Raw genomic sequence first — 57671 nt, 5'->3', positions numbered from 1 at the left:
AGCGTATTAGAATGAAACCTTAACATTAATTCCGTAATTTCTTAAAGAAGGTTGAGCTGTATAGTCGAAACCTTGTGCATTACCCGCACCCGCTGAGTTAACTTCTGGATCAGCGTATTTATTTTCGCTAGGTGTCCAGATAAATAAATTGTTACCAAAGAATCCAATTGAAGCAGCTCCAAAAGGAGTGTTTTTTAATTGAGTCTTAGTAAATTTATAAGTAAGGGTTAGATTACGCAATTTGATATAAGTGGCATCAACTACATTCATACCGGCTTCGAGATTAGGATAGTAATCAATTTTATCATATTTGGCAGTTGTATTGACTACTGAATTTCCATCGGCATCAAGATAAACAGAATTAGGAAAAATTTGACCAAAACGATCTCCTCCACTTTCAGCAGAAGTTCCCACAAATGCTAGGATATCTTTTGTTCTTGAATAGAAAACACCTCCTTGTTTGGTATCGAATAAAGCGCTCATCGACCAATTTTTATAAGACAAGTTGGTTCCTAAAGAAGCTTGGAAATCTGGATTATAAGTGCCTAAATATTGTGCAGATTCGGTAGCGATAGGTAAACCAGTAGATTGATCAACAATAGTGCGACCTTGAGCATCTTTAGCATTAGTAACAGCATAAAACTCTCCATATGGACGACCAACTGCTGCTACGATTGACATTCCTGAAAAACCTCCAACAGAAACTTGATCAACACCATCCATTAACTCGACAACCTCACTGTTGTTCTTGGTAAATGTTCCAAACATTTCCCATGTGAAATTTTGGTTTTTGATAGGTGTACCTCTCAATGTTAACTCAACACCATTATTTTTAACCTTACCTGCATTTACTAAACTAAATCCATAACCTGTTGAATTTGGAATCGGAATACTTAAGATCTGATTTTTTGAATTATTGTTATAATAAGTAAAATCTGCGTACAAACGATTACTAAAAAAACCCAATTCAGTTCCTATTTCAAAAGAAGTTGTGATCTCAGGTTTTAAGTCTAAGTTACCAATAGTAGAGCTAGACATTAATGCTGCAACATTACCAAATGGAAAAGTTGTACTTCCAAAACCACCATTGATCTCACCTCTTGAGAAAGTAGTCAACAGTTGGTAAGGATCCGTATCAGAACCTACTTGTGCCCAGTTAGCACGTAATTTTGCATAATTAAACTTATTTTTCAATTCAGGAGTAAATAATTCTGAAAGAACAAATGAACCACTTACACTTGGATAGAAGAATGAATTATTTTGTTTTGGTAATGTAGATGACCAATCATTACGAGCTGTAGCTTGTAAATAAGCAATGTTTTTGTATGAAACATTCAAATCCCCATACACGCCGACTAATCTTCTGTTACTCCAAGAATCTGCTACCAAATCCAAAGGACCATTACTATTCGCTAAATTATACCATCCTGGCACCACTAAACCACCACTTGCATTTGTCGCAGTACTGCTTGTAGATGTTCTACGTTGACGGATATTGTTACCTAACATAAACGATGCTTCCCAATCATCATTGATAGCGTGAGTCGCAGTTGCCATAAAATCATGAACAATTTCATTCACATTGTATTGATCAATGCGATAACGGCCATTTCCAGTTTGAATGTTTGAATTTGTATAATTTCCAGAGGTATTATCTGCCGGTAAGAAACTATATTTTGGAGATTCGGATCGACGACGGTCTGTATAATTATCCAAACCTACACGCTCTTGAAAAGTTAACCACTCTAAAGGTTTATAAGTGACATTGAAATTTCCAATAATACGATTTACATCATTAAAATTATTATTGTTTTGTAAAACCCAATATGGATTCATGGAATACGGACCATAGTATCCATAAACATCGTTATGTTCAATACCATTTTCATCTGTATATCCGTAACCGTTATATGGATTGCTTAAATCTTTTAAACTAACAATATCAATATCTCTTGGTGTCTGTAACAAACTATTGTAAACAGAACCATTACCTTGTCCCCCTCCAACATTATTACTATTGATACGACTATAGTTTACGGAAACACCCGCCGAGAATTTATTGGAAAACTCTGTTGATCCATTAAAGCGTACACCGTACTTATTGTAACTATCTTTTTTCCCAGGAAAAACACCATTTGAGTTCAAGGCATTTAAACCTAAATAGAAAGTAGATTTATCAGAACCACCTGAAAAACTCAAATTATTATCCGATGCTAAGCCTAGATCAAAAAAATCTTTTACATTGTCCTTTACAGCAGAATAAGCTTTTTTCTGACGAACACCATTAATGGCTTGTCCCCACTCTTGAATTTCCCCTGTAAAAGGAGATCCCCATGACCAATTTTCCTTTGGATCATTATCAAAAACTAAATCACCTTTTTTTGTGCGACTTGATGAACCTTGTCCATATTGATTTTGAAATTCTGGCAATTTCAAAATAGAAGACATGGTATTGGTTGAACTAAAAGTGATTTCATTTTTAGCTCCTTTTTGACCACTTTTGGTTGTGATGATTAACGCACCATTAGATGCTCTTGAACCATATAATGCAGCTGCTGCAGGACCTTTTAAGACTGTTACAGATGCAATATCATCAGGATTGATATCATTACCACGGTTACCAAAATCAACGCTGGATAGTGAAGACGAACCTCCAATGACACTTGAATTGTCAATAGGTGTGCCATCAACGACAATAAGGGCTTGATTATTACCTGAAATAGATGATCCACCACGCAATACAACACGAGAAGAACTCCCTGGTGAGTTAGATGTTGAAGTAATGTTGACACCAGCCACTTTACCCGCTAATGCACCAATAGCACTTGAATTTCTTCCTTCAGTTAACTCATCACTTTTAATTGTTGGTGCCGAATAACCTAAAGATCTCTTCTCTCTTTTAATTGCATTTGCCGTAACAACAACCTCTTCCAAAGCATTATTGTTATCTTCTAATGAGACATTGAAAACAGAAGCATTGTTATTAACAATAATTGTTTTTTCGCCAAAACCAATGGAACGAAATACAACAACCTTACCAGCTGGAACATTCAAAGAGTAGTTACCATTAGCATCGGTCTGTGTAGCTTGATTAGTACCTTGTACAACAACAGTAACGCCTGGTACTGCTTGACCAGTTGCTGATGTAACACGGCCACTAATCTTTTTCTCTTGTGCGAATGCTACTGATGACAATATCATCCCACCTACAAGAAAACTAAGTAATGTTTGTTTCATGTTATTTACTTTGTTAATTTAATATTTTGATAAAATAATATCCATTCAAAAAAATGTCAAAACTTATATTGTTCAAACAACTTTATGTAAACGCAAATAAACTCCAAAGTGTGACATCAAAGGATTCAATTATACGTAAAAACAGAATAAACACATAGAAAGCGGAAAGGGCTTCTTAAAACACCCTCATGCTCATTTTTATGAGAATCTGTAAATTTTCTTTTTAAAATTTACGATAAATAACGTGGTAGTATGAACTTAACAGACATTACATCTGGAAAGCGGGAAGCAAATATATATAGACAAAGTTGCTATTACAAGTATTTTAACAAAAAAGTTTTTTTTACACCACAAATGTAAATAAGAGGAGAGTATATTGTAAAAAACGCAAGGAGCTTGAAAAGAAATTATATTTTCCTAAATCCGAATTAAAACAGAATTTTATACGGCATAACACTATATTAACAAAATTTTAACAGTAAAAGAGAATTTACGAAACAAAAAAAGGTTGTAAAAAAATTTACAACCTTCTCCTAATTTTTCTAAATAATACTAATCAATATATTCGAAACCAGTATAAGGAATCAATACATTCGGTATTCTAATTCCCTTTTCAGTTTGATTGTTTTCTAGTAAAGAAGCAACGATACGAGGGAGAGCTAAAGCTGAACCATTTAACGTATGCGCCAACTGCATTTTACCTTCTTGATTTTTAAATCTCACTTTCAAACGGTTGGATTGATAAGTTTCAAAATTTGAAACAGAAGATACTTCTAACCAACGTTTTTGAGCCGCACTGTATACTTCTAAATCATAAGTCAAAGCAGCGGTAAAACTCATATCACCACCACATAATCGCAACACACGATAAGGTAATTCCAATTTTTGCAATAAACTTTGCACGTAGGTATTCATTTCTTCCAATGCAGCATACGATTGATCTGGATGTACAATCTGCACCGTCTCTACCTTATCAAATTGATGTAAACGATTCAATCCGCGCACATGTGCACCATAGGAACCTGCTTCACGACGGAAACATGGTGTATATGCACAATGTCTAATCGGAAATTGCTCTTCTTTCACAATCACATCCCGATAGATATTCGTAACAGGTACTTCCGCAGTAGGAATTAAGTAGAGATCATCATGAGTTACATGATACATCTGGCCCTCTTTATCAGGCAACTGACCTGTAGCAAATGCAGACGCCTCATTAACCATAATCGGCACCTGTACTTCTTCATAACCTACTTTTGCAGCTTCATCTAAAAAGAAGTTGATCAAAGCTCGCTGCAATCGAGCTCCTTTACCTTTATATACAGGAAAACCTGCACCTGTTACCTTAACACCAAGCTCTAAATCTACAATCCCATATTTTGTTAATAAATCCCAATGAGAAACAGCATCTTCAGCTAGTGTAGGAATAGTTCCATGCTCCAAAACAACTTCATTATCGTCAGCAGAAACACCTACAGGAACGGATGTATGAGGTAAATTGGGAAGTTGAACTATTTTTGCATTTAGATCTTGTTCCACAATAGCCAATTCATCAGTCAGGTGTTTAACCTGTTCCTTATATCCTGAGGACTGGGATTTTATGGCTTCAGCTTCTTCCTTTTTACCTTGACGCATCAATTCTCCGATTTTTTTTGCGGATGAATTTGCTTCAGCTGAAACGGCATCTGACTCGGATTGAATTTTGCGACGTTGTTCATCTAAATGGATGATTTCATCAACTAATCCAATTTCCTTGAAATTTTTGACACCTAATCTTTCGATTACTTTATCCCTGTTTTCACGGATATAATTCAATTGCAACATAATTATGTGTATTTTTAAAGAAACAAACTTAGATAAATTTGTTTTATTTACAATTTTAATTGTGTCATTTATACAACAATTTTATTCGTTTGAGTCTTTCTCTGGAGCACTATTCAAGCTATTCATCTTTCAATCTCTCCCATTTAGTCAGCATTTAGTGTAAATAAAGAAATAAAACAAAAGCAGACCATAAATAGATATCCTGTAAATATTCAAGTCATTTTTAGTCATATATGTTCAAATATTTAAGATAACTTGTAAATTGCCTTTGTAAACTTTTAAAAGCATAATAACTCCATGCACTATACACCAGATCACAATCGATATCAAGAAATGGAATACCGTCGTTCGGGTCATTCTGGAATTAAATTGCCTGCGATCTCATTGGGATTATGGCAAAATTTCGGTCATATCAATGATTTTGAAAACAGCCGCAAACTTATCCAGACCGCATTCGATTCCGGCATCACACACTTTGACCTTGCAAATAATTATGGTCCGCCTCCAGGTTCTGCAGAAGAAAATTTCGGAAAAATACTACAAACTGACTTTAAAGGATACCGCGATGAAATGATCATTTCTTCCAAAGCTGGCTACACCATGTGGGATGGTCCATATGGAGATTGGGGATCTAAAAAGTATCTGGTATCCAGTTTAGATCAAAGTTTAAAAAGGATGAATTTAGATTATGTTGATATTTTCTACCATCATAGACCTGACCCAGAAACTCCTCTAGAAGAAACAATGGCAACATTAAGCCTCTTGGTTCAACAAGGAAAAGCATTGTATGTTGGCATATCTAACTATAAAACAACTGAAGCTAAGCGTGCTATAGATTTATTGAGACAAATGGGCACTCCCTGCCTTATTCATCAGCCTAAATATTCCATGTTCGAACGCTGGGTAGAAGAAAGCCTATTGGATTTACTCACACAAGAAGCAGTTGGTTGCATCCCTTTTTCACCGCTAGCGCAAGGATTACTAACAGATAAATACCTGCATGGCATCCCTCAAGATTCTCGAGCAGCCTCTGGCAGTATATCATTGCATGAAAGTGATATTACAGCTGATAAAATTGAAAAAATAAAAGCTTTGAATGATCTCGCCATACAACGAAATCAAAAGTTAGCACAGATGGCTGTATCTTGGTTGTTAAACAAACCACAAGTCACATCTGTCCTTATCGGAGCGAGTAAGATCTCTCAGATAGAAGATGCAGTTGCTGCTGTAAAAAATCAGCATTTTTCAGCAGAAGAGTTATTACTTATCGATCAGATCTTAGCAAAATAATGTTAATAGCATCATTTTTTTATATTCAACCATTCTTGCTGATAGGCCCCTATTTTTTCAATTTCAATACAGGTATCTATCAGAGAGAATGGTCGTATAAAGCTTTGATTGCAATTATCAAAAAAAACTTACCTTTGTAAATGCTTTATTTAGTCCCTACGCCAATTGGCAATTTAGAAGATATGACTTTTCGCGCGATTCGTGTGTTAAAAGAAGCAGATCTTATTCTCGCTGAAGATACACGCACAAGCGCACCGCTTTTAAAACATTTTGGAATCGAAAAAAAAGTATTTGCTCATCATCAACACAATGAACATAAAGCGATTTCAGAAATCATTAAGTTTTTAAAAGAAGGACAAAATATTGCCTTGATTTCTGACGCTGGCACTCCGGCTATATCAGACCCTGGTTTTTTATTAGTACGGGAAGCAATTAAAGAGGGGCTTGAGGTACAATGTTTACCCGGAGCAACAGCCTTTGTTCCAGCTTTGGTCAATTCAGGACTACCAAATGATCGCTTTTGCTTTGAGGGTTTTCTTCCAGTAAAAAAAGGACGTCAAACTCGTATGAGATTCTTAGCAGAAGAAAAAAGAACGATGATTTTTTATGAATCACCGCATCGCATACTTAAAACAATTGACGAATTTATTCAAGTTTTTGGTCCCGAAAGACAAGCTTCCATATCAAGAGAGTTAAGTAAATTGTATGAAGAAAATGTCAGAGGAACACTTGCGGATTTAAAATTACATTTTGAAAACAATCCAATTAAGGGAGAATTTGTATTTTGTGTGGGAGGTTTAGAATAGTTTCGCCTTCGTTTATTTTTAAAATATATTTAATATGAACTTTGAACTTTTTGCCATTGACGGCCAAGATATCAAAATCGTTGAAAAGTTAGTCATCAAATTACAAGATATGATGACCGACGGAGAGCGAATTGATTATATCGCAATACAGAAAAAACCTGCAGTAACGATTCTTCCTGATAGTATCACGATCAGTAATAAGCGTATTTTCATGTGCGAATTCACTAAACTGGGTTTAGCCACTGATTTTGAAATATTCAGCTGGAAAGACATCAAAGATATTGCTTTTAAAGAAGAGATTTTTGGTTCTAAAGTCACTGTTATCCCTACAACAGGTGAAAATTTGAGTATCGATTATATTCCAAAAGTGCAGGCAAGAAAATTATATCAATTAATTAAAGGCGCATTAGAATCATCAAAAATAAAGGAGCTTGAACTGGAAAAAGAAAAATTTATAGTAACTGTTCCCAAACAAGCAGCACCCTCATTTGAAATACATACACCTCTTGAAGAAGAAGTCGTTAGTAGCAATGATCAAGCTTCACCTGAAATAGAAGAAGTCAAAGAAATTATGATCAAACCCATCATTGAGGAATCAGCTCCTAAAGTAGTCGAAGAAGATGATGAAATGACGCTTAAACTAAGAAAGTTGAAAAGCTTATTTGACAAACAATTGATTACACAGGCGGAATACGAAAATAAGAAAAACGAAATTTTATCTCAAATTTAATCGTGAGAAATCAATACTTACTGGCACTTTTAAGTGCCTTTTTATTATGGTTAGGATGGCCACCCGTTCCCTATAGTAGTCCCATTTTACTAATAGCTTTCCTACCACTTTTAATTGCAGTTGAACATATCATTCGGAATGAAGAGTTAAAGAAAAAAGGAAAAAAAATATTTTTAACGGCAGGATTAACAGCTGTTGTTTGGAATACAGCATCCATCTATTGGGTGTATAATTCAATATCTGCAGTGATGCCTTGGTATATTGCGATCTTTATATCATTGATCCCTTTTCTCTTAGGTGCACTCTTAATGGCACTAACGTTTCGCCTATACTATCAGATGCGAAAAAAAGTATCTATTGTCCTTTCCTTGTTTGGATTATTGGCTTTCTGGATATCTTATGAATATTTACACCAGTCCTGGGATTTAGCATTTCCGTGGATGACCTTAGGTAATGGGTTTGCAAATTTTCATCAATTAATCCAATGGTATGAGTTTACTGGAGTGTATGGTGGAACCATTTGGATATGGTTAAGTAATATCTTGGTTTTCTTACTTTATTTAAACAAAAAGCAAATCAATACACTGATTAAACCACGATACATTAAAATAGCATTGGGACTAACTTTACTCTTACCGTCAACTTATTCTATCATTCGTTATTTAACATTTGAAGAGCACATTAACCCTTCTCAAATTGTAACCGTTCAACCCAATATTGATCCATTTGGAAAATTTGGATCCATCAGCTCCGAAGACCAATTAAATACATTGATGCAACTTTCAAAATCAGTTGCAAAACCGAATACGGAGTTTTTTATTTGGCCAGAGACAGCTTTATCCCAAAGAGGTGATTTCGATGAAGAAGATTTTAGAAATACCAGCACATTTGATTCACTTATCAATTTTTTAAATGATTATAAAAATGGTAACATATTAACAGGAATTGAGAGTTATCAATTGTATAATGATCCAAGAACAAGTACTGCAAGAGAAATAGCTCCAAATATATACAAAGACAATTTTAATGCAGCAACACTAGTTGACGTTTCATCAAAACTTCAATTTTATCATAAGTCAAAATTGGTTCCTGGAGTAGAGCAGATGCCATTCGGTAGTGCTATCCATTTCTTAAAACCACTCTTTAGTGCTTTTGGAGGAACAACAGGAGGATATGGCAAGCAGGACAAACCATCGGTATTCTATTCCCAAAGTGGTATCGGAGCCGCACCTGTCATTTGTTATGAATCCATATGGGGTAACTATGTAGCACAATATATTCAACAAGGGGCACAGTTTATCGCGATCATTACCAATGATGGTTGGTGGGGAAATACTTCAGGTAAAGATCAGCATCTGGATTACGCAAAACTAAGAGCAATCGAAAATCGTAGATGGGTGGCTCGCGCTGCTAATACCGGTATTTCTGGATTTATTAATCAAAGAGGCGATATTATCCAACAAACAAAATGGTGGCAGCCCGCGGCCCTGACGCAAGAAATTAATCTAAGTGAAGAATTAACCATTTATACAAAAAATGGTGATGTTCTAGCCTATTTCGGTATTTTTACCGCTTTACTTGCGTGTTTAACATTTTTCAAAAAATCAAAAACAAGCAATTTTATTAAATAATCCAATTCGCACAGATAAGTAAACTTACTTTTACTTAATTTTGTCCATTATGCAAGTATATTTTGATAATGCTGCAACTACAGCGCTAGATCCAGAGGTTATTCGTGTCATGTTAGACACCATGGAAAATAATTTTGGAAATCCCTCCTCCATTCATTCGCATGGCAGGCAAGTAAAAACAATTGTTGAAAAGGCGCGTAAGTCAGTTGCCCAAATCTTACATACTTCTCCATCTGAGATTTTCTTTACTTCGGGTGGTACCGAAGCCGACAATATGGCAATTGTACGTTCCATCGTAGATTTTGGAATCACACATGCAATCACAACTCCTATTGAACATCATGCTGTATTGCATACGCTACAAGAAATGGAAAAGTCAGGAAAAGTTCATCTTGATTTATTGCATGTAGATGCTCATGGAAATATTGATCTCCATCAATTAGAGGATTTACTATCTAACAATCCGAGAACATTCGTGTCCATTATGCATGGCAATAATGAATTGGGCAATTTGAATGATATTGAAAAAATAGCCGAAATTTGCCAAAAATATAATGCAATATTCCATTCCGATACGGTTCAGACCATGGGTCATTATCCACATGATTTGAGTAAATTAAAAATTGATTTCATTACTGGAGCAGGGCACAAATTTCATGGACCTAAAGGAGTAGGTTTCCTATATATCAACGCCAATACAAAAATCAAACCCATGATCTATGGAGGTGCACAGGAGCGCAATATGCGTGGTGGAACTGAGAATGTATATGGTATCGCAGGACTAGCAAGAGCACTTGAATTAAGTTATGAGCACATGGAAGAACATGCTGCTTATATACAAGGCTTAAAATCCTATATGATTGAACAATTAAAAGCTGCCATTCCTGATATTAGATTTAACGGCATAATAGAACCCAATAAAGCCCTTTACACCGTATTAAACGTATCTTTTCCTTGCACAGATATGGCAGATATGTTATTATTCAATTTGGATATTGCTGGTATCTCTTGCTCAGGTGGAAGTGCATGTAGCTCAGGTACAGATATTGGATCTCATGTGCTTGGCGCGATAAGAGCAGATGGCAACAGGCCATCAGTACGCTTTTCATTTTGTCGTCATAATACAAAAGAAGAAATTGACTTCGTCGTGGGTCATTTAAAAGATATATGTAAATAAAAACAAAAAAGACCTTCAAAAATGAAGGTCTTTTTTACTAATGTGATTTTATTTTATAATTACTCTTTTATTTTCTCTAACTTATAATTTTCGGCCAACTCTCCAACAATATCATTTCCTGATAAATCCAATTGCCAGAGTTTCGTCTTATCTCCTAATTTGAATTTATAATCTACCCCTTCTAGCGTAATAATATCATTTTCAAACTTCCACTTTCCATCCTTAACAAATACTTCATCACTTTTATTCAAATATTTGGAAGTATAACTATAAGAGAAATTTTGATTTAATTTTAATACAGTCTCAATTCCATCACAATCTGCACAAGGCATAATACCAGTGTATGAACCACTCAAATCATGTAAAGTAACATTTTGATGGTCTTTCTTATCTTTCACTGCTTCCGCTCCCTTACGTTGGTTATCGCATGCAATAAAAACAAATAAGATACAACATAATATAATAAATAGCCTTTTCATCATCTTTAAAACTCGCTCTCGAAATCTCCAAGAAACTACAGGCAAATTGAATACCAAAAATGAAATTTACAACGTTAAAATAATGTTAATATTCATCTTCATCATCTCCATCAAGTAAACTCAATGCTCCACGGAGTTCGTTTAAAGCATGCATATTACGCTTTTGTTGCGTTATAAGTATGCCATTTTTATAGATTGTACGGGCATCTTCAGGTCTATTCATCTTTTCATATAATTTTCCTAAGTGATAATAAGTCCCCACGTAGTCGGTATGATGGGTTACCAAATCTATATATCCTTTCAGCGCCTCTTCTTGATTTCCTAATTTCAAATACTCGGTTGCCAATGCGTATTTCAAAAAAGGATCTTGCGGAGCATCTTTTAAAAATTCCTTCAATTGTTCTAAACGGTCAGACATCATCTATTTTTAATTTATATCGGTAAAGCTACAAATAATAGAACAAGCTAAAAAACGAATGGGAAAAACCAATTTACTATGCTAGCATATAAAAATGACAAATTATTGACGAATCTTTTGTAAATCAAATTCTTAATAATATTATTCAAAAATTACATTTAAATCAAAAAATAACTTATTCTGTTAAAAAAAATACAACATATAAACTAAAAAAAACATTTACTTTAATAAAAATGAAAACAAAGTCTTACTATACTTTAGCTCGCTACTCTCCCAAATTATCTTTACATTTAACTTAAATAATAGTAGGTTTGTATAAAACGGTTATAAATTATGAAAATATTAGTGTGTATAAGTAATGTCCCGGACACTACTTCCAAAATTACATTCACGAATGACAACACCGCTTTTAATAATGTTGGTGTACAATATATTGTGAATCCATATGATGAGATTGCTTTATCAAAAGCCATAGATTTGGCAGAAGGTGGAAAAGGTTCTGTAACTGTGATCACAGTTGGAGATGCAAGTACAGATGCAACTATCCGCAAGGCTTTAGCAACTGGTGCAGATAATGCCATTCGAATAAATGCCTTACCTAGAGATGCTTGGTTTGTCGCCAATCAGATTGCTAACTACGCAAAAGAAAGTAACTTTGATCTGATATTAACAGGAAGAGAGTCTATTGATTATAACGGAACACAAGTAGGAGCTTTTATTGCTTCTATATTGAATATTCCATCTGTATCAATCAGCAAAAAATTAGATATTGATGGTCGTACTGCGACTGTAGAACGTGAGATCGAAGGCGGAAAAGAAGTGCTAACACTAAATTTACCAGCAGTGATCGGTACAGCAGAAGGTGTGGCTGAGACAAAAATACCAAATATGAGAGGTATTATGACTGCTCGAACAAAACCATTAGATGTTATTGAGCCCATTGAAGTTACTCAACTGTCCCGTATCGTCAAGTTTGAGACTCCAGAACCACGTGGTGCAGTGACATTAGTGGATGCAAGCGATGTGGAAAAATTAGTTTCTCTTTTGCATGAAAAAGCAAAAGTTATTTAACCAACATTAAAACGAAAAAAACATGTCAATATTAGTATATGTAGAAAATACAGATGGTCAATTTAAGAAATCAGCTTTTGAAGCAGTTTCTTATGCGAAAGCCGTAGCTGATCAATCGGGCAATCAAGTCGTTGCATTATCAATTGGAAATGTAGAAGATGCTCAACTAACTCTCCTAGGAAAGTACGGTGCCAGCAAAGTTTTAAATGTCAATACAGAACAATTAAAATCATTTGTCAATCAAGCTTATGCCGCAATCATTGTTGATGCAGCCAAATCTAATGATGCATCTGTTCTTATTTTATCCAACTCTTTCTCAGGAAAAGGCTTAGCTCCAAGAGTTGCAGCAAAATTAAACGCAGCATTGGCAGATGGTGCTATTGAATTACCCAGCGCTACTGGTGAGAACTTACAAGTAAAAACTGGTGCTTTTTCTGGAAAAGCATTTGCTTTTGTTGAATTAACCTCTACAATTAAAGTAATTGCACTTAATCCTAATTCTTTTGAAGTGAAAGAAGCAGAAACTTCTGCAACGATTGAAAATTATTCACCGAGTATTGATGCTGAAGATTTTAGTACAATTGTCAAAGATATCATTAGAGCGACAGATAAAATTTCACTGCCAGAAGCTGATATTGTAGTATCAGCAGGTCGTGGTCTTAAAGGACCTGAAAACTGGGGTATGATCGAAGAATTAGCGGATGTGCTAGGAGCTGCTACTGCTTGTTCAAAACCAGTTTCTGATGCCGGTTGGAGACCTCATTCTGAACACGTAGGACAGACAGGAATTGCTGTAAGCCCCAATTTATATATTGCCATCGGTATCTCAGGTGCTATCCAACATTTAGCTGGTGTAAGTGCATCAAAAACAATTGTCGTTATCAATAAAGATCCTGAGGCTCCTTTTTTCAAGGTAGCAGATTATGGCATTGTTGGAGATGCATTTGATGTCATTCCTAAATTAATTGTAGCGTTAAAAGCTTATAAAGAACTATAAAATTTTTCTTTTAGAAACTCCATTCTCAATAAAAATGTGAATGGAGTTTTTTTGTTCTCCACTATTCATCTCTTTTTTAGTTAAAAAACGTCCTATCACTGAGAGAGAACGACAAATTTACCTTTATATCGCCGTCATCATATTGCTATTCTAAGCAAATTTATCTAAGTTTGTAAACCGTAAAGGTATCATAATGAAGAAAATCAAGTTAGACATCGTTGGTTTATCATACAGTCAGACACAATCTGGAGCATATGCACTAGTTCTAGGTGAATCTGGAGGTAATCGCCGTCTTCCTATTATCATTGGAAGTCACGAAGCACAAGCTATTGCGATTAGAATTGAAAAGATGGTTCCCAGTCGTCCACTAACCCATGATTTATTTCAAAATTTTGCAAAAGCTTTTCAAATTAATTTAGAAGAAGTCCTGATATATAATCTAATAGAAGGTATATTTTATGCAAAGATTATTTGTTCCGATGGCCAAAAAACAGTAGAAATAGATGCTCGTACATCAGATGCTGTAGCATTAGCAGTACGCTTCGGAGCACCGATTTATGCCTACGATTTCATTTTATCTTCTGCTGGCATCGTTATCGAAGGTAACGAATTTGCCTTTCTTGAAAACTTAGAAAATGCAGTATCATCAGAAGTGGTACCTGATGATATAAAAGAAGAAACTACTAAGCCGCAAATCCAAAATCCTTTCTCAAGTCTTACAGATGAACAATTAAAAACTGTTCTTGAACAATCACTCCATGATGAAAACTATGAGCAAGCGGCATTAATTCGCGATGAAATCTCGCGCAGAAAATAATAATCGAATCCTCGACAAAAAACAAACTCAACTATACATTACTTATGTCTATTAAATTAAGGTTGACCATTATGAACTTCCTCCAATTTTTTGTGTGGGGAGCATGGTTAATTACAATAGCAAATTACTGGTTTGGTACCAAGCAATGGGACGGAACTCAATTTGGAGCCATCTTTGCAACAATGGGTTTTGCCTCTTTGTTTATGCCAACTTTAATGGGGATTATCGCAGATCGATGGGTCAACGCTGAGAAATTATATTTAGTGCTCCACCTATTATATGCTGCTGTCATGTTTTACCTTCCGCAAATAAATGATCCGACCACCTTTTTTTATGCCATGCTTTTAGCCATGTGTTTTTACATGCCTACACTCGCATTATCAAATTCGATCGCATATACCGTACTTACCCAAGGAAAATATGATCTTGTAAAAGCCTTCCCTCCGATTCGTGTTTTTGGAACTATTGGATTTATTGCAGCGATGTGGCTTGTGAATTTGACAGGAAGTAAAGCATCAGAAATGCAATTTTATATTGCAGGAATTTTTGCACTAGGATTAGGTCTATTTTCATTTTCTATACCAAAATGTCCACCAAAAAATGTGAAAAATGAAAATTCGTCTTTGGCAAGAACACTCGGTTTAGAAGCTTTTAAATTATTTGGAAACTATAAAATGGCTTTGTTCTTTATATTTTCTATGTTTTTAGGAGCTGCCCTGCAATTAACAAATGCATATGGTGATGTATTTTTAGATGAATTCAAATTTTTCCCTAAGTACACCGATTCATTTGTGATCAAATATTCGACAATCATTATGTCGATTTCACAGATATCAGAGACCCTATTTATCTTAGCCATTCCATTTTTCTTAAAAAGATTTGGCATTAAAAAAGTCATGTTGATATCGATGTTTGCATGGGTATTGCGTTTTGGATTATTTGCCTATGGAGATCCATCTTCTGGGCTTTGGATGATCGTCTTATCTTGTATTGTATACGGTATGGCATTTGATTTTTTCAATATCTCAGGTTCATTATTTGTTGAAACATCCACCAGTCCACAAATAAGAAGTTCGGCTCAGGGTCTTTTTATGATGATGACTAATGGATTTGGAGCAGTATTCGGCAGCTTAGTATCGGGATGGATTATTGACAAATATTACTCCATATCCTTTAATAGCATGGCACAATTAGCATCCTTTTTAGATACTGATGTCGATAATAATACATTAGTTTCTTTTGTTAAAGAAAGAGGGATGTCCATCGGTGAAAATGGACTATTTAATACACAGCTTATCCTTAAAGACTGGCATCATATCTGGCTTGCATTCTCTATTTATACGTTAATATTGGCCGTTTTATTCGCTATTTTGTTCAAGCATAAACACGATAAAAACCTACCATTAGGTGCTAAATAAGAAGAAGAATATCTATTTCATGAAACACACCGATCTGATGACTTAAGAAATCTAATTCTTAAAATAAACATACCACTTGACAAGATAGATCGAACAAAGATATTTCATCAGGGATATTCAATTGTTGAGAAATTGAATGTTTAAAATCTATACCGGGTATTCATTCAACAATAATCAAGAAAAGAAAATGGGCTATCCAAGTTTGGACAGCCCATATCTTTTTAAAAAACAAACTAAATTTTAGACGTGTTTCGCAACAGATCCCACATTAACCTTTTACTATATGAATCAAAAATTACTCTGGTACAAATATAAAGTTGTTATATTAAGCTATTCTTAAGTAATGTTTAACCTTTCAATATCATTCATAAAAAAAGCAACCTAAAAAGGTTGCTTAACGGTTTTTATATGGCTATTAACTACTTTTATTTACGGACAACTTGAATTTCTTTAATCGCTGTATGTGTTCTATTGAACATATCGATTGCTTTTACTTCAACTTTATAATTTCCCTCTTTTAACTTTGGTAATTTAAGTTTCCATAAATGAGTACTAACTGTTCCATCCGACGGTCTTCTCCCCTCTTTGTATGCTGTTGCTAGATCAAATTGATGCACTACATGATCGAAAGATGGATCAATCTCGCTAACCTGCTCCATTTCCTTCCATTTACCTTCATCGATACGATACAAAACTTGATCACCTTTTTTACCAATGAAAAAGTTTGCATATACTGGATATCGTTGTGTATATTTCTGATCAATAATTGAGGGACCGTATAATGCAATCTGATAATTTGCATCCTTACCTACGACCTTATAGTCAAAAGAATAGTCATTATTCTTAATATTTAAGATGGCATATCCTTTTGGTGTTCCATCTCGCATAGTTGACACAGGTATTCCATCTTCATCGAGTTCGCCAGAATACCAATCTCCAGAAGTAGTTCCTACATTAAATTCGTGATGTGGTTTTTTTTGTTTCCATCCCTCCTGCGCTCCGAAGAAATTTTGTTGCTGAAAATGAGTATGTGCAGATAAGGATAACGTATTCGGAAAGTCGCTTAAAATATCAAATAGTCTATCGCGATCTGATGTACGGAAAACAGAAGCATCATCATGTGCTAAAGGAATATGAAAAGCCAAGACAATCAACTTATCTTTTGGTACATACTTCAAATCATTAGCAATAAAATCCAATTGATCTTTTCTCAATCCACCTTTATACCCTTTTCCTGTATCTGGATTGGGATAAATAATATCATCAATTACTAAAAAGTGAGCATTGCCATAATTAAAAGAATAAGTTGCGGGACCAAAAGAAGCTTCAAAAGCCTCGTCAGAATAAATGTCTTCCTTGGTATCAAAATTTAAGTCGTGATTACCAATTACATTAAACCAAGGCAATCCCATTAATGCAATTGTACTTTTATAAGCAGGATGTAAAGATAAATCATTTCCAACCAGGTCACCTAGGCTTATGCCAAATACCGCAACATCTTTATTTGCGATACGATCAATGATTCCACGTTTAAAATAATCCATCTCAGCCATATCATATGCTTGTGGATCGCCAAATACAAATGCTGAAAAATCTGTTGATTCTATTTGAGGTATTAATCCAAAGTTGATTTCTTTAGGTAACTTTCCTGTAGGAGAAACACCTTTATAAGTCAATTGTGGACTTCCTTCAGGTTTATGGATATAATAGAATTGTGGCTGATGATTGGTATTTATCGGCAAAGCATAGTTCGCCGGTTTGATGACAAAAATAATATTATCTTTATTCACAGGCAACTTATACTGCCCCTTAGCATCTGTCTGGACGACATCGATACCATTACTAACAGAGACATTGGGTATACCGACTTCTTTTTTATCAATAATTCCATTCTTATTGATATCATTAAAAACAATACCTTTTGCAATTTCCTGAGCACTAACGGTGTAGCTCAAAGATAAAATTGCAGCAACAGCAAAAATATTTTTCATTTGAATGTATAACATAATTAAGAGCGAAGCTACTGCTCTAATGTGAATCAATAATCACCATATGTTTAACAAACTGTTAATTGCAATAAAAAAGGGAATCAAAAATGATTCCCTTTAATTTCTTTATTTACTAGATCTAGATTGGGCTGCTGCCAAGATCCGATTGACCTCCTCAATCATGGATTTACCCGCATCCCGCATTTTAGGATTACCAGCAAAATCAGCATCCATAGTAACTTTTTTTGATTTATCTTTATAGTTGAATTCTAAATAATAACGAGGTACTGTAGCTGTTTCTATATTTTTTTTCGCCTCAGGACCTGTCATATCATCATCCAAATTCCAAAAACCTAATTCCTGAGCTTTGCGATGCAAATAAAGCAAATCATCTTTAGTCATACGAACGGTATCACGTTCTATTTCATTTGTCTTGGTCACATACTGAAAAATCCCTGTATTTGAATCATAATGATTGTCCATATGATTAGGCTCACCGTATCGAAAGACTACAGATTGAAAATCTGTAAAACGGAAAGGTGCATTGCTGATCATATTACTGTAGTAATAAACACAGTAAATTAGAAACGGTACTACAATACATAAACCCAAAAAAATCTTTTTACCCTTGATACTCATCTTTATTTTAGTTTTAGACAAAAATAAGGATTAAAACAGTTTTATAAAGTTTTATATGTTATTTGACACAAAAAAGGGAATTCAGCTTGAATATTTGATTAAGATTTTGGTGATCCTGCATTTGTAAAGTATTTAGAATACCACGAATCAGCCAGATCTGAGATGATAACTCCCTTTTTGGTCGACACATGCACAAATTTATTATTATGAAGATAAACACCTACATGATCAATATTACGGCCACCAAATGAAAAGAAGACCAAATCACCTTCCTTCAACTGCGCTGTTCTTTTATTTTTAACGACCACACTCATATCACGCGAAGAACGCGGCAAGTCTTCTTTATACACTTTAAGATAAAGCATACCTACAAAACCAGAACAATCAACTCCTTTCTTTGTTGCACCACCCATACGATGTGGTATCCCCATCCATTCGTCAATAAAAGAGTAAAGATTCGGATTGAGCTCCTTTCTCTTTACATGTAGTAGATCAGCATAGCTATCTAAAGAACTTTTACTATAATCTATTCCTCTTGCTTCGCTAGCATCGGTCAATACAGCGTTTCCACGACCATAATTATTCGTCTTTTTCTTTACAGAGCAACTACTAAGTAAAAGCAACAGACTGATAAAAAATAATAAATTTCGTTTTAAACACATAGTGAATAGTAAATGTTACCCAAATGTAATAAAACCAAATTTAACTGACAAACACACATATCGTTCTTATTCTACCTTTCCAAATTGTAATTTTGTCCGAAGTTGAAAAAAGAGATATGGAAAAATTAAAAGGTGCTATTGCGGTTTTTATAGGCGCAAGTAGTTTCGGATTGTTATCTACATTTGTAAAAAAAGCATATGCACAAGATTATACCTTAGGACAAGTAACAGGTGTACAAGCTATTTTTGGTATGATCATCCTCTGGATGGTCTATTTGTTCATACAGCTACTCAATCCAAAAGCAAACGAAAGATTTTCCAGAAAATCTAATAAATGGAAAATTGTCATTAGCGGTATCTCTACCGGCCTAGTAAGTCTTGTTTATTATAAATGTGTACAATTGGTACCCGCCTCTTTAGCAATCGTTTTATTAATGCAATATATATGGATTGGTACACTAATCGAATTCATTATATTCAAAAATAGACCTTCTGGTCGTCAATTGATCGGTATTGCGATCGTCCTTATCGGAACTGTATTCGCAACTGGCCTCCTAGAGCACGGCATAGATAAACTCAATTGGACAGGAATTATATATGGATTGTTAGCAGCGACAGCCTATGCTGTATTTCTAATCGTCAATGGACGCGTAGGCAATGATTATCCTCCCATCCAAAAAAGCGCACTAATGGTTACCGGCTCCTGTATCATGATCTGTTGCATCTTTCCCCCAGCATTTTTGATTTCAGGCGCTTTAGGAGATAGCATATGGCACTATGGGCTTATTCTTTCATTTTTTGGTACAGTGATCCCTCCCTTACTATTTGCCTATGGAATACCTAAAATAGGCTATTCCTTAAGTGGTATTTTAAGCTCAGCAGAATTACCTGTTGCAACTGCAATGTCCTATTTCATATTAAAAGAAGCAGTAAGTCCTATACAATGGGTAGGTGTATTACTGATATTAGCCACAGTTATTTGGTTAAATTCGAAAAAAGAAGAAATCGTTTAAAAATTAACGAGGTCCGTGGTTATTACCATGGATCTCGTTAATTTTATATTCAAGTTGCACTTAATGTGCTAAGACCTCTTTTAATTCTTCTATTTCGACCTCACAGCTATCCGTAATCGACAGGAATTTCACATGAGCAACCTCATTGACCAACAACGGATCATAAGCAGTACGCACTTTTACATAATTTTTAGAGAACCCATGCATATATCCTTCCTTCTCATCACTTTCAAACAGTACTTCACCTACTTTATCTAATTGCTTTTCATAGAAAGCACGACGTTTTTTTTCCGATAAAATATGTAACATCTTACTGCGGTCACTACGTTGGGAGCCTGGTACTGCGCCTTCCATTTGCGCCGCTATTGTATTCTCACGTTCGGAATACGTGAATACATGCAAATAAGAAATATCCATCTCATTTAAGAAATTATAAGTGTCGATAAAATCTTCGCGCGTTTCACCTGGGAATCCCACAATAACATCTACACCAATACAGCAATCAGGCATTAATTCTTTTATTTTCTCCACACGTTGCGCATAAAGCTCACGCTTATAACGACGACGCATCATACTCAGTACTTTATTATTGCCAGATTGTAAAGGCATATGAAAATGTGGAACAAACCGTTTAGATTGCGCAACAAACTCAATAATTTCATTCGCTAAAAGATTGGGCTCAATCGAAGAAATACGAATTCGGTCAATTCCAGTAACTTCATCCAAAGCTTTTACGAGATCCAAGAACTTATCTTGTCGTTTACCATCCCGAATACCAAAATCACCGATATTAACACCTGTCAATACAATTTCTTTCACTCCAGAAGCAGCAATTTCTTCAGCCTGTCGTACAATTTCCTCAATTTTACCGGAGCGACTTGCACCACGAGCAAGAGGAATTGTACAAAAAGTACAGGAGTAATCGCAACCATCTTGTACTTTCAAAAATGTACGTGTACGATCTCCAATAGAATATGCGGATACAAATTGATTAGTTTCATCAATGGGTGCATTATGAACAACTGCCTTCTCGTTTTTTGTCAGATCATTAATATGCTCAATGATATTAAACTTCTCTGCAGCACCCAATACCATATCTACTCCTGGTATCTCAGCGATCTCCGCAGGTTTTAATTGTGCATAACAACCCACAATGGTAATATAGGCATTGGGTGAATATTTGAGCGCTTCCTTCACCACCTTACGACATTTCTTATCAGCATGATCGGTTACCGAACATGTATTAATAACATAAACATCTGCCGCACTATTAAATGGCGTTGTTTCATAACCCGCGTCTTGAAAGACTCGACCTATGGAGGATGTTTCTGAAAAATTCAATTTACATCCTAGGGTATAGAAAGCTACTTTTTTACTCATAATGATTTTGCAAAAATACAACAAAAAGCTCCAAATGAAAATTCTTAATTCTGATTTAAACGCTTTTCAATTAATTATGAGATTTTAATGATCCAAATAAAGGAGCCATGAGCTTCATATTACTATTTTTTGTCTATTTATAAGATCTCTTAAAAAGAGCACCAGTTCAGTTTTACCCGCACTCACTTTTTTGAATCATAATGTGAATACTTCAAAAATATCTTACCTTCGTATATAATATTATATGTTTATATCATGATCAACTTTTAAGGAATCAAAAATCCAAAAAGCTTATTCATTTCATAATCACAAAATAAATAAAAGCAACTATTTACAATGAAACAATACCTTGACTTACTAGAGCACGTATATAAAAATGGGGTCACTAAGACTGACCGTACTGGAACAGGAACTAAGAGTGTATTTGGATATCAGATGCGTTTCAATTTAAAAGAAGACTTCCCATTGGTGACGACAAAAAAGTTACATTTAAGATCTATTCTGCATGAATTAATCTGGTTTTTGAAGGGAGATACAAACATCAAATATTTAAAAGATAATGGTGTAAGCATTTGGGACGAATGGGCAGATGAAAATGGTAATTTAGGTCCTGTTTATGGTTCGCAATGGCGATCATGGCCAACACCTGATGGTGGACATATTGACCAGATTGAAAAAATAATCAAGCAATTAAAAACATCACCAGATTCGAGACGAATAATTGTTTCAGCTTGGAATGTTGCAGAAATCGAAAATATGGCTTTGCCTCCATGTCATGCATTTTTTCAATTCTATGTTGCCCCTGCCGATCCTGAAAATGGCATTTTAAAACCACAGTTGTCTTGTCAGCTTTATCAAAGAAGTGCAGATATCTTTCTAGGTGTACCATTTAATATTGCCTCTTATGCTTTATTAACCATGATGGTGGCACAGGTTTGTGATATGGAAGCCGCTGAGTTTATTCATACATTAGGAGATGCCCATATTTACAGTAATCACTTCGAACAAACTCAACTACAATTAAGCCGTGCGCCCAAGGCATTACCTCAATTAAAAATCAATCCAGAAATAAAGGATATTTTCGAGTTCAAATTTGAAGACTTCGAATTGTTAAATTACGAGTCACATCCGCACATCAAAGCACCAGTGGCAGTTTAACAGCAATGATCCCTATACTTTTGTGTAAAATAGAAATATGAGTAAACTGAAAATAACATTAATAGTAGCCGCAACTGAAAATAACGTAATCGGCAAAGGAAATAAAATGCCGTGGCACTTACCTAATGACCTTAAGTATTTTAAAAAAAATACGTTAGAACACAGTGTAGTCATGGGTAGAAAAACCTTTGAGTCTCTTGGTAAACCACTTCCAGATCGTAGGAATATCATTTTAACTCGTGATATGATAGCAAAATCTGATGAAGTAGATATTGCCAATAGTTTTCAAGAGGTATTGAACTATTGTAGAGATGAGCGAGAAATCTTTATCATTGGTGGCGGCGAAATATTTAAACAAACACTACCATTTGCCGATAAAGTTTTGCTCACTCGACTACAAACAACTATAGAAGGAGATGCTTACTTTCCTGATTTACCTGCACAGGAATGGGAGTTGGAAAGTGAAGAAAAACATGTAAAAGACGAAAAACATGCTTTTGATTATAGTTTTCAAGTATATGTCAGAAAATAACATTAAGGCTTCCTAGAATATAGGAGGCCTTAATCATAAAACTACCTATCGAAAATTCTCAGACCAAAATCAATATGCATAAGTATCTAACACTTTTTTTCATTAGTTTAATACCTTACTCCTTTGCTCAAAAAATGGACACTATCTATCTCGAAAAACTTCTAAAGAGCCATCCCGAACTTTTTCAAAAAATCTTAGATCATCCAAATAAAAATGAGGTTCAGATTCTCTATACACAGATTGACCGGGATAAAAACAATATACCACATTTTACATCATTTAGCTACAGATTAGACCCAAACTGGTATTTCTATCCTGCCAGTACCGTAAAATTACCAACTGCTATCCTAGCTTTAGAAAAGATAAACGAGCTCAACTTATCTGGATTATCGAAAGATACCCCCTTAAGGATTGATTCTTCTTATGAAAAACAAACTGCTGTATCAAAAGACGAGTCGGCAATAAACGGGCTCCCTTCAGTTGGTCAATATATTAAAAAAATCCTTTTGACGAGTGACAATGACGCACAGAACAGACTTTTTGAATTTATCGGACGTGCTGAATTGAATAGCAAATTACAAAAGCATGGCGCACAAAACTCACGCATTGTCAATAGGCTTGCAATTGGCGATAAAGGTATCTGGGCAAAACATACGAATTCAATAACGTTTTATCAAGAAGACAAACCGGTCTATAAACAAGAAGCACAATATGATCCAAATGATTATCCCATTAAGCTTCAAAATACAGTTCAGGGAAAAGGTTATATGAATGATAAAGATGAAATTATTCACGAACCTTGGAGCTTCGAGGGGCTCAATGTATATCCCTTAGATGACCAACAAATGATATTAAAAAAATTATTATTCCCAGAAGCATTTGAGCGCCGCGAAAGGTTTAAACTCAGCAAAGAAGATTACTCATTTCTATATGACTACATGTCTCGGTATCCATTTGAATCTGATTATCCTAAATACGACACTACAGAATTTTGGTCTACCTACAGTAAATTACTTTTTTATGGTCGCGAGAAAGAAGCATCTATAAATCCAAATATCCGTATCTTCAATAAATATGGTGATTCGTATGGATACAATATCGACAATGCATATATTGTTGATTTTGAGAAAGGAATAGAATTTCTACTTGCAGTAGTTGTACAATCTAATGAAAATGGGATTTATAATGATGGAATCTATGAGTATGACACCGTCACTTATCCATTTCTCAAAAACATAGGTCAGGTCATCTATCAAGAAGAACTTAAAAGAGATAAAAAAGTAAAACCCGATCTCTCAAAATTTAATTTTAGAAAATAAAAAAACCGCTTTACAACCTATCGTAAAGCGGTTTTTTTTTAAAAAATTCATCTTTTGTCGATTATCTTTTCAGAGCCACTTCAATTAAAGTACCATAAAACTCTTGTTCAGTCATCCCAGTCGCACGTACTTGCTGCGGAATAAAGCTCTGCGGAGTTTGTCCTGGAATGGTATTGATTTCAATAAAATAAAACTTATCCGTATCATTCTCTAAAAAGAAATCAATACGCACCATTCCTTTGCAATTCAATCGCACATAAATTTCCTTTAATATCTTTGCAATTCGAGATTGTTGTTCTTCATTAAGATCTGCAGGAGTGATTTCTTCCGTTAATCCAGGAATATACTTAGCCTCGAAATCAAAAAACTCGCGTGTAGTTTTCACCTCCGTTGCAGGAAGTACAATCAATTCACCATCTATATTACGATAGATTCCCTCAGAAAATTCACGTCCATGTACAAACTCCTCTATGATTACTTGGCTCCCTGTATTCTCCGCATCAAAAGCCTTATCAATAGCAGCCTGTAACTCTTCAGCAACTTTTACTTTTGTCATACCGATACTACTACCCCCAGCATTTGGTTTTACAAAATAAGGAAGTGATAATTTCTCTTCCACTAAGGACACACCTTCTGCACGTTGCGTATCAAATAATAAAACCGATTTTGCTAAGTTTATATGTTCAATATCTGCAAGTATTGCTTTTGTATATCCTTTATTCATCGTTAGCGCCGAAGTCAAAGCATCGCATGAAGTATAAGGCATACCCACTAAATCAAAATAACTTTGCAGGCGACCATCTTCACCTGGAGAACCATGTACCATAATAAATGCTAAATCAAACTTCAATATACTATCATTGAGCAATAACGTAAAATCTTCTTTATTGATAGGACATTTGATCCCAGAATCACTTACATAAAACCAAGCATCCTGTGTAATCGTAATTTGATAGATATCATATTTGTCATGATCCAACTGTGAATAAACAAATGCCGAACTTTTAAAAGAAACTTCCGCTTCGCCTGTATAACCTCCAGTTATTAATGCTATTTTTGTTTTCATAAAATTATAGTGATTCTTATAGCAAATATAATTTGCGATACACAGAAAAACGAATAATTTTGTTCAATAATTAAATGAAGTGTATTCGAAACAAATAATGGCGCTAAACTTGCTTGAAAAGAATACTATAAAATGATTTTTTAAAGAAATATAAATGTCAAAAATATTACAATATTTAAGAACTAATACGTTTAGAAACAATCTTCTAATCGCCATAGGTTTTGTTTTAGCAATTTTCCTATTCATCTATTTAGGTTTAAAAGTATATACGAAACATGATGAATCGATCGAAGTACCGCAAGTAAAAGGATTACATGTCAGTGCTGCTATTTCAGCATTAGAGAATGCCAATTTAGAATATCAGATTGATTCTGTGTATCAAATGGACGCTAAACCCGGCTTAGTGATCGAGCAAGATCCTGAACCAAAGTTTCACGTAAAAACTGGAAGGACAATTTATCTGACCATTATTACACAAGTGGCGCCTGAAATTGCTTTCCCTAAAATAAAGGATAAAACATTAATTGAAGCTTCTTCCATACTAAAAAATCATAATTTACGTATAGGTGATACAACTTATATTGCTGATATCGCAAGAGACATCGTATTAGATGCTCAATTTGCAGGACAGTCTATTCGTGAAGGCAGAATGATTACAAAAGGATCTAAGATTGATTTAATACTCGGTAATGGTCAAGGTGCAAATGAAGTTCAAATACCAGATTTGTCAGGGCTTACTGTTGCAGAAGCAAAATTTGCGCTTCAAGGAATAGGACTATCCTTAGGTACTGTTACATATGATATTGGTGTTTCAGACACCAGTACAGCACGTGTCATTACACAATTTCCAGGTTTAGAGACGGGTATAACAAGTATTGGTTCTAAAATTGACCTCACTTTGTCAAACAGTATTCCGACAACGCCTACAACAACGAATCCTACTTCAACACAAAAACAAAAAACAAATCCATAAAAATGGAAAATAAAAAGAAAATACCAAGTTGGTTAAAAATTAGCATTCTCCTGATCTTTGTGGTTGGAGGTTATTTTGGCTGGACGGCTTATAAGACTTTCTTAGCATCAAATGTTACCGACAATCAAAAATATTTATATATCAATACAGGAGATACTTATGCACAAGTATTGGAAAAGATCAAAGAGCAAAAAATTGTTTCCGATCCTACGAGTTTTGATAGAGCGGCAAAATATCAAAATTACACCGATAATGTTAAGCCGGGACGTTATGCATTGACTCCTGGTATAAACAACAGAAGATTTATTGGCAATTTAAGAGGTGGTTATCAGGAGCCAGTTAAGTTTAGATTTGAAAATATCCGATTAAAAGAAAATTTCGCCGCAAAATTAGCGGATAATTTTGAAGCAGATTCTATTACATTTTTGAAGTTACTCAATAATGAAGACCTGGCAAAATCGTATGGTTTTACTAAGGACAATTTCATTGCGATGTTTATCCCGAATACATACGAGCTCTATTGGAATACAACACCTGAAAAGCTATTTGCCAGATTTCATGATGAATGGGAAAAATTTTGGACACCAGAGCGTTTAGCTAAAGCAAAAGTAATCAATTTGACTCCTCAGGAAGTAAGTTCACTTGCGGCAATTGTAAAAGGTGAAGCGCTGCATAAAGATGAAATGCCTGCTATAGCTGGCTTATATTTAAATAGGTTACAAAAAGGAATGTTATTACAAGCAGATCCAACAGTTATTTTTGCGAATAATGATTTCACTATCCGTCGTGTATTAAATAAACATTTGAGAGTAGATAATCCTTATAACACTTACGTCTACAAAGGTCTGCCTCCTGGTCCTATTATGATGCCGAGTATTGTGGCAATAGATGCAGTACTGAATTACAAGCACCATGATTATATTTATATGTGCGCTAAAGAAGATTTCTCTGGTTATCATGCGTTTGCCACAAATGTTGCCGAACATCAAATAAATGCACGCAAATTTCAAAAAGCATTAGACGAACGAAATATCAAAAAATAATATGTTTCAATTCGAATATCAAACCCGTGTACGCTATGCTGAAACCGATAAAATGGGATATGTGTACTATGGAAATTATGCAGCATTTTACGAGATAGCACGTACTGAAATGCTTAGAAGTACCGGGTTTTCTTATCGAGAGTTAGAAGATATGGGTGTGATGTTACCTGTCATCGAGATGAAGTGCAAATACATCAAGCCAGCACGATATGATGATTTGATAACCATCAAAACGACCATTCGTATCAAGCCTGCTGTAAGAATTATATTTGAATATGAATTATTCAACGAAAAACAAGAATTAGTAAATACGGGGGAGACAACGTTGGTATTTGTAGATATCATCAAAAATAAACCGACAATGCCACCCGCCATTTTTTTAGATAAAATGTCGAAATATTTTGATTAATCATGTCAAAGATTCATCACTACTTATTGCAATTAAAACCTTACAATCAAGTTGTTGAATGGAGCAAAGCGGTCATTTTACCTGGATTCGGATCTCTACCATTATATACCGTAGCTGTATTTTTTTTTCAAGAAATATCTCGTGATTCAATCTTAAGTAAGGCATCTTCTCTTTCTTATAGTTTCATGTTGGCCATTTTTCCTGGCATTATCTTTCTTTTTACGTTGATTCCTTATATACCCATAGACAATTTTCAGGAACAGCTTCTAGAATTTTTAGAAGTTGTGATTCCGCGAAATGCCTATGAAGTCGTCGAAACAACACTAGAAGATATTATCAAGAATCAAAATGGAGGTCTCCTATCTTTCGGTTTTATATTAGCTACATATTTTGCGACCAATGGTATGGCATCCATGATGCGGGCTTTCAATAAAGCATCCCTCATGGCGGAAAAAAGAACATGGATCAAGCGTAGAATGATTGCACTGGGACTTGCTTTTCTGATCATTATGGCACTAACAATAGGAATGACTATATTTACGTATGCTGGCATTATTGTCAATTATTTAAAAGATAGTATCGCGATTACCAAAAGCTTCTGGGCATTTGTAATCAAAGCAGCACGATGGCTTATCATATTTGGAATTTATTTCTTTACCGTGAGCTGCCTTTATAAATTTGCCCCAACATCATCACGAAGATGGAAATTGTTTAGTCCAGGGGCTACACTGGCAACAATATTAGCCATCCTGACCTTTTCTGGTTTTGCATTTTACATTAACCATTTTGGCACATATAACAAACTATATGGTTCTATCGGGACCTTAATTGTGATTATGATCTGGATGTACCTCAATACATTAATATTATTGATAGGGTATGAATTGAATGCCGCAATTGCATTATCCAAACAAAGCATTAAAATCGTACGACCAAAATCATACAATTCATTCAAAGGTATAAACGAGCAATAATCTCCCTTCCACATTTATACTCCATGGTGGGATTGACAATTAGGATATCAACAACAAGCATCCTTTAGCTATCACGATCCTAATCAGGGATAGTTGATATATTAAGGATATGGATACAAATCCAACCATGTGTTACAATAGCATAGCACAAGAAAACTATAAACAATTATTTTACAACAGATTAACAATACATAATAATTGGAGCTATGAATGATATAAATCGTTTTATTCTCTCTATTTTAACATGCATACCTTGATATGGGGCCGACTTTACTGATGGTGTAACCTTTTATAATACCCAAGAATAAATGTAATGTGGATAACATTTTAAAAAAAATAACATATAAATACTTGTTAATAAAAGTTTTTCGTATTTTTGCAGTCCCTACAAAGTGGGGAAAAGGAGAAAAAATAATTAATGGCAAAAAAACAAGAAGTAGAAAAAGAGTTAGCAGCGAAAAACGCAGAGCTACAAGGCGCTGACACCAAAGTGGTGAAAGACACAGAAAAAATTGAATCAGAGGCTGATTCAAAACTAATCGAAGAAATCAAATCTAACACATGGATCACTCCAGAAGGTGAATTCGACTGGGATGCTAGTGACAAAGGTTTCGGAAATTACAGCGAGGCTGAGCGCGCTAAATTAGAAGAACAATACGCAGGTACTTTCAACCAAATCAATCAAGGTGAAATTATCGAAGGTACTGTTGTTTCTATCAACAGTAAAGACGTTGTCTTAAATGTTGGTTTCAAATCTGACGGTTTGGTTTCATTATCTGAATTCCGTGACTTACCAGAATTGGCAGTTGGCGATGTAGTTGATGTTTTCGTAGAGTCGCAAGAAGATGCTAATGGACAATTAGTATTATCTCGCAAACGTGCTAAAACTCAAAAATCTTGGGAAGCTATCAATGAAGCATTGGAAAATGATGCTATCATTAACGGTTTTGTTAAAAGCCGTACTAAAGGTGGACTTATTGTTGATATCAAAGGTGTTGAAGCATTCTTACCTGGATCTCAAATCGATATCAAACCTATCCGTGATTACGATGTTTACGTTGGTAAAACAATGGAATTCAAAGTTGTTAAAATCAACCACGAATTTAAAAACGTTGTCGTATCACACAAAGTTTTAATTGAAAACGACTTAGAGAACCAAAAATCTGAAATCGTATCTAAATTAGAAAAAGGACAAGTATTAGAAGGTACTGTTAAAAATATCACAGATTTCGGTGTGTTCATCGATTTAGGTGGTGTTGATGGTTTACTTCACATTACTGATATTTCATGGGGTCGTATCGAGCATCCAAAAGAGGTATTATCATTAGATCAAACTATCAACGTGGTAGTATTAGATTTTGATGATGAGAAAAAACGTATCGCTTTAGGCTTGAAACAACTTTCTGAGCATCCTTGGGAATCTTTAGATAAAGACTTAGCTGTTGGTTCTAAAGTAAAAGGTAAAATCGTAACAGTTGCTGATTACGGTGCTTTCTTAGAAATCATCCCAGGTGTTGAAGGTTTAATTCACGTTTCTGAAATGTCTTGGTCTCAAAACTTACGTTCTCCACAAGAGTTCTTAAAAGTAAGCGATGAAATCGAAGCTGAGATCTTAACTTTAGATCGCGAAGAACGTAAAATGAGCTTAGGTATCAAACAATTGACTCCAGATCCTTGGAAAAATATCGTTGAGCGTTACCCAGTAGGTTCTAAACAAACTGCAGTAGTTAAAAACATGACTAACTTCGGTGTGTTCGTAGAATTAGAAGAAGGTATCGACGGTTTGATCCATATCTCTGATTTATCTTGGTCTAAAAAAATCAACCACCCTAACGAATTCACTAAAGTTGGTGAAAAATTAGATGTTGTTGTTTTAGAATTAGATGAAGAAAACAGAAAATTATCTTTAGGTCACAAACAATTAGAAGAGAACCCTTGGGATACTTTCGAAACAATCTTCACTATTGATTCAGTTCATGAAGGTACAGTATTGAAAGTTGGAGACAAAGGTGATATCGTTGCTTTACAATACGGTGTTGAAGGATTCTGTCCATCTAAACACTCTGTAAAAGAAGATAACTCTGCACTTAAAGTTGATGAAGTTGCTTCATTCAAAATCATTGAATTCAACAAAGAAAACAAACGTTTAGTAATTTCTCACTCTCGTATTTGGGAAGATGAAAGAGCTGAAGCACGTGTTGAAGAATTCAATGCTCGTAAAAAAGAAGCTAAAGTAGCTAACAATGCTGTTAAAAAAGTAAAAGATTCAGTTGAGAAATCTACATTAGGTGACTTAGACGTTCTTGCACAATTGAAAGAGCAAATGGAAGGTGATGAGAAAAACGGTAAATAGTTTTTAGCATCAACTCAATCATATTAAGCCCTAGCAAATTGCTAGGGCTTTTTTTGTTTATATCAAAAACATAATTAAATTTACCTAACATAAATTTAGTAAACCATGTATTTCCCATCTTCCCTCATTACCACAGCACAGCTGCAAAAAGAATTTGAAAATCCTAATGTTGTATTATTAGACTGCACGATTGACAAAGTGGGACAGTCCTTAAAAGACACAAAATTAGCGTTGATCCCAAACTCGCTATTCTTCGATATTGAGAACATATTCTCAGATTACAGTAGTGCCCTACCACATACACTCGTTTCGACAGAAGTATTTACAAAAGGCATTCAAGAATTAGGTATTAATCAAGATAGCATCATTATACTATATGATCGCTGGGGTGTATATTCAAGTCCTCGAGCATGGTGGATGTTCAAGGTGATGGGCTTTGAACAAGTTTATGTTTTAGATGGGGGATTGCCTGCATGGAAAGAAAAACATCATCCAATAGCTGATCAATACTTAAAAACATTAGCTAAAGGGAATGGTCAAGCACGATTTAATACGGCATGGTATGCAGATAAAACTTATGTATTAACTCAATATGAAAATAGCAAAGCAAGTATTATTGATGCTCGTAGCCAAGCAAGGTTTACCGCATCTGCACCCGAACCTAGAGCAGGATTAAGAGGGGGACATATTCCTCAATCTTATAATCTTCCATTTGACCATGTTCTCAAAGGAAACAGATACCGCTCAACAGAAGAATTGGAAGATTTGTTTAAAACATTCGATGCTACCCATGAACAAATCTTCTCTTGTGGTTCTGGAGTCACAGCATCCATATTAGCTTTTGCTAGTCATTTAATCGGTAATCAAAACATCAAAGTATATGATGGTTCTTGGTCCGAGTGGGGACAAGAAGACCTTGATTTACCTATTGCCCAATAGCCTTAAAAATTCACGAACATGCAAAACAAGTAGAGCGAACAATATTAATCACAGATCCAGAAAAAATTAAAGCAAAATTATTAAAAGTTGAGATTAATTGTTAATATGCCTATCCTTCATTGCCTACCAACTATAAGCAGGTAGTAAGGATATAAATTTGGATTTCAAATTAGATCTTCGTATTCCAAAAGTAAAGATCCTCTACTATACGAATCTTGTGGTTGTCGATTAAACTTCTCACCACACCTAATTTTATCTCATCATCACCAAGAGAAATTTGTCCGATCAGATCTTGAATAGTTTGTGGCTTACTCAGTAAAATACGTTCAATCTCTAGCTTAATATTATGGTGCATCATCACCTTATGATTGCGAATAAGACAGAGATCGCAAACTTGACAAAATAAGCTATTCTGCTCACCAAAATAATGAAGGAGAGACTGGCTACGACAAGTTGAATGTTCGATATAATTGAGCATGGCTTCCACTTGAGCAATTTTTACCTGTTGCCTTTCTCTAATAAAAACATGATCGACATATAGATTTTTATAATCGACACGATCTTGTAAAAAAGATAATTGAGGAGCATCAGTCGGTGGTATATAGCTTGCAATTTCCATTTGTACCAAAGCATGGATTAAGCTAACAATCTGCTCATAAGATACCACTAATTTCTTAGCAAACTCATACTCATTTATGGTAATATAATCATCAAAAACACCTCCATAAGATCGTAATATTGCTTTTATGAGTTTATCGTAGCGCTCGTATTGTACTTGGATCTTATATAATTCCTGATGATTGATTTCAAATTTAAACCGTGAAGGAATAAAAACAGCTTCCGATAGCGCTAACCATCCATCTTTTTCTAAAAACTTGAGCGCACTCAAAGTCGGTATTGTTTCAATTTTATATTTTTTTATAAAAGCGACAACATCAAAATCAAATGTAAGCCCCTCACCCGCTCCATATGGGATTTGAAAATGATTACATAAATGATGGTATACCTGTTGAATAAAAGCGACAGAAGGAAAACTAAGTTTAACATTTTTTAAAAGACGGTCCTTATCTCCCTGTTGATACAATAAGACAGGAAACGCTTTTTTTCCATCTCGACCAGCCCGACCTGCTTCCTGATAGTAAGCTTCTAAAGATTCGGGAATATCCAAATGAATGACAAATCTGACATCAGGTTTATCGATTCCCATCCCGAAAGCATTTGTAGCCACAATGACACGAGTCCGGTTTTGCATCCAAGCCTCTTGCTTGCTATCACGTTCTTTTCCTAATAATCCAGCATGATAAAAATCGGCACTAATCCCATTATTTACTAAATAACGGGCTACCTCCTGTGTTTCTCTTCTATTACGAACATATACGACACCTGAACCACCCAACTTTTGAATGATTCGGATCATCCGTCCAGCTTTATTTTCTTCTTCTAGTGCCATATAACCTAGATTATCGCGCAAGAAACTTTTGACAAATACATTGTTCTGCTTAAACTGCAGTTTATCTTGGATATCTGCGATGACCGCAGTCGTTGCCGTAGCCGTCAACGCTAGGAAAGGCACATCAGGATGTAATTCCTTTAATTTACCCAGTTGCAAGTAAGGAGGTCTGAAATCATACCCCCATTGTGAGATACAATGAGCTTCATCAATGGCAAAAAGATTGACAGGCATATGTTTGATACGTTCCTGTACCAATTCGCTGTAGAGACGCTCCGGAGATAAATAGAGGAACTTGATCTGCCCGAAAATGCAATTATCTAAAATAATATCCACTTCTCTAGGCTTCAGACCCGAGTAGATCGCAACCGCTTGGATACCGATATCTTTAAGATGCTGCACTTGATCTTTCATCAAGGCAATTAATGGTGTTACTACAATACAAATCCCCGGAAGCATCATTGCTGGAATCTGAAAACAAATTGATTTCCCCCCCCCTGTTGGCAAAAGTGCCAATGTATCTCTCTTCTCCAAAACAGATTGAATGATTTCTTCCTGTAATGGACGAAAGCCATCATGTCCCCAATATTGTTTTAAAATGCTGATGCTATCTAAACTCATAATAACTCCTTATCCCAAACATACGCAAAATTATTTTTTATGCTATAGTGAGCGACACCCAAACTATCAAGTTGATACTCCCAACGTCTAATATTAGCGTCAGTGCTTGTACCATCAAATAAAACGAGCTTCGGTTGAACAAGCTTAATATGGTCGATAAAATTCCATTTACTATTTTTGCGTACAAGCAAGAGATCTGTCGGCTGCACCGTAGGAGACCCATGTTCCAGAATTTGAACTGTAAAATTTGATTTCTGAATGAGACGATTTGTCCTTAGAGAATCAATGGAAGCCAATGAAACAAAATCAATATCTTTCCAGTTTGAAAATCGAGTTAAATCCCGATTGACACTATAAACTAAATTTCTAGAATTTAAGGAGTCATAAGAACTAATTAAAGTAACCTTACTCTTGTTTATAAAGGCAAGAGTGATTTCTTTTCTCGTATTATAAATACGAAAACCGCTATAATTTAATTGAACATATTGCTGGTAACTAAATAGAATGATTAAAACAAATAAAAAAATAGTACTGCAATATAAAGCAGATTTATTTTTCCAATACCATGCATAGCTACACATCAATATCACGACAATACTGACCAGAACCATAAGCGGAGAAAAAACAATTCCTGTCCAAGTTGCATAAGGCAATTGATCTAAGAACTTCAACATTTGGAACATCATTTGGATACACCATTGCATCATATTCCCTAACCATACATTCAACAGGTCAAACGGAATAAACAACATCCCAATACCTATATACATGATCATGGTAACAGGAACGATAACAAGTACGTTTGCTATCAAAAAGTAATTCGGAAACTGACCAAAATAAAATAGAGCCAAAGGTGCAGTCATAATTTGAGCACTTAATGAAATCATGGTACTATCCCACACTATACGTCCCAAACGACTGCCATCAAGAAAAATCGGACATTTAAATAATGGAAAAAGTAAAACAATACCCAACACCGCACAATAAGATAACTGAAATCCGATATCAAATAACATATTCGGCTCCAATAAAAGCAATACGAACGCAGATGAGGCCATTGTATTTAACATATTAGCTTCGCGTTGCATCGACCTAGAGATTAAGAAAAAACTGAGCATAATCGCAGCTCTTAAAATCGAAGGAGCCATACCAGTTAAAATGGTATAAGCCCATATCGATAACAATAATAAAACAAGTCTAAAAAAATTAAAAGTGTAATTTCCATTTAACTGCTGTAATATCCACATGAGAAACAAGAAAACAATGCCGACATGCATACCCGAAACACTCAACACGTGAATAGTACCTGTATTGCTAAATGTATGTATGACCTCAGAAGACATCATAGTCCTATATCCGACAATAAGTGCTACAGCAATTTGAAAAGATTCCTCATCTGCCACATACTTTTTAAATTTATCAACCAAATTTTTTCTTATCTGAAGTGCAAATGCCTTTATATCATTTCCTTTATTATGATTAATAGTCTTATATTCATGAGCATTCAAGAAGATCTGAGCATGAATACCTTGATGCATCAGATAATTCTTATAGTCAAATTCAAGCGGATTATAAGATGTAGGTATTTGTTGTATCTTATTGACAAACATGAGCTCATCACCATAACGAATTAATGTAGTACTATCCAATACGATAGTCATCATAAGTTTACCCGTAGCTTTTCTAAAAGATACGCCGATCTGCTGTGCTAGCACTTTAACAGGAAATCTGACTATACCATTTTTAACAATAGGCTCATCATCCACAATCCCCACCAACTGTTCACTTGCCTTCCCGTAAAAATGAGCACGATCAATATCAGCGTATGTTCTCCATATATTCCATATTCCAAATACAGATAACATGAAATAACCATTGATCATAAATAAAACACCCAATCTCGAACGTTGAAAAAAGAAGATAAAATGAATAACAACACTAAAAACAAGTAATAATTGTACTATAATAAAACGACTATCATCAGTTCTACTAGCATTCGCTACCCATATACCTAAACCATAAAAAAACAGAAATTTAAGAAAAGGAACTTTCTTCATCTGTTCATAAAAATTAGTTCTCATCAGAATTGGAATCTTAGCTGCAATTTAATTTCTGATTTCAGGTTACCTTGAATTTCATCTAAACCCGATCCTATACTCTCTAATCTAGGATAATAAAATGCCGATACTTTGGCCCATACATCAATACCCTGACCTATCCTATATCGCACATTGTTATAAAAGCGCCAACCTTTTTGATAGTATAATGGGAACGAAGAAGCATATAAAACATCATTCTCATAAGCATAGATCCGTGTATTATAACTATCCGTATGAAAATAAGCAATACGTAAATTCGTTGTCATTTTACTTTGATTAGGATTAAAAAACAAATCTTGATAGACCATCCAGCCATATTCTTTATCGTTAAGTCCCTTCTTATATTGCACTCCCTCTCCACGACTACGAATACTCCAAATGTTACTCAGTTTATATTTATATTCCAATCTTAATTGAGTTTTAATTACCTCTGCCAATCCTGTAGACGCATCGTTGTTACTTTCAGCATTTTCTTCCCTAAAACGATAGCGAAAACGTAAAGATAATTGCCCCCTTTTATACCAGAGATAGGAAAATTGTGATAACACATCATATCCTGAAGAAGGTTCGGAAACACGATAACGAAGCCCTGGGAATCTAAAAAGATCAACATAAGTAGTCCATTGGATTTTTCGAGAAGGATGATAGACGAGACCCGTATATAAACCTTTTTCATTGCTTGTACCACTGGCTTCACCCACCGATTGTGCAAAAAAACTGTGGTAATTTTTCTGATAGTCACGGTATAACAAAACAGTAGAAAATTGAGGCGATATGCTGGTGATCGAACCTGTTAACCAAGCATAACCACCATCAAGACTAGTTGCGAGCTCACCAAAAAAATAGGAATTACGATAGGTATAATTATAATAGACACTTGCATTTCGTAGTAAATTTCCTTCAAAGTCGTATTTATTTTCAGGTCTTTTCCCCAGCAATTTACTACCATCGAGATGGGTAGCGACAAAATTCCCTCCAATTTTCAATCTATTTTTGCTATACATTACATTATTTCCATAGACCAGCTGCCCAATAGCCTTTCTATACTGTTGCTCAGTAGGAGTTCGATGAAGGCCCGAAATTGCCAAAGTAGTTATTGCCCTTTCATCACCAATCTCTTTTACATTTCCATCAATAAGCCTATAAGAAATATAAGGTGTAAATTCAAACCTACCTATAGCCATAGTACCTGAAATTCCTCTTAAAAAATTAGCCTCATTCAGTGAAGTGTATGATCTCAAGCCAGCACCTTGTCTAGCTGCACTTTCAATCATACTACCCTTACCAAAACTTAAACCATTCCACATCGTCAAACCTTGACCTATTTGCAAAGCAAAATCGCCAATGACCACCTGCTTTACTTTACCAAGATCACGAATGGATAAACTTGCTGAATAAAAATCAAAACCATAACGCTGTTTATCGTTGAAAAAAGGTTCGCCAGCATCTTTATCCATATTGATCGACACTCGAATCTTATTATTATAATTAAAACGATACCTTAATAAATATCTGTTAGGATCTCCTAGATAACGAGACCGAGTTGTATCCATGATCTGATAACCTTTAGCTTGATGCAGTAAACGACCGTAGCGCAACATCACTTCCTGTTCAGCTTTTGTCACTAAATTCTTTAATGTAAAATCCCGATAGTGGATATTAGCTGAAACGGTAACAAAAGGAAGTAAATTTTGAACTGTCCGAACATCAAAACCAGCAATACTTTGCAGCTCTTGCACCGAAATAAAATCTCCAGATTCCTTTCGATGTGCCAACAAATGCTCAATTTGGAGCATACTCAGAAATAATAAATCATGCAATTCCCGACCATCAGTTTTATTTAGGTTGATCGGATGCTTGATATAATAGGACCAGCGTTCGGATATTTCACTTGCATCCACATCTTGATCCAACTCTTCCAAAAGCTGTTCAAATAATTGATCCAAGGTTAATTCAGGATTTTCTTGAGCAAAGGTATAAAATGGATCTAGAAAGAAAATCCAAGATAATAAGTAGAGTTTTAATTTCATAGGCTTTTGCTATAAGTTGTTACTAATCAGAAATATTGAATATATTATGTTCCATATTTTTGAATTGAAATAATGGATGTAACATTATTTCCTGAAAGCCTTATTAAAAAAGCAATCGAAAAAATTTAGGGGTATAAGTTATAATTAAAATAACATATTCGCATTTTAAAATGTTGGAACAACTATCACCTCAAGGATCAGCAATAACAGACACAGCATTAGCAAGTATAATATGGCTTATTTATTCATTTAATTAAACATAATAGGATAAAGAATGAATAATTAATTCGCGACTTAAAGGTTCTAGTTTCCTTTCTTAAACGATTTATTTTGGTTTACATGGCTCTTGACTATATAAAAAACGATTTAAACATCAAGATAAAATTACAAAATATTTAATTTACGGTTATTATTTTAATTATACAAGAGATGTCTTCAATTTTATAATAAAAAAAAGGTCTAACTGCTTTAGCAGTTAGACCTTTTTTTTATTATAGATCTTAAATTTTAGATATCTATTTTAGCATAGCGTGAATTACGTTCGATAAATTCGCGACGGGGAGCAACCTCGTCACCCATTAACATCGAAAATATACGATCACACTCAGCAGCATTTTCAATTGTGACTTGACGCAATGTACGAGTATCAGGATTCATTGTTGTATCCCACAATTGCTCTGCATTCATTTCACCAAGACCTTTATAACGTTGTACATGCACACTATCTTCCTTACCACCACCTTTCAACTGTTGAATAGCATTCAAGCGTTGATCTTCATTCCAAGCATATTGATGATCTTTACCCTTCTTAACTAAATATAAAGGCGGAGTTGCAATATAAATATATCCTTTCTCTATCAGTTCTTTCATATATCTGAAATAGAAGGTTAGAATAAGCGTTGTGATGTGAGAACCATCGACATCCGCATCGGTCATAATAATGATTCGATGGTAACGCAATTTTTCTAAATTCAGCGCTTTAGGATCATCTGGAGTACCTAAACTAACACCTAGAGCAGTAAACATATTTTTGATCTCTTCGTTTTCATAGATCTTATGTTCCATTGCTTTTTCAACGTTAAGGATCTTACCACGAAGAGGCATGATCGCTTGGTACTTACGGTCACGTCCTGACTTAGCAGTTCCGCCCGCTGAATCTCCCTCGACAAAGTAAATCTCACATTTTGTAGGATCATTATCTTGACAATCGGCTAGTTTACCAGGTAAACCCGAACCGCCCATTACTGTTTTTCTTTGCACAAGATCACGTGCCTTACGAGCTGCTGCACGTGCTTGAGCTGCAATAACAACCTTTTGAACGATTGCTTTTGCCTCTCTCGGATTTTCTTCCAAATAAATATTTAGGATCTCCCCTACAGCGACATCAACAGCACCCATTACCTCCGAGTTCCCTAATTTGGTCTTCGTTTGTCCTTCAAACTGAGGCTCAGCAACTTTCACTGAAATAACAGCTGTCAGTCCCTCACGAAAATCATCGCCCGTAATTTCGACTTTCAAATTTTTCAATAATCCAGAACGATCCGCATATGCTTTTAAAGTACGGGTCAAACCACGACGGAAACCAGCGACATGAGAACCACCTTCGATTGTATTAATGTTATTCACATACGAATGCACATTCTCCGTGTAAGTCTCGTTATATTGTAAAGCCAATTCAACTGGAATCCCTTGTTTGATACCTTCGACATAAATCGGATGTGGGATAATCGGGTGACGGTTACTATCTAAGAACTGAACAAACTCTTGTAATCCACCTTCAGATAAAAACACATCTTGACGTAAAGTACCATCTTCCAAAGTCTCTCTTTCATCTGTCAAAGACAACTTAATCCCTTTATTTAAGAAAGATAATTCACGAAGACGACTCGCCAATGTATCATAGTTATAGACCGTAGTCGTTGTGAAAATTTCACTATCAGGAGTAAACGTAACAATAGTACCGTTAAGATCAGAATCTCCAATCTCCTTAACCGTATATAATGGCTTACCTTTCTCATACTCTTGCTGAAAAACTTTACCATCACGGTGAACAATTGCTGACAAATGAATAGATAAGGCATTCACACAGGAAACCCCCACACCGTGAAGACCACCTGATACCTTATACGTATCCTTATCAAATTTACCACCAGCATGTAATACAGTCATTACAATTTCCAGTGCCGATTTATTCTCCTTCTTATTGATACCAGTTGGAATACCACGTCCGTTATCCTTTACGGAAATAGAATTGTCTTTATGGATAGTGACAAAAATATCTGTACAATAACCTGCAACGGCTTCATCGATAGAGTTATCGACTACCTCATATACCAAATGGTGCAAACCTTTAACCCCGGTGTCTCCAATATACATGGAAGGGCGTTTACGTACAGCCTCTAATCCCTCTAAAACTTGGATATTATCAGCTGAATAGGATGATGCATTTTTGTTTTCTTCGCTCATTGAAACTAATTAAATACTTGTAATCAAAAATACGAAATTTTAACCACTTTAACAAGTAAACGCGATGGGATAACAAGCAATTTAATACGCTATAATTCCATAATTATTTCATATTTTAGCAGTCGAAAATCCGAAATGTAATTTTTTTATAGTAGGTTTGTTCTTATAAAAACGTGTAATCAAATAAACAATGAGTAATATATTTTCAACTTTATCAAAAGTAACCCTAGGACTAGCAATTTCGGTTGCAGCTGTATCTTGTTCTCAAGAATCAAAAACAACTGGTGCTACATCTTCTAAAGACTCAACATCAACAAAAGAAACTTCAGCAAAAGCAGAGAAAATCGTATACATCAATTCAGATTCACTATCTCAAAAATATGAGTACTTCAAAGATATTAGAAGTAAATTAGAAGCTAAAGTTAAAAAAGCTCAAGCCGATTTGCAAGGTAAAAGTCAAGCTTTCCAACGTGAAGTAGCAGATTACCAACAAAAAGCACCTAATTTGAGTGCAGCAGAAAGACAAGCAACAGAAGAGAAATTAGCGCGTAAGCAAGATGAATTAAGTCGCTTAGATCAAAATGCATCATCTTCATTAGCTCAAGATGAATCTGCTGAATTCAACAATGTATATAATAAAATCACTGAATTCTTGAAAAAACACGCAAGTGATAACGGTTACACACTGGTGTTGACTTATTCAAAAACAAATCCAACGGTATTGTATGCTGATTCAAAATTGGAAATCACCAATGAAGTTGTGAAACAATTGAATGAAGAATATAAAAAAGAAAAGAAATAACATTTCTAAAAATAGGAAAAATAAGAAAGCCGCTCATGAGCGGCTTTCTTATTTCTACACAATTTGCAATTTGAAAATCTCTTCGTTATCTTAACATCTTAATCTGACTCCCTATATGATATCTACGATAGTAAGTAAAGAGCAAGCTAATTATGAATGGATCGATGTATTCGAACCTAGTGTAACGGATCTCGAAACCTTGAAAGAAAAATACAACCTCAATCAAGCATCTATTAAAGATTCATTAGAACCCGAGCATCTACCCAAAATAGAAGAATTTGATAATTATACCTTTATCATATTGCGAATGGTATCATCAACGTTCAAAGATAACTCAGATAATATTGGTGAAATAACCGATCGCCTTACTATTTTTTATGGTGCAGACTTTGTCATTACCCTTCATAAAAAAAATGTAGATTTTATTCATAAAATGAAATTACTAGATTTTAGATCAACTAAACTAAAAGACACTAAGCATTTAGCCAATTATATCACGACTGCAGCACTAGCAACTTTTGAAAAAATATTACCAAAAATATCCACCAAACTTGACGAATATGAAGAAAGTGTATTCCTCGCTCGTCAAAAAAAATTAGTACTCAAACATGTCTATTTCATCAAGAGACAGATTGATGTGGTCAGAAAAGTGATCATTTTATATAAAGAGATCGTAGAACATTTTCACGCCAATCAAAAACGCAATGTGTATAGCAGAGATTTAAAAGATTTATTTTTAAGAACCAACACCCTGTATGACAATCTTTCGGAAAATACGAGTCAGCTACTCAATATATACTTTAACATCTCATCCAACCATACCAATGAGATCATGCGTATATTGACCATTTTCTCTGTATTTTTTATGCCCATTACTTTTGTAGCCGGCGTATATGGAATGAACTTTAAAAACATGCCCGAATTAGAATGGTACTATGGATATCCGATAGCAATTGCTATTATGTTAGGCATTTCCTTATCGATCTACTATTGGTTCAAAAGAAAAGGTTGGTTATAATCCAACCCTTTTTTTAGGCGTAGTTGCCACAAAATCCTTTAAGTAATAAGGCTCAAAATAAGCTACATCTTCAAACTCACCGGCTTGGTATTTTGCAAAAGCAATTTGACTGATATCAATAGCATTTGTCTGAATACCACCAATGACATCAACACCCTTGACATCGGCAAAAGAAGATTCCAGTTTATCTGCACCAGGACCAAACAGGCATATTCGACTATAATGACTCTGGTATGAATCAAAACTAGTTTGATCGATGATCAAAGCCTGAGTATCAACCACCACTTTTCCATGATGATCAAAAAATGTACAATAGACTTCCATTCTTCTTGCATCCAACATCGGTATATACAGATCATATGGTAATGCTACTGCCTGACTGGCAAGAAACCCAGTATAGATACCCTGCAATGTATTGACAGCAATCAAAGGAATATCCAAAGCGTAACATAGACCTTTTGCCGTAGAAACACCGATTCTAAGACCAGTATAAGATCCTGGTCCCATACTCACTGCAATTGCTGACAAATCGCCAAAACCTATATTTTCCCGATCCAATAATGTCTGAATAAGAATCGTTAGCCGGGAAGCATGAACATGAGGTTCATCTACACTTTCATGCTGACGAACTTGCCCTGATTCAACTAGGGCTACTGAACATACGGAAGTTGAAGTTTCAATTTGTAAAATATAAATACGCATATGATAGGAAAAAAATTAAGGAACAGGATCGTGACCATGACCACCCCAAGGATTACAACTCAAAATACGTTTAACCGCTAACCACCCACCTTTAAATGGCCCATACTTCTGTATCGCTTGATAACCGTATTGTGAACACGTTGGTGTATACCGACAATTGGCACCTAAAAAAGGTGAAATGAAAATTTGATAAAATCGAATAATGGCTAAAAATAGCAGACTAAAGAACCGCTTAATTATCTTTTGCCAAATATAATTTAGAACATTCATTCTGTAGTTTTAACAAAGCTTTTTCCATATGACTGTATAGAAAGTCATACATCAGTAAGCCCTTACCAACATATTGTATTGTAAATAACAAAGGTAATTGATGTTCCTTTAAAAACGGTGCCAAGCCATCATTTTTTTGTAAACGATAACATTCTTTCATACGTCGTTTCATGAGGTTACGATCAACAGCTCTTTTGAATCGTCTTTTAGAAACCGATAAGATGACTTGTGTTGAAGAATTTGCTAGAATGAGACCGCTATCTTCTGAAGGAGAATAGAAGACAATACGATAGGGATAACAAACAAAAGAAGAACCTTTATGAAATAAAGTATCAATTAACTTGACACTACATAAACGTTCTTCTTTCTTAAATGTATTTTTAATCATAATCGATGACTGAAAAGTAGGCCACGTTACTACACGAGCCTCCCGGCCACCAGCTACGCAAAAATATTAACCTTTGTGACGACCTTCGTCAGAAACTGTAAGGCGTTTTCTACCTTTTGCTCTACGAGAAGCTAAAATTCTTCTACCATTTGCAGAACTCATGCGATCTCTGAATCCGTGCTTGTTTCTTCTTTTTCTTTGCGATGGCTGAAATGTTCTTTTCATGACGCTTAATATGCTAAATTATTTTTTGATTCTATTAATAAAACTCCCTAAAGAGGAATGCAAAAGTAAAATATATTTTAGAGAATTACAAACAATAATTGCAACTTCTCCAAAATAGTGTAAAATTCAACCAAAAAACAGATAAGAGATGTTTTCTTTATCTGTTTTTGTATATGTTGATATGGTATTACTTGTTTTTAAGTAAATCTCTGATTTCGGTCAAAAGTACTTCTTCTCTTGGTGGAGCTGGCGCTACTTCCGGAGCTTTCTCTTCTTTACGTTTCATAGAATTCAAGGCCTTAATGACCAAAAAAATACAGAACGCAACAATAAGAAATTGAATCACGACATTAATAAAATTTCCTAGATTAATCGATACTTCAGGTTTCTTACCGACCTCATCAGCCGCTTTAAGCACATATTTAATTTGTGAAAAATCAACACCCCCTGTTAAATAACCGATTGGAGGCATAATGATATCATCTACCAAAGAGGTTACAATTTTCCCAAATGCACCACCGATAACAACACCGACAGCTAAATCAACTACGCTACCGCGCATAGCAAATTCTTTAAACTCTTTCAAAAATCCCATAAAATAAAATGTTAACTGTTGTAATTTTTAACCTAAATATAAGCTAATTTCGCAAAAACAGACATAAAATGATCATTTTTTCTTATGTTTTTTCACTATAACTATCAAAACATATAGCAATATGGAATAAAATAAACGGAAAAGAATTATATCTTTGGCTATATTTACAAATATTTTATTAGCTGTATTTCAGTATTTTTATTTATTTTTAACACCACATATTCGTATAGTAATATTTCCTAAACATCACCCATGAAAAAAATATTAATTGCTGACGACCATAGTATCGTTCGATTAGGAGCATCTGTTATTATAAAAGAAAGTATGCCAGAATGTGTTATTACGCAGGCCCAAGATTATAATGAAGTGCTCAAATTGCTTCAAGAAGAAGTTTTCGATTTACTTTTACTAGACATCAACATGCCTGGTGGAAATAATATTAGAGTAGTAAAAGAAATACTAGAAATACAAGAATCAATAAAAATCTTAATATTTTCTTCTTATGACGAATCGCTATATGCACTCCGCTACATAGAAGCTGGTGCTGCTGGATTTGTTAACAAAAGTACTGCAATGGCTGAATTGAGCAATGCTATTCTGACCATAAAAGAAAGAGGCAAGTATATGTCAGATGAAGTGAAAGATCTTTATGTTAAAAAATTAACACAAAGCAAATCTAAGCTTAATACCATGAACCCACTTTCAAGACTTTCCAATAGAGAAGTTGACGTGGCTAAATATCTCATTCAAGGACATGGAATTATTGAAGTTTCGACAACATTAGACTTAAGTCCATCAACGGTAAGTACTTATAAAAGCCGGATATTTGAAAAATTAAATGTCTCAAATATTCCTGAACTCATTGAAATATTTAGAATTCACTCTGCAAACTAATCTGCAGAGTGAATTTAAGCAGCTAACGTAATTGATCGATCGTTACCACAGGAATATCTTTGCCACTGGGCATGACGAGTTCTGCTTCACGTCGATAAGCATACCCATTCTTTTCATTCAGATCCCAAAGTATAGGAGCAAAGAAATGTACACAAGTACTAAAGCCTTGCATTATAGCTGCCATAACACCAGTATCCTTTGAATTTTTAGCCTCATTTTCGATTTCAAATACACCAGAAAAAGAACGGCTTTTTAACGTATCCACCAATGCGCTCCAATCCATACTATCTGAACCTCCAAAACCAGGCAGCATAGCTTCATAGTGATGACGATCCCAATCATGAGCCGGAATAGCGATATTAGCCGCCCTGGCAAGCTCAGCATCTACATGTTGCATTGGATACATACCACCCCAATCTGTTCTTGCTTTCGTATTTAAATTACGTGTAGTCTTGACATGTACGCGATGCAGGCGTGCTATATCCATCCCGTTTATGACAGCAACAGGATCTGTATGCTGCCAGACATCATGAGATGGATCATAAATTTCACCATGGGCCTGACTTGGTATCATTTCATACATCAGTTTTCGCGCGGCCAATACTGCTGGTAAATTATTATAAGTACTGCTGTAACGAGACGATCTCCAGCCTTCCATAGGACAGTTCTCATATAATACCGTTACCCCTAAATCTTCTGCATACTTAATAATTGGAGCAAAAACACGTTTGTACTCATCTAGATTTTTTTGAAAACCATCTATCTGATTACCAATATCATGGTTATAACCAACAAAAGTTCCTACCTTAACATTATTCGTATCTCCCCCTAATAAATGAGCAATTCGGATTAGTTTTAATAAATGATTTTGATTTTTAATGCGTTCTCCCACTTCTCCACCAATCATATTTTCAAAAGCACCCAAAGATAAGTGCAGTTGAGATTCATTGAAAAGTGCTAAGGTGTTTTTCGCATCTTCACGAGTAAAACCTTCATAATCTAAATGTGTTGCAGTATGATCTTGACGAGTCCCGTCTTTTCTAAACACACATAAATCGATACCAGAAGCACCTATCTCTTTTGTTTTATCTATTAAATCTGTTAATTTCAGCTTATCAAAAGCAGAACTCATTACCCATATTGGATTATTCATTTTATGATTCATATGTATACTACTTAATTTTCTGTCCTATAGAATAAACATGTACGTGAGCTCATTTTTTACAGCTTATACAGCGTGTATATTCACAAATATGATGACATTCAATATAAATGGTTAAAAATTAAAGATACAAAAAAAGCTATCTCATACGAGATAGCTCTTATTATAATTTATTCAAAAATAAACTAATCTACATTATCATGTAAAAAAGAATTATTTGGTCTAATTTCTGTATTTCCATCTTCAAATGACAGGGTAAATCTAGAAACCTGAGATTGAGAAGAATGAGGCGTATCATCTAATGACATCTGCTTTCTTTTATAAGCAGGTTCATTCTCTAGTTCTTGAAGTCCATTTGAAGATTTCAACTTCATACTCAATTCTTTTAATCTCAATATGCGCTCTTTAGTACGTACTAATTGATCTTCAAAAGAAACTTGCTCTTCTTCTACTTGCTCAATTTCAGCTTTATTATTGACAGATGCAGAAAAATTATTAACCTGTTCCTCTTGAGCAGAAACAGAACCTGTCGCATACTCATCAAATACTGTTGGCATCTGAAATTGAAACACTGAAGGAGATGTTTTTAACTGAAAATCATTCCCTTTTTGCATCGATACCGATTCCTCTTCTACCACCTCTTCAAAATTCAATTCATGGCGAATAATCGCATTTTCTTCGACCTTAGCTTGAGCTTGTTGCTGAACAACATTCTTCGGTGTTGAAAATAAATCGTTAGTAGTTGTTGGTGCAGAAAAATTTTCTGTATTAGTTTGTATAGGATTGACAAGAGGTGTACTGCTTACCTCTTTTTGAACAAACTGATTGACCGGCTTAACAAATGATGCCACTTGCTCTGCAGCAGTTAAAGGCATCGTTACTTTTGTATTTTCACGCTCCAGATCTCTTTCTTCAGAAGTTTGAAAACCTGTAGCTATAATCGTTACCGATAATTCCTCACCAAAGTTCTCATCAATACAGTTACCCCAGATCAAATCAGCTGAAAGACCCGCTTTTTCTTGGATATAATCCGTGATAATTGCTACTTCATCCATGGTTACTTCTTTCAAACCAGAAGTAATATTCAATAAAATATAACGAGCACCTTCAATCTCATTATCTTTCAATAATGGAGAAGCTAGAGCACCTTCTACAGCTTTAATAGCACGGTCTTCACCTTCAGCTACAGCATTACCCATGATCGCGACACCACTATCATTCATCACGGTACGCACATCTTTAAAATCGACGTTCACATAACCAGGGATGGTAATAATCTCTGCGATACCTTTTGCAGCAGTTGTTAATATATCATCAGCTTTTGCGAAAGCTGCAGTCATCGTTAAATTACCAAAGATTTCTCTCAGACGGTCATTAGAAATAACCAAATATGAATCTACATATTTGCGTAACTCCGACAAACCTTCTTCTGCCTGAGATCGACGTCGTTTACCTTCGAAAGTAAAAGGAGTAGTAATAATCGCAACAGTCAAAATACCTAATTCCTTAGCAGCTTTTGCCAATACAGGACTTGCTCCAGTACCTGTACCACCACCCATACCTGCAGTAATAAAAAGCATCTTCGTGTTGGTACCTAACATGCGTTTGATATCGTCAATACTTTCGATAGCTGAATTTTCACCCACATCAGGATCTGCACCAGCGCCCATACCCTCTGTCAAACTCATACCCAATTGTACTTTATTAGGTATTGGACTTAATTCCAAAGCTTGAGCATCGGTGTTACACACGATGAAATCTACTCCACTAATTCCTTGCTTATACATGTGGTTAACAGCATTACCGCCACCACCACCAACCCCAATAACCTTAATTATTGATGATTGTTCTTTTAACATTTCAAACTGTATTGACATATCTTATCCCTATTTAACTCATAATGACTTCAGTACAAACTTCACCTAAACTCAATATTCGTAATGTAATAATAACATATTTTCAACAATTTTTTTCCACAAATGTTTAAAATGTGGAAAAAAACCTAAAGTGTTGAAAACTATTTTTTATCCAAGAAAGTGGCATCATCAATTTCATTGCCATCCTTCATTAATTTTTTAAACCACGTTAATAAACCATGCTCCTTCTGTTGCTGCTCACCGACCTCTTTAACAGACTCGACATCTTTCTTCACAACCTTAGGTGCTCTTCTTGTTTCTACTTCATCCTCATGCGCCTGAATACCCTTCATCAACAAACCAATACTTGTTGCATACAATGGGCTTTTCAATTCTTCATATAAAGCTTTAGGCAGGACTTCATTTTTTGCTAGGTATTCATTTGGAAAACCAATACGGCAATCGATACCCGTAATGTATTCGACAAGCTGCACTAAATGTTTTAATTGTGCACCTCCACCAGTAATAACGATTCCACCAATCAGTTTATTTTCATATCCTGAAGATTTGATTTCATAATACACATGTTCAATGATCTCTTCCATACGTGCTTGAATAATGTATGCAAGATTTTTTACTGAAATCTCTTTAGGTTCACGACCTTTTAAGCCGGGAACACAAATCACTTCATTTTCCTTATTTTCATCAGCTAATGCCGATCCAAATCGTGTTTTTAATAATTCAGCTTGACTTCTCAATACAGAACAACCTTGACGAATATCTTCCGTCACTATATTTCCCCCCAACGGAATTACAGCAGTATGACGAATGATTCCCTCATGGAAAATAGCTACATCTGTAGTACCTCCACCAATATCAACTAAAACAACACCAGCATTTTTTTCGTCATCATCCAATACAGCTTCAGATGATGCCAAAGGTTCAAGAATTAATTCTGAAACTTCTAAATTTGAATTATCAATACATCTTTTGATATTTCGGATATCCGTAACACGCCCCGAAATAATATGAAAATTCGCTTCGATACGACGTCCAGCCATACCAATAGGCTCCCGAATACCCGGCTCATTATCAATGGTAAATTCTTGTGGCAACACGTGGATAATTTCTTCTCCAGGAGGCAACACCAATTTATACATATCTGAAATAAGACGTTCAATATCTCTTCTTGTTACTTCGTCATCGCTATCAGTCTTGGTAAAAATACCACGATGTTGAATACTTTTAATATGTTGACCAGCAATACCAACATTCACCACTTTGATATCCACATTCGATTGATTTTCGGCTATTTCAACCGCTTCAAGAATGCTGCTCACTGTTTTTTGAATGTTAGCAACTACACCTCGGCTTACTCCTGCCGAGTCTGCTTTACCAACTCCTAAAAGTTCTATTTTATTTCCGCCGCTCCGTCTTCCCACGGTAACGCAAATCTTGGTTGTACCAATATCGAGTCCCACAATAATTGGGTTCTCTCTTTCGATTTCTGCTGATTTTGGGTTCATAATATTCTGTATTGATGCTGTATACTATAATGTGTTATTCTTTATTTTCTTCTCCGGATGATGCAAATCATCAAATGTCCAAACACCGCGCTTTTCACAAATGATTTGACCTGCATATTTTACATTTACTTTATTGTAAGCGTCCACCCCAACTTTAGGGATGATTTCTTTATAAAATGTCCTTAACAAACTAAATTTTTGTTCCAACGAATCTGCAGTGCCAATAATAAGCTGCTGATTGCCGACTCGTGGTACCAATTCAATATCTCTATCATTATTGACAAATACCTGAACAACCTGATTGTTCCATAATTCATCTTTTTCAATAAACTGTGTCACGCGAAACAAATCTTTTACTAAAGAAGTGTTAACCGAATCTAAAGGGTTTTTATACCCCTCTTCTATATTACCTGTCGCAATCATTACATGTGGAACATACTTTAAAGTAGTAGGTACCTTTAACCCATTTAGATCGATGTAATACTCTCGTCCATTTTTATTAATCACACGCATCACAACTTCTCGCTGTGCAATATTAATGGCCATGATACCATCCATATCCAAGTGAACACTTGCCTTAGATACATAAGGCAATTTTTTCAACGTTTTTTCAATTTTTTCTAAAGGAATATCAAGCAATCGTTTACCAACTATATGACCATAACTTTTACTGATAAGCGCTGAAATATCACCCTGATCTATAAAAGCTTCCTTTCCTTCTATAAAAATATTCACTTCACGACAGACCTGTTGCTCATCCTTACGGTTGACCAGTGACATCACAATGATTACGGCTATCACTCCAAGAAAAAAGAGAGATAAATATAATACGCGATTCCATCGTATGTTGTGTAAATATTTAAGCATTTACTAAAATTTCCTTCAACGGTTTTACTAATTTATCAATATCACCTGCACCAACTGTGACCAATAATTCCAATTTTTCGTTTTGAGCGATTTCCAATACCTGTTCTGGCGTAACAACAGCTTTTTCTTTTGCTGTAATCTTACTCAACAACCAAGACGAATTTACACCTTCAATAGGCAATTCACGTGCAGGATAGATCTCCATTAACAGCAAACGATCGGCCATAGATAGCACTTCTGCAAATCCATCTATAAAATCACGTGTTCTCGTAAAGAGATGTGGCTGAAATACAACTGTTAACTTTTTATTCGGATATAATTTACGCATAGAACTCAAAAATGCACGCAACTCCTCCGGATGGTGTGCATAATCATCTACATAAATAGCAGACGGAGTCCTTACAATATATTCGAAACGTCTTTTAACACCTCTAAAATTAGCAAGGGCTAATTTTATTTTATCATCAGCAATACCCAAAATACGCGCAGCAGTGATCGCCGCTACAGCATTTTCAACATTATGTGTGCCGGGTATACCCAAATGGATATCTTCAATCTTTGAATCTGATGAAATATAATCAAAGTAAAACTCCCCATCTCGAACATGTACATGAGCAGCATATACATCTGCCACATCATGTCCTGAATATGCTATTTGACTTTCTAAAGGTAATCCCTTCTTTACAATACGCGTGCCGCCCTCAACAACTCGATCTAAATACATTTGGAAAGTCGCCAACAGTTGACCCGCATCACCATAAATATCCAAATGATCGGCATCTGCTGAAGTCACAATGGCAATATTGGGATGTAATGTCAAAAAAGAACGATCATATTCATCAGCTTCGACTACTACAACATCATTATTACCATATAACACATTGGTATCGTAATTAGAACTGATTCCACCTAAAAAAGCAGAACAGTCAAAGCCACTATCTTTTAAAATATGAGCAACCATGGTTGAAGTCGTAGTTTTACCATGTGTACCAGCCACACCAATTGTAAACCGACTTTCACTAATGATACCTAAAACTTCAGACCTTTTATGCAACGTATGACCTACTTGCTCTAAATAATGTTTAATCTTCGAATCTTTCGGTATAGCAGGCGTAAAAATGATTAATGATTCCTCATTGGGAGCATTAAAAATTGGATCTATAGTATCGACTTCATCAACATATGAAATAGCAATTCCTTCAGACACTAATGTCTTAGTCAATTCTGTCTCCGTACGATCATAGCCCTTTACCACACATCCTAAATGAGCAAAATAACGAGCAAGACCACTCATTCCAATTCCACCGATCCCAATAAGATATACCTGTTTAATTGCGTCAATTTTCATTATTCTACCTTTTATTTACCAATTTTATTACTTCTTTCGCGATGACAACATCGGCGTCCAGAAGTGCTAATTTCTTTATATTTTGAGCCAAAATAAGCGACTCAGACTCCTGATTTAATAAAGCGATTGCTGTATCAAACAGAGTTGCTTTCGCCTCATTATCCTTTACTAATACCGCCGCTTGTTTATGTACCAATGCCATTGCATTTTTTGTTTGGTGATCTTCCGCGACATTTGGCGAAGGAACCAACACCACTGGTTTGCCCACCACACACAATTCTGAAATGGTACCAGCGCCTGCTCTAGCAATTATGATATCAGCAGCAGCATAAGCATAATCCATACGCTGCAAGAAAGCAAGCATATGAATCCGACCAGAAAGCTTATCTTTCAGCTCTTGACTCAGCTGATCAAAATAATAACTTCCACATTGCCATATAACCTGAATATTAGCTTGATCCAGTTTCTCTAAAGATGCCATGACACTTTCATTTAAAGTACGGGCACCTAAGCTACCACCGGTCACTAAAATTGTCTTTTTATCGGCATCCAAACCGAAAAAAGCCAACGCTTCTTCACGCTTACCATCAATCTCAACAGAAGCACGGCGAATAGGATTACCCGTTAACAATACTTTGTCCGCTGGAAAAAATTGTTCCATCCCTTCATAAGCAACACAAATCTTAGCCGCTTTGTTACCCAATCGCTTATTGGTGACACCTGCATAAGAATTTTGCTCTTGCACAAGCGTCGGTATACCCAAGCGGTTGGCCACCATCAATAAGGGTCCAGAAGCAAATCCGCCAACACCAACAGCCACATCAGGTTTAAACTCTCGGACAATTTTACGAGCTTTATTCATGCTTTTAAAAAGCTTGAATGGTAGAAAAATATTTTTCCAAAACTCTTTTCTATTGATCCCTTGAATATCTAACCCTACAATTTGATATCCCGCTGCCGGTACTTTTTCCATCTCCATACGACCATTAGCGCCAACGAAAAGAATTTCGTTTTGAGGATCCAATGCTTTTAGTGCATTAGCAATTGCCACTGCTGGAAAAATATGTCCACCAGTACCACCTCCACTTATGATCACACGTATAGCCATTTCTTATTTATTTTTTATGCGGAAATTGTACCCACGACCACTCTTTTCTCTTTCGGTCGTTCATCCAATTCCTGTTTACCTTTTAACTCTTCAATATTTCTACTTACACTTAAGATAATTCCTAATGCAATACTGGTAAATAGAATTGATGTTCCTCCCATACTCACTAAGGGAAGTGGAACACCGGTCACCGGACCTAAACCAACTGCTACAGCCATATTGGCAAACGCCTGGATCGTCAGGCTAAATCCTAGACCAGCCGCCAAAAAAGCACCAAATGCTTTTGGACTTAATGTTACAATACGAATACAGCGATACATCAATGCCAAATAAAGAAAAATCAAAACCACTCCCCCAATTGTTCCATACTCCTCAATGATGATGGCGAATATAAAATCGGAATAAGGATGGGGCAAGACATTCCTTTGAATACTATTTCCTGGTCCTTTACCAAATACACCACCTGTTGCAATCGCTATCTTTGCATTATTCGCTTGATAGTTTTTATCATCTTGAAACGAAACAGGCATACCCTCCTGTTTTTCTTTTTCAACCCCGATAAAAGATTTAACACGACTATAATATGTTGCACGTCTAGGACCTACTGAAACGACGATAATTCCTAATAATACGACTCCAGCAGATACAATAGCAATCTGCTTAAAACTAATACGTCCAATCAGTAGCAGGAGCACACATACCCCAAATAGCATAATTGCCGTAGACATATTTGCCCATGCAATTAAAACAAACACACCACAAACCGCTCCCATTATCGGAATAAAAGACTTTTTAACATCTTTAATTTCCTCTTGCTTTCTTGATAGCATACGAGCCAAAAAAGTGATCAGCGCCAACTTCGCCAAATCCGAAGTTTGAAAAGTCTGATTGATCACAGGTATGGTAACCCACCGACTTGCATCGTTCACCTTACTACCAAAAATCAATGTATATAATAACAATGGAATTGTTATCGCCATCAACAATTTGGAAATACCAGCATAGTAACGATAATCCAGTTTATGGGATAAATACATCAACACAAAACCAACAGCAATTAAAGAGAAGTGCTTGAACAAATACAATTCTGTCCCCTTTCCTTCTTTATATGCCAACGTACCTACAGAACTGTAGACTGCTAGCAAAGACCAGCCCGAAAGTAGGATGACAATAATCCATATCCAACGGTCGCCCTTTAATTTAGAAAGTAGATGCTCTACCATAATTAATCACTTAAGATTTAAAAAACCTATACCCACTACAACTCCATCACTGCAGCTTTAAATTTATCACCGCGGTCTTCGTAATTTTTAAACCAGTCAAAACTTGCACAAGCTGGAGACAGTAATACCGTATCTCCCTTTTGAGCCAGATAAGAGGCTAATTGCACAGCATCTTTCATTGAAGAACTGTTTACGATCAATTCTGTATCCTCTTCAAAAGCCGTGTGAATAGCTGTATTATCTTTCCCTATACAAACAATGGCACGTACTTTAGTTTTAACTAAATCACGTAACATTTCATAATCATTACCTTTATCTACACCACCTAACATTAAAATAATAGGAGTTGATACACTTTCCAGCGCATACCATACCGAATTGACGTTAGTAGCTTTAGAATCGTTGATATAATTAACCCCACCGATACAAGCAACCTGCTCCAAGCGATGTGCAATATTCACATATGAGCCCATACTTTCCTTCATAGCTTGATTTCTCAATTCTTGAACCTTAGCAATAAGGCCAGAAGCCATATTGTTGTACACATTGTGTTTCCCTGTCAAAGACAACTCTTCCGTTCTCATAGTAAATGTATCGCTATTAGGTATGTTAATTATAATATCTTTAATTGAAGTCAAATAAGCTCCAAACTCTACTTTTTGTTCCTGTGTAAAAGGCAAGTGTATCGCTGGAGTTGAATGTCTCTTCAACCCTGTTGTTGTTTGTGGATCATCAAGACAATAGATGAAATAATCATCTTTTGTTTGATTTTGAATCATTCTAAATTTAGAATCCACGTAATTCTCCACTTTATAATCATAGCGATCTAAATGATCAGCTGTAATATTCAAAATCACGGCAATATCAGCTCTAAATTGGTACATATCGTCCAACATAAAACTTGAAATCTCTAGCACGTAAACATCAAATTTTTCGCGTGCGACTTGCAAAGCAAAGCTTTTTCCAATATTCCCTGCCAGACCTACATACTTACCAGCATGTTTCAGCATTTCATAAGTCAACATGGTCGTGGTCGATTTACCATTCGATCCTGTGATACAGATCAACTTCGCATCTGTGTATTGTGCTGCAAATTCAATTTCTGCAATCACTGGGATATCTTTTGACTTCAGCGCAACAACTAAAGGAGCATGTTCAGGAATACCAGGACTTTTCACCACTAGATCCGCTTGTAAGATCCGCTCTTCACTGTGTAATCCTTCTTCATAAGCGATCTGCTCTTCCTCCAACTGGCTTTTATAATGTTCAGCAATTGTCCCTTTATCAGAAACAAAAACATCAAACCCCTTCTGTTTAGCCAAGATAGCAGTACCGACACCACTTTCACCTGCACCAAGTACGATCAATTTTCCTGACTGTGGATAATATGTTGATGAAATGTTAGCCATGCTGATTATCTAATTTTTAAAGTTACAATGGTCAAAATGGCCAAAATAATACCGACAATTACAAAACGTGTTACAATTTTAGCTTCATGATATCCCTTCTTTTGAAAGTGATGGTGCAAAGGAGACATTAAAAAGATTCGTCTACCTTCCCCATATTTTTTCTTGGTGTATTTGAAATAAGAAACCTGTAAAATAACAGAAACCAATTCCAAAAGAAAGACACCACACAAAATCGGGATCAACAACTCTTTACGGATCAAAATAGCAAAGGCAGCTATAATACCTCCTATCGCCAAACTACCTGTATCACCCATAAACACTTGAGCAGGATAAGTATTGTACCATAAAAAACCAACACAAGCTCCAACAAAAGCTCCCGCAAAAATCACCAGTTCACCCGAATTAGGAATATACATGATATTCAAATAGTCCGAGAAAATAACGTTACCAGACACATACGCTAAAATGGCCAAAGTAACCCCAATAATAGCAGATGTACCTGTTGCCAATCCGTCAATACCATCCGTAATATTTGCACCATTGGAAACTGCGGTTACAATAAACACCACGACAACCAAGAATACAATAAAGGTTAAGACATTGCTATTAAGCCCAAATACCTTAAACACTTTAGCATAGTCAAACTCATTATTTTTATAAAAAGGGATATTTGTTTTAGAAGACTTCACATTTTCTGCGTAAGTCTTCTCTCCAGTTCCCTGATTGATCACAACTTCAACAGGTTTAGTTGAAGTAGGTGACGCTACATTTTGACGGACTACAATCTCCGGATGAAAATACATGGTACAAGCAATGAAAATACCTAGACCAGTCTGACCAATCACTTTAAAACGTCCAGCCAAACCCTCTTTATTGTGACGAAAAACCTTAATATAATCATCCAAAAATCCGACTGCCCCCATCCAGAGTGTGGAAACGATCATAATGATGACATAAATATTGGTCAACTTAGCAAATAACAAAGTCGGAATTAAAATTCCGGCAATGATGATCAAGCCACCCATTGTTGGTGTACCTTGCTTCTTTTTCTCCCCCTCTAGTCCTAAATCACGAATGGTTTCGCCTACCTGCTTATTCTGAAGCACCTGAATCAGCCTTCCTCCAAAAACAGTTGTGATGACCAGTGAAGAGATCACGGCCATCGATGTTCTAAAAGAAATATACTGAAACAAACCAGCTCCTGGAATGTGCATGTATTCGTTTAACCATGTGAATAAATGGTACAACATATTCTTATACTTCGTTAAA

At 35.4% G+C, this 57671-nt stretch carries 50 protein-coding genes (1 of these 50 cut by a window edge); 22 read left to right on the top strand and 28 right to left on the bottom strand.

All coding sequences use genetic code 11. The features are described from left to right. Positions 1–6 precede the first annotated feature (6 nt). The gene (locus C8N37_RS20410; protein WP_108160663.1) at positions 7–3237 is read right to left on the bottom strand and encodes a SusC/RagA family TonB-linked outer membrane protein; all 3231 of its coding nucleotides are present in this window, start codon (positions 3235–3237) and stop codon (positions 7–9) included. Positions 3238–3789: 552 nt separating this feature from the next. Further along, entirely contained in the window at positions 3790–5061 is a 1272-nt protein-coding gene (gene serS / locus C8N37_RS20405; protein ID WP_108160662.1) for a serine--tRNA ligase, read from the bottom strand. Between the two features lie 297 nt (positions 5062–5358). Here serS and mgrA point away from each other — a divergent pair, with 297 nt between their 5' ends. The 5 genes from mgrA to C8N37_RS20380 all read left to right on the top strand — a co-directional run bounded on the left by mgrA (position 5359) and on the right by C8N37_RS20380 (position 10695). After that, a complete protein-coding gene (mgrA, locus tag C8N37_RS20400; protein WP_108160661.1) occupies positions 5359–6351 on the top strand; it encodes an L-glyceraldehyde 3-phosphate reductase in 993 nt (330 codons plus the stop codon). A 140-nt stretch (positions 6352–6491) separates the two neighbouring features. Further along, positions 6492–7157, top strand: coding sequence for a 16S rRNA (cytidine(1402)-2'-O)-methyltransferase (gene rsmI, locus C8N37_RS20395; protein ID WP_108160660.1), 666 nt, complete (start codon positions 6492–6494; stop codon positions 7155–7157). 34 nt (positions 7158–7191) lie between these two features. Then, positions 7192–7887: a PH domain-containing protein gene (locus C8N37_RS20390; protein ID WP_108160659.1), complete on the top strand. Its 696-nt coding sequence runs from the start codon at positions 7192–7194 to the stop codon at positions 7885–7887. 2 nt (positions 7888–7889) lie between these two features. Next, positions 7890–9518 (top strand): apolipoprotein N-acyltransferase, encoded by a 1629-nt coding sequence (gene lnt / locus C8N37_RS20385; RefSeq protein WP_108160658.1) that lies wholly within the window; start codon positions 7890–7892, stop codon positions 9516–9518. A gap of 49 nt (positions 9519–9567) precedes the next feature. After that, positions 9568–10695 (top strand): cysteine desulfurase family protein, encoded by a 1128-nt coding sequence (locus tag C8N37_RS20380; RefSeq protein WP_108160657.1) that lies wholly within the window; start codon positions 9568–9570, stop codon positions 10693–10695. A gap of 59 nt (positions 10696–10754) precedes the next feature. Here the strand turns inward: C8N37_RS20380 and C8N37_RS20375 are convergent, their stop codons facing one another. Both C8N37_RS20375 and C8N37_RS20370 read right to left on the bottom strand, forming a co-directional pair. Next, a complete protein-coding gene (locus tag C8N37_RS20375; protein WP_108160656.1) occupies positions 10755–11177 on the bottom strand; it encodes a copper resistance protein NlpE in 423 nt (140 codons plus the stop codon). Between the two features lie 82 nt (positions 11178–11259). Then, a complete protein-coding gene (locus tag C8N37_RS20370; RefSeq protein ID WP_186812858.1) occupies positions 11260–11595 on the bottom strand; it encodes a tetratricopeptide repeat protein in 336 nt (111 codons plus the stop codon). 330 nt (positions 11596–11925) lie between these two features. On the opposite strand from C8N37_RS20370, the gene C8N37_RS20365 reads away from it, so the two are divergent. The 4 genes from C8N37_RS20365 (at position 11926) to C8N37_RS20350 (ending at position 15895) form a co-directional block, all read left to right on the top strand. Further along, a complete protein-coding gene (locus C8N37_RS20365; protein ID WP_108160654.1) occupies positions 11926–12663 on the top strand; it encodes an electron transfer flavoprotein subunit beta/FixA family protein in 738 nt (245 codons plus the stop codon). Positions 12664–12685: 22 nt separating this feature from the next. Then, entirely contained in the window at positions 12686–13660 is a 975-nt protein-coding gene (locus tag C8N37_RS20360) for an electron transfer flavoprotein subunit alpha/FixB family protein (RefSeq protein ID WP_108160653.1), read from the top strand. Between the two features lie 193 nt (positions 13661–13853). Further along, positions 13854–14477, top strand: coding sequence for a bifunctional nuclease family protein (locus C8N37_RS20355; RefSeq protein WP_108160652.1), 624 nt, complete (start codon positions 13854–13856; stop codon positions 14475–14477). A 44-nt stretch (positions 14478–14521) separates the two neighbouring features. Then, positions 14522–15895 carry a nucleoside permease gene (locus C8N37_RS20350; RefSeq protein WP_108160651.1) on the top strand — a complete coding sequence of 458 codons (1374 nt, stop codon included), beginning with the start codon at positions 14522–14524 and terminating at the stop codon, positions 15893–15895. Between the two features lie 425 nt (positions 15896–16320). On the opposite strand, the gene C8N37_RS20345 is transcribed toward C8N37_RS20350, so the two are convergent. The 3 genes from C8N37_RS20345 to C8N37_RS20335 all read right to left on the bottom strand — a co-directional run bounded on the left by C8N37_RS20345 (position 16321) and on the right by C8N37_RS20335 (position 19184). Beyond that, positions 16321–17886 carry a calcineurin-like phosphoesterase C-terminal domain-containing protein gene (locus C8N37_RS20345; protein ID WP_108160670.1) on the bottom strand — a complete coding sequence of 522 codons (1566 nt, stop codon included), beginning with the start codon at positions 17884–17886 and terminating at the stop codon, positions 16321–16323. Positions 17887–18009: 123 nt separating this feature from the next. Beyond that, positions 18010–18522, bottom strand: coding sequence for a hypothetical protein (locus C8N37_RS20340; RefSeq protein WP_244914488.1), 513 nt, complete (start codon positions 18520–18522; stop codon positions 18010–18012). A 98-nt stretch (positions 18523–18620) separates the two neighbouring features. Then, the gene (locus C8N37_RS20335) at positions 18621–19184 is read right to left on the bottom strand and encodes a C40 family peptidase (protein WP_108160650.1); all 564 of its coding nucleotides are present in this window, start codon (positions 19182–19184) and stop codon (positions 18621–18623) included. Between the two features lie 116 nt (positions 19185–19300). Between C8N37_RS20335 and C8N37_RS20330 the strand changes: the two genes are divergently transcribed. Then, positions 19301–20197, top strand: a complete 897-nt coding sequence (locus C8N37_RS20330; protein ID WP_108160649.1) for an EamA family transporter — start codon at positions 19301–19303, stop codon at positions 20195–20197. 60 nt (positions 20198–20257) lie between these two features. Here C8N37_RS20330 and mtaB read toward each other — a convergent pair whose 3' ends face one another. Continuing rightward, positions 20258–21577: a tRNA (N(6)-L-threonylcarbamoyladenosine(37)-C(2))-methylthiotransferase MtaB gene (mtaB, locus tag C8N37_RS20325; protein WP_186812857.1), complete on the bottom strand. Its 1320-nt coding sequence runs from the start codon at positions 21575–21577 to the stop codon at positions 20258–20260. A gap of 336 nt (positions 21578–21913) precedes the next feature. On the opposite strand from mtaB, the gene C8N37_RS20320 reads away from it, so the two are divergent. The 3 genes from C8N37_RS20320 (at position 21914) to C8N37_RS20310 (ending at position 24586) form a co-directional block, all read left to right on the top strand. Next, positions 21914–22735: a thymidylate synthase gene (locus C8N37_RS20320; protein ID WP_108160647.1), complete on the top strand. Its 822-nt coding sequence runs from the start codon at positions 21914–21916 to the stop codon at positions 22733–22735. A 37-nt stretch (positions 22736–22772) separates the two neighbouring features. Continuing rightward, positions 22773–23267, top strand: coding sequence for a dihydrofolate reductase (locus C8N37_RS20315; RefSeq protein WP_108160646.1), 495 nt, complete (start codon positions 22773–22775; stop codon positions 23265–23267). Positions 23268–23401: 134 nt separating this feature from the next. Then, positions 23402–24586, top strand: a complete 1185-nt coding sequence (locus C8N37_RS20310; RefSeq protein WP_108160645.1) for a serine hydrolase — start codon at positions 23402–23404, stop codon at positions 24584–24586. Positions 24587–24647: 61 nt separating this feature from the next. Here the strand turns inward: C8N37_RS20310 and C8N37_RS20305 are convergent, their stop codons facing one another. After that, positions 24648–25652 (bottom strand): D-alanine--D-alanine ligase, encoded by a 1005-nt coding sequence (locus C8N37_RS20305; protein WP_108160644.1) that lies wholly within the window; start codon positions 25650–25652, stop codon positions 24648–24650. 154 nt (positions 25653–25806) lie between these two features. Here C8N37_RS20305 and C8N37_RS20300 point away from each other — a divergent pair, with 154 nt between their 5' ends. The 6 genes from C8N37_RS20300 (at position 25807) to C8N37_RS20275 (ending at position 32343) form a co-directional block, all read left to right on the top strand. Then, entirely contained in the window at positions 25807–26625 is an 819-nt protein-coding gene (locus C8N37_RS20300; RefSeq protein WP_108160643.1) for a PASTA domain-containing protein, read from the top strand. Positions 26626–26627: 2 nt separating this feature from the next. Further along, positions 26628–27668 carry an endolytic transglycosylase MltG gene (gene mltG, locus C8N37_RS20295; RefSeq protein ID WP_108160642.1) on the top strand — a complete coding sequence of 347 codons (1041 nt, stop codon included), beginning with the start codon at positions 26628–26630 and terminating at the stop codon, positions 27666–27668. Between the two features lies 1 nt (position 27669). Further along, positions 27670–28077 carry an acyl-CoA thioesterase gene (locus C8N37_RS20290; protein WP_094773033.1) on the top strand — a complete coding sequence of 136 codons (408 nt, stop codon included), beginning with the start codon at positions 27670–27672 and terminating at the stop codon, positions 28075–28077. Between the two features lie 2 nt (positions 28078–28079). Then, positions 28080–29051, top strand: a complete 972-nt coding sequence (locus C8N37_RS20285) for a YihY/virulence factor BrkB family protein (protein WP_094773034.1) — start codon at positions 28080–28082, stop codon at positions 29049–29051. A gap of 418 nt (positions 29052–29469) precedes the next feature. Beyond that, complete coding sequence (gene rpsA, locus C8N37_RS20280; RefSeq protein WP_045756269.1) at positions 29470–31404, top strand: 30S ribosomal protein S1; 1935 nt, start codon at positions 29470–29472, stop codon at positions 31402–31404. Between the two features lie 105 nt (positions 31405–31509). Continuing rightward, entirely contained in the window at positions 31510–32343 is an 834-nt protein-coding gene (locus C8N37_RS20275; protein ID WP_108160641.1) for a sulfurtransferase, read from the top strand. Positions 32344–32512: 169 nt separating this feature from the next. Here the strand turns inward: C8N37_RS20275 and C8N37_RS20270 are convergent, their stop codons facing one another. The 4 genes from C8N37_RS20270 to gyrB form a co-directional block, all read right to left on the bottom strand. Then, entirely contained in the window at positions 32513–34414 is a 1902-nt protein-coding gene (locus C8N37_RS20270; RefSeq protein WP_108160640.1) for a RecQ family ATP-dependent DNA helicase, read from the bottom strand. Next, complete coding sequence (locus C8N37_RS20265) at positions 34411–36495, bottom strand: ComEC/Rec2 family competence protein (RefSeq protein ID WP_108160639.1); 2085 nt, start codon at positions 36493–36495, stop codon at positions 34411–34413. The genes C8N37_RS20270 and C8N37_RS20265 overlap by 4 nt, the downstream gene beginning before the upstream one ends. Continuing rightward, positions 36495–38543, bottom strand: a complete 2049-nt coding sequence (locus tag C8N37_RS20260; RefSeq protein WP_108160638.1) for a ComEA family DNA-binding protein — start codon at positions 38541–38543, stop codon at positions 36495–36497. The genes C8N37_RS20265 and C8N37_RS20260 overlap by 1 nt, the downstream gene beginning before the upstream one ends. A gap of 507 nt (positions 38544–39050) precedes the next feature. Continuing rightward, positions 39051–41009, bottom strand: coding sequence for a DNA topoisomerase (ATP-hydrolyzing) subunit B (gyrB, locus tag C8N37_RS20255; protein WP_108160637.1), 1959 nt, complete (start codon positions 41007–41009; stop codon positions 39051–39053). A 190-nt stretch (positions 41010–41199) separates the two neighbouring features. Between gyrB and C8N37_RS20250 the strand changes: the two genes are divergently transcribed. After that, positions 41200–41811 (top strand): OmpH family outer membrane protein, encoded by a 612-nt coding sequence (locus C8N37_RS20250; protein ID WP_108160636.1) that lies wholly within the window; start codon positions 41200–41202, stop codon positions 41809–41811. 115 nt (positions 41812–41926) lie between these two features. Then, positions 41927–42829, top strand: a complete 903-nt coding sequence (locus C8N37_RS20245) for a CorA family divalent cation transporter (RefSeq protein ID WP_108160635.1) — start codon at positions 41927–41929, stop codon at positions 42827–42829. Here the strand turns inward: C8N37_RS20245 and tsaB are convergent. The 5 genes from tsaB to mscL all read right to left on the bottom strand — a co-directional run bounded on the left by tsaB (position 42824) and on the right by mscL (position 45009). Then, entirely contained in the window at positions 42824–43531 is a 708-nt protein-coding gene (gene tsaB / locus C8N37_RS20240; RefSeq protein WP_108160634.1) for a tRNA (adenosine(37)-N6)-threonylcarbamoyltransferase complex dimerization subunit type 1 TsaB, read from the bottom strand. The genes C8N37_RS20245 and tsaB overlap by 6 nt on opposite strands. Positions 43532–43546: 15 nt before the next feature. Further along, positions 43547–43801: a membrane protein insertion efficiency factor YidD gene (gene yidD, locus C8N37_RS20235; protein WP_108160633.1), complete on the bottom strand. Its 255-nt coding sequence runs from the start codon at positions 43799–43801 to the stop codon at positions 43547–43549. After that, positions 43764–44189, bottom strand: a complete 426-nt coding sequence (locus C8N37_RS20230; protein WP_108160632.1) for a ribonuclease P protein component — start codon at positions 44187–44189, stop codon at positions 43764–43766. The genes yidD and C8N37_RS20230 overlap by 38 nt, the downstream gene beginning before the upstream one ends. 66 nt (positions 44190–44255) lie before the next feature. Beyond that, positions 44256–44414 (bottom strand): 50S ribosomal protein L34, encoded by a 159-nt coding sequence (gene rpmH, locus C8N37_RS20225; RefSeq protein WP_045753170.1) that lies wholly within the window; start codon positions 44412–44414, stop codon positions 44256–44258. A gap of 187 nt (positions 44415–44601) precedes the next feature. Beyond that, on the bottom strand, positions 44602–45009 hold the full coding sequence (gene mscL / locus C8N37_RS20220; protein ID WP_108160631.1) for a large-conductance mechanosensitive channel protein MscL: 408 nt from the start codon (positions 45007–45009) through the stop codon (positions 44602–44604). 252 nt (positions 45010–45261) lie between these two features. Between mscL and C8N37_RS20215 the strand changes: the two genes are divergently transcribed. After that, the gene (locus tag C8N37_RS20215; protein WP_108160630.1) at positions 45262–45903 is read left to right on the top strand and encodes a response regulator transcription factor; all 642 of its coding nucleotides are present in this window, start codon (positions 45262–45264) and stop codon (positions 45901–45903) included. 22 nt (positions 45904–45925) lie between these two features. On the opposite strand, the gene C8N37_RS20210 is transcribed toward C8N37_RS20215, so the two are convergent. From C8N37_RS20210 to C8N37_RS20165, 10 genes are all read right to left on the bottom strand, one after another. Further along, positions 45926–47056, bottom strand: coding sequence for a sugar phosphate isomerase/epimerase family protein (locus C8N37_RS20210; RefSeq protein ID WP_244914487.1), 1131 nt, complete (start codon positions 47054–47056; stop codon positions 45926–45928). Between the two features lie 194 nt (positions 47057–47250). Then, on the bottom strand, positions 47251–48942 hold the full coding sequence (gene ftsZ / locus C8N37_RS20205) for a cell division protein FtsZ (RefSeq protein WP_108160628.1): 1692 nt from the start codon (positions 48940–48942) through the stop codon (positions 47251–47253). Positions 48943–49082: 140 nt separating this feature from the next. Next, positions 49083–50447, bottom strand: a complete 1365-nt coding sequence (gene ftsA / locus C8N37_RS20200) for a cell division protein FtsA (RefSeq protein ID WP_045753165.1) — start codon at positions 50445–50447, stop codon at positions 49083–49085. A gap of 24 nt (positions 50448–50471) precedes the next feature. Continuing rightward, positions 50472–51314 carry a cell division protein FtsQ/DivIB gene (locus tag C8N37_RS20195; protein ID WP_108160627.1) on the bottom strand — a complete coding sequence of 281 codons (843 nt, stop codon included), beginning with the start codon at positions 51312–51314 and terminating at the stop codon, positions 50472–50474. Further along, complete coding sequence (gene murC, locus C8N37_RS20190) at positions 51307–52662, bottom strand: UDP-N-acetylmuramate--L-alanine ligase (RefSeq protein WP_108160626.1); 1356 nt, start codon at positions 52660–52662, stop codon at positions 51307–51309. Before murC ends, C8N37_RS20195 begins: the two co-directional genes overlap by 8 nt. A 4-nt stretch (positions 52663–52666) precedes the next feature. Next, entirely contained in the window at positions 52667–53770 is a 1104-nt protein-coding gene (gene murG, locus C8N37_RS20185) for an undecaprenyldiphospho-muramoylpentapeptide beta-N-acetylglucosaminyltransferase (RefSeq protein ID WP_108160625.1), read from the bottom strand. A 14-nt stretch (positions 53771–53784) separates the two neighbouring features. Then, a complete protein-coding gene (locus tag C8N37_RS20180; RefSeq protein ID WP_045753161.1) occupies positions 53785–54993 on the bottom strand; it encodes an FtsW/RodA/SpoVE family cell cycle protein in 1209 nt (402 codons plus the stop codon). 35 nt (positions 54994–55028) lie between these two features. Continuing rightward, positions 55029–56402, bottom strand: coding sequence for a UDP-N-acetylmuramoyl-L-alanine--D-glutamate ligase (gene murD, locus C8N37_RS20175; RefSeq protein WP_108160624.1), 1374 nt, complete (start codon positions 56400–56402; stop codon positions 55029–55031). 5 nt (positions 56403–56407) lie between these two features. Further along, entirely contained in the window at positions 56408–57652 is a 1245-nt protein-coding gene (gene mraY, locus C8N37_RS20170) for a phospho-N-acetylmuramoyl-pentapeptide-transferase (protein ID WP_108160623.1), read from the bottom strand. Between the two features lie 4 nt (positions 57653–57656). Continuing rightward, positions 57657–57671, bottom strand: the end of a protein-coding gene (locus C8N37_RS20165; protein ID WP_108160622.1) for a UDP-N-acetylmuramoyl-L-alanyl-D-glutamate--2,6-diaminopimelate ligase. The gene runs 1443 nt beyond the window's last position; only the last 15 of its 1458 coding nucleotides appear in the window; its start codon lies off the right edge, out of view; its stop codon occupies positions 57657–57659.

The organism is Sphingobacterium faecium (assembly GCF_003054045.1).
GTDB lineage: Bacteria > Bacteroidota > Bacteroidia > Sphingobacteriales > Sphingobacteriaceae > Sphingobacterium > Sphingobacterium faecium.
Note: the sequence above shows the minus strand (reverse complement) of the source record. Positions and strands in the feature narration are given on the sequence as shown.

Bases quoted from the DNA above. Each gene is read 5' to 3' on its own strand.
- C8N37_RS20410 (WP_108160663.1), bottom strand. From the start codon at position 3,237: ATGAAACAAACATTACTTAGTTTTCTTGTAGGTGGGATGATATTGTCA.
- serS (WP_108160662.1), bottom strand. From the start codon at position 5,061: ATGTTGCAATTGAATTATATCCGTGAAAACAGGGATAAAGTAATCGAA.
- mgrA (WP_108160661.1), top strand. From the start codon at position 5,359: ATGCACTATACACCAGATCACAATCGATATCAAGAAATGGAATACCGT.
- rsmI (WP_108160660.1), top strand. From the start codon at position 6,492: ATGCTTTATTTAGTCCCTACGCCAATTGGCAATTTAGAAGATATGACT.
- C8N37_RS20390 (WP_108160659.1), top strand. From the start codon at position 7,192: ATGAACTTTGAACTTTTTGCCATTGACGGCCAAGATATCAAAATCGTT.
- C8N37_RS20380 (WP_108160657.1), top strand. From the start codon at position 9,568: ATGCAAGTATATTTTGATAATGCTGCAACTACAGCGCTAGATCCAGAG.
- C8N37_RS20375 (WP_108160656.1), bottom strand. From the start codon at position 11,177: ATGATGAAAAGGCTATTTATTATATTATGTTGTATCTTATTTGTTTTT.
- C8N37_RS20370 (WP_186812858.1), bottom strand. From the start codon at position 11,595: ATGATGTCTGACCGTTTAGAACAATTGAAGGAATTTTTAAAAGATGCT.
- C8N37_RS20365 (WP_108160654.1), top strand. From the start codon at position 11,926: ATGAAAATATTAGTGTGTATAAGTAATGTCCCGGACACTACTTCCAAA.
- C8N37_RS20360 (WP_108160653.1), top strand. From the start codon at position 12,686: ATGTCAATATTAGTATATGTAGAAAATACAGATGGTCAATTTAAGAAA.
- C8N37_RS20355 (WP_108160652.1), top strand. From the start codon at position 13,854: ATGAAGAAAATCAAGTTAGACATCGTTGGTTTATCATACAGTCAGACA.
- C8N37_RS20350 (WP_108160651.1), top strand. From the start codon at position 14,522: ATGTCTATTAAATTAAGGTTGACCATTATGAACTTCCTCCAATTTTTT.
- C8N37_RS20345 (WP_108160670.1), bottom strand. From the start codon at position 17,886: ATGAAAAATATTTTTGCTGTTGCTGCAATTTTATCTTTGAGCTACACC.
- C8N37_RS20340 (WP_244914488.1), bottom strand. From the start codon at position 18,522: ATGAGTATCAAGGGTAAAAAGATTTTTTTGGGTTTATGTATTGTAGTA.
- C8N37_RS20335 (WP_108160650.1), bottom strand. From the start codon at position 19,184: ATGTGTTTAAAACGAAATTTATTATTTTTTATCAGTCTGTTGCTTTTA.
- C8N37_RS20330 (WP_108160649.1), top strand. From the start codon at position 19,301: ATGGAAAAATTAAAAGGTGCTATTGCGGTTTTTATAGGCGCAAGTAGT.
- mtaB (WP_186812857.1), bottom strand. From the start codon at position 21,577: ATGAGTAAAAAAGTAGCTTTCTATACCCTAGGATGTAAATTGAATTTT.
- C8N37_RS20320 (WP_108160647.1), top strand. From the start codon at position 21,914: ATGAAACAATACCTTGACTTACTAGAGCACGTATATAAAAATGGGGTC.
- C8N37_RS20315 (WP_108160646.1), top strand. From the start codon at position 22,773: ATGAGTAAACTGAAAATAACATTAATAGTAGCCGCAACTGAAAATAAC.
- C8N37_RS20310 (WP_108160645.1), top strand. From the start codon at position 23,402: ATGGACACTATCTATCTCGAAAAACTTCTAAAGAGCCATCCCGAACTT.
- C8N37_RS20305 (WP_108160644.1), bottom strand. From the start codon at position 25,652: ATGAAAACAAAAATAGCATTAATAACTGGAGGTTATACAGGCGAAGCG.
- C8N37_RS20300 (WP_108160643.1), top strand. From the start codon at position 25,807: ATGTCAAAAATATTACAATATTTAAGAACTAATACGTTTAGAAACAAT.
- mltG (WP_108160642.1), top strand. From the start codon at position 26,628: ATGGAAAATAAAAAGAAAATACCAAGTTGGTTAAAAATTAGCATTCTC.
- C8N37_RS20290 (WP_094773033.1), top strand. From the start codon at position 27,670: ATGTTTCAATTCGAATATCAAACCCGTGTACGCTATGCTGAAACCGAT.
- C8N37_RS20285 (WP_094773034.1), top strand. From the start codon at position 28,080: ATGTCAAAGATTCATCACTACTTATTGCAATTAAAACCTTACAATCAA.
- rpsA (WP_045756269.1), top strand. From the start codon at position 29,470: ATGGCAAAAAAACAAGAAGTAGAAAAAGAGTTAGCAGCGAAAAACGCA.
- C8N37_RS20275 (WP_108160641.1), top strand. From the start codon at position 31,510: ATGTATTTCCCATCTTCCCTCATTACCACAGCACAGCTGCAAAAAGAA.
- C8N37_RS20270 (WP_108160640.1), bottom strand. From the start codon at position 34,414: ATGAGTTTAGATAGCATCAGCATTTTAAAACAATATTGGGGACATGAT.
- C8N37_RS20265 (WP_108160639.1), bottom strand. From the start codon at position 36,495: ATGAGAACTAATTTTTATGAACAGATGAAGAAAGTTCCTTTTCTTAAA.
- C8N37_RS20260 (WP_108160638.1), bottom strand. From the start codon at position 38,543: ATGAAATTAAAACTCTACTTATTATCTTGGATTTTCTTTCTAGATCCA.
- gyrB (WP_108160637.1), bottom strand. From the start codon at position 41,009: ATGAGCGAAGAAAACAAAAATGCATCATCCTATTCAGCTGATAATATC.
- C8N37_RS20250 (WP_108160636.1), top strand. From the start codon at position 41,200: ATGAGTAATATATTTTCAACTTTATCAAAAGTAACCCTAGGACTAGCA.
- C8N37_RS20245 (WP_108160635.1), top strand. From the start codon at position 41,927: ATGATATCTACGATAGTAAGTAAAGAGCAAGCTAATTATGAATGGATC.
- tsaB (WP_108160634.1), bottom strand. From the start codon at position 43,531: ATGCGTATTTATATTTTACAAATTGAAACTTCAACTTCCGTATGTTCA.
- yidD (WP_108160633.1), bottom strand. From the start codon at position 43,801: ATGAATGTTCTAAATTATATTTGGCAAAAGATAATTAAGCGGTTCTTT.
- C8N37_RS20230 (WP_108160632.1), bottom strand. From the start codon at position 44,189: ATGATTAAAAATACATTTAAGAAAGAAGAACGTTTATGTAGTGTCAAG.
- rpmH (WP_045753170.1), bottom strand. From the start codon at position 44,414: ATGAAAAGAACATTTCAGCCATCGCAAAGAAAAAGAAGAAACAAGCAC.
- mscL (WP_108160631.1), bottom strand. From the start codon at position 45,009: ATGGGATTTTTGAAAGAGTTTAAAGAATTTGCTATGCGCGGTAGCGTA.
- C8N37_RS20215 (WP_108160630.1), top strand. From the start codon at position 45,262: ATGAAAAAAATATTAATTGCTGACGACCATAGTATCGTTCGATTAGGA.
- C8N37_RS20210 (WP_244914487.1), bottom strand. From the start codon at position 47,056: ATGAATAATCCAATATGGGTAATGAGTTCTGCTTTTGATAAGCTGAAA.
- ftsZ (WP_108160628.1), bottom strand. From the start codon at position 48,942: ATGTCAATACAGTTTGAAATGTTAAAAGAACAATCATCAATAATTAAG.
- ftsA (WP_045753165.1), bottom strand. From the start codon at position 50,447: ATGAACCCAAAATCAGCAGAAATCGAAAGAGAGAACCCAATTATTGTG.
- C8N37_RS20195 (WP_108160627.1), bottom strand. From the start codon at position 51,314: ATGCTTAAATATTTACACAACATACGATGGAATCGCGTATTATATTTA.
- murC (WP_108160626.1), bottom strand. From the start codon at position 52,662: ATGAAAATTGACGCAATTAAACAGGTATATCTTATTGGGATCGGTGGA.
- murG (WP_108160625.1), bottom strand. From the start codon at position 53,770: ATGGCTATACGTGTGATCATAAGTGGAGGTGGTACTGGTGGACATATT.
- C8N37_RS20180 (WP_045753161.1), bottom strand. From the start codon at position 54,993: ATGGTAGAGCATCTACTTTCTAAATTAAAGGGCGACCGTTGGATATGG.
- murD (WP_108160624.1), bottom strand. From the start codon at position 56,402: ATGGCTAACATTTCATCAACATATTATCCACAGTCAGGAAAATTGATC.
- mraY (WP_108160623.1), bottom strand. From the start codon at position 57,652: ATGTTGTACCATTTATTCACATGGTTAAACGAATACATGCACATTCCA.